The organism is Clostridioides sp. ZZV14-6009 (assembly GCF_020658095.1).
Classification (GTDB): domain Bacteria; phylum Bacillota; class Clostridia; order Peptostreptococcales; family Peptostreptococcaceae; genus Clostridioides.
In genome coordinates, this window is sequence record NZ_JAGWDG010000002.1 from 173,015 (window position 1) to 230,685 (window position 57,671).

A 57,671-nucleotide genomic window follows, 5' to 3' on the forward strand; every position below is an offset into this window, starting at 1 on the left:
CCAGATATATTTTTTAGTTTATTTATAGTATCATCCATAGACTTGGATATTTGTCTTGAACTTAAATATAAATCGTAGTTTCTTTGAGAATTTCTGATTTCTTCACCTTTTAAGAAATTCGCCATAAATCCGCTAAAAGATATAAATATTACTATACTTACTATTAAAGAAAAAAGTGTCACAATAAATTTCTTTCTATTTCTTCTTACACTTTTATATGCAAGTACACCTTCTGTTCCAAAAACTAATCTAATAAGTTTCGAATTTTTAACCTTACCTACTTTGTAATCTCCACTGCTCCTTATTACACTAAGAGGAGAAATATTAGAAGCTGTTATTGCAGGTAGGAGAATTGATATGAAAATTGTAAGCAAAACAATTATTATACTGATAATTATTATTAATGGATTATATACTATTTGTAAACCCATCTGTGATACAACTGATTCTGTAAGATATTTATTTATAGCTTTAAATACTAAATCTATAGCTACTGTTCCAGACAATAGACCTATTGGTATACCAATACAGCTAATTATAATACCTTCAATAAAAACTAATCTTTTAATTTGGTTAGTTGTAGCTCCTATAGAATTTAATATTCCAAACTGCTTTTTTCGTTCAGTTATAGAAATACTAAAAGAATTATATACTGTAGCAATTGTACATATAATTACTAAAATAGTTACCATAGTAATTATAGCTTTTATAGAACTATTTATATTTGCATACTTACTAGCTCCTTGTAATCTCAATAAATGTTCATTGTATTTTATCATTTCAGAGTTTGATGCTTTATCTTTATTTGTATATATATTATTACTTATTTTTCTTGTTATTTCATATATATCTTTAGGATTTTTTGCTGTTATTGATATATTCACTGTCTCTTTCTTATTATCTATAGGATTAAAGTAAGTTAAACCAGTAGCAATTTGGTCAGTGAGTTCAAATCCTGGTCTTTTAATTATACCTACAATTTTAAACGTCTTTTCTTTTTCATTTGCAATATAATCTCCTTCATGAAATACACTCATATCATCAATTTTTTTGTTATTTCTATCAAGCACGTCACCTACTTTTAAGGTTATATTATCTCCTATTTTTAGCTTTTTCTCCATAAGATTAACTATATTTTCACTTAAAATAATTTCTCCACCTTTAGCTGGGAATCTACCTTCTTTTATAGAAACTCTATATCCTTCCATAGCATTTTTATCATATTGTTTAATGCTTAATATACCGTTTACAGTATCTTCTATTCTAGAGTATCCAAGTTGATTAGTAAGTGCATAACTTTTTATCTCAGCTGATTTTGTTACATAGTCTATATTTTTTTTGTTTACATTGTAGAATTTAGCATGATAACTTCCATCATTTTTTATGGTCTCTCTTATTTGATAATCCATAAAACTTTCAAATATGTTACCTATACCACAAATTAATGCAGTTGAAAGTATTATTCCAATTATAGTCACAATAGTTCGTCTTTTATTTTGTTTTAGGTATCTAACAGTTAGGGATGTATATAGATTCATTTACATCACCTCATCACTTTTTATAATTCCATCTTCTATGCCTATAATTCTATCCGCCTGAAGTGCTATGTTTTTGTCATGAGTTATCATTATTAATGTCTGATTGTATTTTTTTACTGATACTTTTAATAGTTCTAGTATTTCTTTTGAGTTTTTGCTATCTAGATTACCTGTTGGCTCATCTGCTAATACTATAGATGGTCTATTAATTAAAGCACGCCCTATAGATGTTCTTTGTTGCTGACCTCCTGATAATTGATTAGGAAGATGATTTTCTCTGTCGCTTAGACCCAATGTTTTCATTAAATCATTCAAGTATTCTTTATCAATCTTTCTATTATCGAGCTCTGCTGGAAGTAATATATTTTCTTTGACATTTAAAACAGGAATCAAATTATAGAATTGATATATAAGACCTATATTTCTTCTTCTAAAGATTGCCAAATCCTTAGTTTTTAGATTATATATATCTACATCATTTATATAAACATTACCACTAGTAGGTCTATCAACACCTCCCAATAAGTGTAATAATGTACTCTTTCCACTTCCACTTGGCCCTGTTATTGCTATAAACTCACCTTTTTCGATAGACAAGCTTACATTTTTTATTGCATCGACTTTTGTTTCATTTTTACCATAGCTTTTGGTTAGATTTTCTACTCTTAAAATTTCCATAACAACCTCCAATATTTATCTTCTATACTTCATATATTAGACTCAAGCTATTACTATAAAGTGAATTAAATATTACAGATTAGTCACTATTATCACCATATATCTTATGAAATACTATATGAAATTCCGTTCCTTTACCTTTTTCACTATTTACATAAATATCTCCATTTTGGCTTTCTATTATGGATTTTGCCATTGCAAGCCCTATGCCTACACTATCCTTTTTTGAACTACTTTTCCCTCTATAGAAACGTTTAAAAATATGTTGTATATCTTTTTTATCTATTCCTTCACCATCGTCTTTTATTATTAACTCTGAAAATAATGGATTTTCTTTGTAAATTATAATTATATTTCCAAAATCAGGAGTATGTTCTATACAGTTTTTTATTATATTTACTAAAGCCTCCACTGACCAATCAATATCACCAACATAAGATACATCACCATTTCCTTCTATACTTAACTTTTGTTTTTTAATCTCCATAGGTATTTTCATTGGTTGCATTGCTTTATGTATAAGTTCACTAAATTTTATTTTTTCTTTCTTAAACTTTATAACTTTAGCTTCCACTTTTGATAATTTAAGCATACTTTTAATCAACCAGTCCATACGATTTAGTTGATTTTTTATCTTGTCTAAAAAGTCTATTTTTACTTCATATGGTACATCATTATATAATAAATCGCTTAGTATAATTAAGGAAGTCATAGGAGTTTTCAACTGATGTGATATATCTGAAATTGTATTATTTAAAAATATTTTTTCTGATTTTAAAAGTTCAACTTTTTCATTGAGAATTGTTGTCATCTTCAATAACTCTGTTTTTAAAAGACCTATCTGTCCTTCTTGATTTCTATTTTTCATATCAAATTCTTTTCCCTCGGAGCTGTAGTAAACATACTTAGTCATATCTGATAAGTCATTATACATAGCTCTAAAATATTTAAGTATCAACATAAATATCAACATAAAAATTATGCAAACTAAGATTATATTTATTTTTATAGTGTTTGAAAGTAATTTAGAAGTAAGAGGCTCAGAATTTATTTTAATAGTTTTGTCATAGTTATACTTACTTAATATTTTCTCACCAAATTCTACATTTTGCATGGACTTTCCTTGTGTTATTATATCTACGATATCACTTTCTAGTTTGGGATACTTGTTAACTAAGGTTCCTATTATCGCTTGATTATTTTTTACAATCATATTTTTAGTTGTATTTATATTGATTATGCTAAATCCAATTGATATAAGAATTACCATCAGCATTAAAATAATGTATCTATTAAAAAATTTCTTTACTTCAGGATTATATAGAAACATTATTTTCACTTCCTATCCATTTATAACCTAGTCCTCTTACAGTTTCTATGTAAATTGGTTTACATAAATCATCTCCTATTTTTTCTCTAAGTCTTTTTATATAAACAGTTAAAGTATTATCGCTAACAAAATCATAAGTTACATCCCAAAGCTTTTCTAATATTTGAGTTCTACTCAAAACTGTATTTTTATTCTGTATAAGAATTAAAAGAAGCTTATATTCAACAGATGTCAGAAATATTTCTTTGTCATTTTTATATACTCTAGCTTCTAATGTATATATGTTTAAATCTCTAAATTTAAGTATCTTCTTATTTTCTTCTATAGCGTCACCTTTTCTTCTTAAAACAGCTTTTATCCTCGATATTAATTCTCTAATTCTAAAAGGTTTTGTTATATAATCATCTCCACCTATATCAAGCCCCATTACAATATTTACTTCTTCATCACAAGCAGTTAAAAATATTATAGGAATCTGAGAAAACTTTCTTATATACTCACAAAATTCATATCCTGTTCCATCTGGTAACATTACATCCAGTAGTACCATACTATATTCATTAGAAGATATCATTTCTCTTCCACTCGATAAATCCTTTGATATATCTACACTAAATCCCTCTTGCTCTAATGCATACTTTATTCCAAAAGAGATAGTGCTGTCATCCTCAACTATCAATAACTTTAACATAACTATTTCCCTTCTTCACATTTTAATTTTAAACTATTTACATATACAACTTTTATTATACACAATTGTTTTAAATACTAAAATATATTTAGAATTACAAAATAGTCACAAACAATTACTAACAAACATAAAAATAAAAATGCAAGTTGACACTTAACTATTTTAGAAATGATATTTTTTTTTCTCAAGTTAAGCTACAACTCACATTTTAGATATTTAATTTTATATAAACTGGTATTCTCCTCTTTTTCACTATTTAAAGCTTACTTTATTCTTCCTCATATTTTTTATATTCTTCTTCTTTATAGATATTATTTTTTTTGTCATCTTCATGTAAATCAATGTCTTTTTTATCATTTTTAACACTATTTACATAATGCATCATTTCTTCTTGAGAAACATGTGGACAATTTTCACAATTTATTCTTCTTGAATTAAATTCTCTTACTTTTTTTTTTAATTCTTCATATTCATAATCTTGTTTTTTATCACTACAATCACATTCATAACCAAATTCATCATATTTATAGTCATTGTATTGATTATTTCCATAATACTCTGTATCAATCATTTGAGACATTTGAGATTTAGACTTAATGTTTTTTATCATCCTATAAGTTGCATATGCACCTACTCCTGTAATCACGGCTCCTGCAAACATCATTGGCTTACTCATTCCATCATCTTTTTTATTCATTTGTCTTTTAATTAAATATGTTAACATATTTTTTCTCCTTTCTGATTTCTATTTATAGATAGTATCTGTATTATTTTGATAAAAATTATGTTATTTTTAAATTACAATTTTTACAAGTAATATATCTCATCTTGTAGAATATAAATTTATATTTTGTACTTGATAACGCTTTTTGTGTTATACTATATATATAACAAGTATTTTTATTTAAACGATATTATGGAGGTTTTTTATGATTTTAAATTTAGATTTTAATAGCGATAAGTCTATTTATGTACAAATTAAAGAAGAGATAACTAAAGCTATAGCTTCAGGAGAATTGAAAATAAATGAATCACTTCCATCTGTAAGAAGTATGGCTGAAAATATTGGTGTAAATCTACATACTGTAAATAAATCTTATAATGAACTAAAAGAAGAAGGATTTTTAAATATTGATAGAAGAAAAGGTGCAATCGTAGCTCAACTGCCAATAGAAACAGAAAACTCAACTCGCCAAAAAAATAGACTTGATTTAGAACTTTTAGTAGCAAAATCTTATTTATCAGGTATTAATAAAGAAGAGTTTTTGACATTAAGTAAAAATCTATTTGATAAGTATGAGGTGAAATACTATGAATAAGATTGAATGTCTATTTACAATATTTTCAGCCTTAATTTTGATGTATGCTACTTTTTATTTTATGCCACATCTTATTGGCAAAAATCATATTTATGGTGTTTCTATAAACCAAGAACATAGAGACTATCCTGATTTTATAACACTTGATAAAAAATTTAAAAAACTTTTATTTATAGGATTTATTGTAATTTTTATTTTAGTTTTAGCTCTAGTTTTTATGTTTGATAAAATAGAATTTTCTTATTCTATTAGTATTATAGGTTTTTTACTATATGAAAGTATATTATATATCTATATTCATAAAAAAGTTAAAATGACTAAATCAAAGTTTTGCACTGAATTAAGCCAGATAAGTGTAGATTCAAAATTGGTAATAGACATGGATTTTATAAATGAAAAAAATAAAATAATAAAAAAATTTAAGATATTGTATTTAATACCAGTATTACTTACTTTTGGAATAAGCATTTTTATATTGCTTAACTATAATCAATTGCCAGATTTAATTACTACACACTCTACTATAACAGGAAAACCTGATGGATTTATGGAAAAATCCTATCTTAGTGTGTTTAAATTAATAGGTCTTGAGTTTTGTATAATGGTTTTATTATATATAACATCTATTGGAGCTATAAAAGCAAGAATTAAAGTAGATACAAATAAAATTGAAGAAAGTAAAACTAAAAACATTAAATATCTAAATAAAATTGGTTATTTATTTTTTATATTGATGATTATGATGATAGTACAATTTTTTATTGTTTTTTTATCATTAAAAATAAATCCAAATTTATTAACTGTTATAAATATAATAATGCTTTTAGTTATAATTTATTTAATGGTAACATATATTAATTCTCCAAATTTAAAATTCAATTCCTCTTATACTCCAGATAACGATGAAAAGTACTGGATAGGAGGTATTATATATAATAATCCAAACGACCCATCATTTATGGTTGATAAAAGATTTGGCATAGGCTGGACTATAAATTTGGGAAATCCTATTGGAAAGATATTATATATTCTTATAGCTATATTTTTAATCTTTTCACTTTTTAGTGTTATAAAATCTCTTTTACTTTAAATACCATAAAAGGTATCTTACTTGTATTATTGGGTATTATATTTTGTAAGATAAGAAATATTTCATATTATCATTGAAATATAGTATTTATATATTACTAGGAATGGAGATTTGCATAATGTTGTCAAAAACTGAAATTAAATACTTTAATGATTGTGCTTCTGAGATACTTTCATCTGAAAAAGTACAACTTATGAGAACATTTCCTCATCATGGCAATGTTTCATGTCTTGAACATAGTTTATCAGTAGCATATTATAGTTATCTATTATGTAAAAAATTACATTTAAATGTTGATATTCAAAGCGTTATTAGAGGGGCTCTACTGCATGATTTTTTTCTTTATGACTGGCATTATAAAGGTGATAGAAAAGGATTACATGGTTTTACTCATCCTAAAGAAGCACTAAAAAACGCAAATTTATTCTTTCAAATAAATGAAAAAGAAACAGACATTATTTTAAAACATATGTGGCCACTTACTGCTAGACCTCCTAGATACAAAGAAGCATTAATTGTTTGTTTATTAGATAAGTTTTGTTGTCTGGTTGAGACTCTAAAGATACACTCACTACTATCTCCTTACCACATATAAAATAAGTCTTTGATATTGTTATAATTCAATTTAAAAAGAGGTATTAAGATTAAATTTAACTTAATACCTCTTTATTAATTTATTATTTATTTTTGTCATATGCTTATAAAACATAACCTTAGCCTTGATAACTTACTCTTCTTATAGACATACTTACAACTTTAAATAATAGCATACCAGCTATTAAGTTTATCAATATTGCTGGTGCCACTGCTACCATAAATAATGCTGTGAATGAACCTCCAGGAAGACCTACTATAGCTTGAGCAATTAGTAAAAATAGAGTTCCACTTATAACTGTTCCTACTGGGAATATTATTGTTGCTGCTATTAAATCTTGTTTTTTACTACTTAATCTTTTCATAAATGGTAATTTATAAATTATATACATTATCATGAACATTATATTTATTGTAATAGTCTTGTCAAATATATTTGGAATCTGACCACCTGGAAATTTAGTTGTTAGTGCTGCAAATATTCCTGTTACAATTCCTGCTACCAAACAAATCTTATAATCATCCTTATTTAATATCATTATTATAAACATCATTGCTAGTGATATATCTGGTTGCATTGGAAGTCCTATGGCAGGTGTAAGTTGATGTATTAATAATCCCATAGCTAAAAGTATCGCATTTAAAGTTAATTTTTTTGTATTTGTTTTCATTGTAATATTTCCCCCTAATTTGTTTAATATTTATTTCATTTTCGTGCCAATTTTCCATATCATTCTCTTTAGCTTTAGAAGTTCATAACATCTCTTTCACCACCTTTTACTTTAAATTATATATTTTCTTTATTAATAGTTTTTGCAAAATAAAAAACTCCGTCCTAAATCAATAGGACGGAGATTATCCGCGTTGCCACCTAAATTATATAAAAAATAAGCTTAAAACTTAATTCTTATACATCTCATTATAAGGTACTTACATACCCAATTCGCTGTAACGTGCGACTGACGATAAAGTCTACTCTCATAAAAATATGATTTCAATTTATTCCTCTAAGGTCCATTCACTATATTCCTTCTTGCTAAGATTCCACCATCCTCAGCTCTCTATGTTGAAGCTAAACATAATTACTCTTCCTTGTCATAGGATTTTTAATTTGCTGTTGCTATTATAATATTCTAAATTTTTATAATTGTCAACCGTATTTTTTATTTTATTTAAAATTTACAAAAAATGTAGAATAATTTTTATAAATGCTTTAAACTTTTATTTAAATATTAAATTAGGAAGGATGATATTATGTTTAGAGAAATGAGATTAAAAAAGAGAGAAATGACAAAAGAAGATACTATAGAAGTATTAAAAAATGGTGAATTTGGTACTTTTTCTACTATATGTGAAAATGGCTACCCTTATGGAGTTGCTGTAAATTATGTATACTTTAATGATTCTATATATTTTCATTGCGCAAGAAATGGACATAAATTAGATAATATCTCAGCAAACAACAAGGTTTCTTTCTTAGTAGTTGCTAATGAAAGTGTTATTCCAGACAAATTTAGTACTACATATGCTAGTGCTGTAGTGTTTGGAAAAGCGTCAACAGTAGACAATGAGGAAAAGAAAAATGCTCTTGTAGAAATAATAAAAAAATATTCTAAGGGCTTTATTGAAGAAGGTATGAAATACATAGAAAAAGATATAAATTTAACAACTGTAGTTAAAATAGAAATAGACCATATTTCTGGTAAAGCTTCTCGTTTATAATAATATATACAATATAACAAAGTGGCTATAGGTATGGCCATTTTGTTATATTTATTTCTCATTATTTTTATTAATTGAAAATTCTTAAAATATTTTAAAGAACTTCCTCAATACCTATATAAAAATTATTGAAGGAAAGGTTGAAAATAATTATGAAATCCAAGAAAAAACCAAAGTTTTTACTTATTAGTACACTTGTAATAATAACTATGTTATCAACAGGAGCAACAGCTTTAGAAATCCATACATCTTCACAAATACATAATTATAGTGATATCAGCAATAGAGGAAATTTCAATACCTCTGCTAATTCCAAGGTAGGTGCAGACTCACAAAAAAGCAGTGATAGTTTACCTCACAATACACAAAACCTAAATGTTTCTTTGGATATCTGCAATGGAGGTGTAGAAATACTACCAACCTCATCCAACAAAATAATAGCAAATTACAACAGCCAATACTACAATATTAAAATGACAAAACAAAATGGAAAATGGGTTATATCTATATCAGGAAAAACAGCTAAAATGGGCAATTCTAGCTATGTTCAACTCCATATTCCAAATATAAAATGCAATATGGATGTAAATGTGCTTGATGGTAGCTTTAGTTATGATTTCCCCGAAAATTGTATTGATGCAATAAATGTTACTGCCAAAGATTCAAGTATTGAATTTACTTCAAAAAATCAATACAAAAATAGCACTATTTCTCTATCCGCAACAGATAAAGAATTTCTTGAATATGGTCTAATTAATTATCCAGATTATTTTACTAAGACGCATAAAGGATTTGAGTATAAGAATGGTACAAGAAAAAATCAAATTGACATTTCGCTAACAGGATTTACTAATGTTGATTTTAGAGATTAAAATATAAGAAATTGAGGGCTTTAGCCCTCTTTTTCTTTGCCTCCCTGTATCCATCTTTATATTTTATTGTTTATTTTTCCTTTTGGTCTACTGACTCTTAATCAGAGCCTCATTACTGTTGTTCTTAAATACTGGTTGAAATTACCATACTCAACTTTTGTCAACATTTCTGGATAAGACATCACAATTAACTGATGTCCATTACATTCTTCATGGTATGGAGGGTGAATATGTTCAAAATCATTTGCCTCATATCCAACCCTCTCATAAAAACCTTGTCGCTTGATAGAAATTTTATTAATGGGAGGGTCGATTTCTAGAATAACAGTTTTCCCTCGCTGGTTTAGCAGCTCCAAAGCTCTTTTTCCGTACTTTTTATTGCGCATCTCAGGATTGATACAGAAATGTTCCACATAAATAAAATTCTCTGTTTCCCAACATAAAAGGATACCAACCATGTCATTTTCATCATAAATCAGGTTAAATTGATATTCCTCATGACCCATAATTTCTGCTTGTAAAGACGGTTTTCTCTGTTCATGAAAAGGAAAACTTATGTTGTACAACTCTATTGCCTCTAAATACAATTTATCTTCATATGTTCTTAGCCTCTCAAAGCGCATTTTGCTATCCTCCTATTATAAAACAACCTTCGATTTACCACACTGCATCTTTTTAGCCTAATGCTAATGAAACTCTAATTAGCTCTTATTTAGATTATAGTATCTGTCCAAATATCAAATGAATCATAATGTTAAACCATGGCTAAATGTATATCTATTTTTTATATATACTAAGATTGTTTAGATAATCTCTTATACCAAACTTAACATCATCACTTGGTCTTATATCAGAGTTATCTCCTGCTATATGAAGTATTCCATATGCTGGATGACCTCCTCTTACCGTACATGGAACTGATAATAGAGTCATCCCCATATGTTGAGCAAATATATTCATTGATTGTAAAGCCAGTTCTCCTCCTCCACGTTGTGAGCCTGCTGTAGCAAAACAACCAAATATTTTTCCACTTAAAGGGGCTCCTACCCATACATCAGAAAAACTATCCATAAACATCTTCATTTGCCCAGATACATTTCCATAATATGTTGGTGAACCCATAAATATTACATCATAATCTAGTAATTCTTTTCCAGATTTAATTACATTTATACTTTCAAATTCATCTTTATATTCCTTTGAATTTATCAAATAATACTGAGGAAGTGTTTTTGCAACTTCATCACTTACTTTAAATATATCCACCTCTATATTCATTTCTTCAAGTACCTTTTTATACTCCCTTGCTAATAAATATGTACTCCCACAAACGCTATGAAAAATTACTGCTACTTTCATTTTTATCCCCCTAATCAAAATCAAATTTATTTTTTATATAGTACTTTTATTATCAAGTACCATTAAATGATGCTAAATGGATTTAAATATACATTGCTTTTTATTACTTCAATCTCTTCAAATTCATCCAAAAATCTCTTCATAACATGTTTAAATATATCTTCTGTATCAAAATGCCCACAATCAACTATACACATTCCCATATCAAGTGCATCTTGTGCCTCATGATATTTTACATCACCAGTTATTAGAACATCTGCTCCTTGTCTCTTAGCCTTTTTCACAAACTCAGAACCAGCTCCTGTTACAACAGCAACTTTTGTTATCTCTGTATTGAGGTTTCCAACTACCCTTATATGCTTCATATTTAATTTTTCTTTTATTTTATTAGAAAGATTCTCTAATGTCGTACTTTCATCAAGTTTACTTATTCTACCTAATCCAAATGTTTTTCCTTTATTTTCTAGCTTGTACAAATCATAAGCAACTTCTTCATAAGGATGTGCATCTAGCATAGAACTTATCACTCCACCTAAATGCTTCTGTGGTACTACAGTTTCAATTTTAACCTCATTTACACTTTCTATATCATTTATACTTCCAAGGAACGGATTGGAACCTTCTAATGGCTTAAATTGACCTTCTCCTTCTATCGAAAATGTACAGTTACTATAATTTCCTATATGACCTGCTCCTGAATTACTTAGAGCCTTTCTCAATACTTCTGAATAATTACATGGAACATATACTGCAAGTTTGTATAAAGTCTCACTTTCAGTGACGTCTAAAACTTTTGAGTTATTAAATTCCATAATTTCCATAAAATAATCATTTAAACCATCAAATGCTATGTCAAAATTGGTATGCATAGAATAAAGGGCTATATCATTTTTAATAAGCTTTTGTATAAGTCTACCTTTTAAGTCTGCACTATTAATCTTATTGATTTTTCCAAATATAAAAGGATGATGTGTAACAATTAAATCAATATTTTGAGATATAGCTTCATTGATTACATTTTCATTGGCTTCTAAGGATACCAGAATCTTCTTTACATCCATATCAAAATCTCCAACTATAAGACCTACATTATCCCAATCTTCAGCTAAGCTTAGAGGATACTTTTTTTCAATTTTTCTAGTAAGACTCTTCAGTAACATATTTACCTCCTATTTATTTTATTAAATTTTCAAGTTTTCTTATTGCCATTTTACTTTCTTCTCTCTTCTTATCTATTTCTTCTCCATTTTTACCTTCTAGTTGATTAACTATAGCACTATATGTTTTTATTTTTTTTTCTATAAAGTCATGAAAAAGAGAATCTTTATTTTCTAAAAGTTTTATTCCAACTTCAAATTGTATCTCATCTTCTATTATAGTATTTTTACCTGTATATTTGGCAACTATTATTTCATATATCCTAAAATCTTCTCTCACTAAAACCTCTTTTAAAATTTCATAACCATTATTCAGAAGATAGCGTCTAAGCTCTTCTTGTGCCTGCATAGGCTGTAATATCAATTTTTCTACACTATGTGCTACTTCTTTTTTAGCCTCTAGAAGTTCACTTATCAATATACCTCCCATACCAGCAATTATTACTTCTTCAATTTCACCTATTTCAAGTATCTCTATACCAGAACCCAATCGTAAATCAACTTTCTTTAAAAGATTGTTCTGTATGACCTCTTTTCGTGCATTGTCAAGAGGTCCTTTATTGACATCTGCTAACACTGCAAATGGGACTCTTCCCTCTTTTAGCAAATAAACTGGTATGTATCCATGGTCCGTTCCTATATCAGCTATCTTTTTACCCTCTGATACCAATGATGCTATTTTTAATAATCTATCTGTTAGTTTCAAAGATATATCTCCTTTCAATTCTTTTATTTGCTCTTGATTTTAGACTAAAACCAAGATAAAAAATAATATAAAATCTCTACCACAAAATAGCCATGAGATATCACTTATCCCATGGCCTTTATTACAAAAACATTAATGATGTATCTTTTTAATCTAAATAATCTCTAAGTTTTTTTGATCTACTTGGATGTCTTAATTTTCTTAGTGCTTTTGCTTCTATTTGTCTTATTCTTTCTCTAGTTACATCAAACTCTTTTCCAACCTCTTCAAGAGTTCTAGCTCTTCCATCTTCAAGACCAAATCTAAGTTTTAATACTTTTTGCTCTCTATCATTTAATGAGCCAAGGACATCTTCTATTTGTTCTTTAAGTAGAGAATATGCTGCTGCCTCAGCTGGAGCTGGTGCATCATCATCTGGAATAAAGTCTCCTAAATGACTGTCCTCTTCTTCGCCTATTGGAGTTTCTAAAGACACTGGGTCTTGAGCTATTTTCATTATCTCTCTTACTTTATCTTCTGTCATTTCCATTTCTTTTGCAATTTCTTCTGGTTTTGGGTCTCTTCCAAGTTCTTGAAGCAGTTGTCTTGATACTCTTATTAATTTATTTATAGTCTCTACCATATGCACTGGTATTCTTATAGTTCTAGCTTGGTCTGCTATAGCACGTGTTATAGCTTGTCTTATCCACCATGTTGCATAAGTACTAAACTTGTAGCCCTTTGTATAATCAAATTTTTCAACAGCTTTTATAAGACCTAAATTTCCTTCTTGTATTAAGTCTAAGAAAAGCATACCTCTACCTACATATCTTTTTGCTATACTTACAACTAGTCTTAAGTTCGCTTCAACTAATCTTTGCTTTGCTATCTCATCGCCTTCATGCATTCTTCTAGCAAATTCTACCTCTTCATGTGGCTTAAGTAGAGGAATTTTTCCTATTTCTTTTAAGTACATTCTAACAGGGTCATCTATACTTATCCCTTTTGGTAATGATAAATCCACAGTTTCTATTTCTATTGCAGAAGAGTCCTCATGTGAAATTACTTCTGCATCTTCATCTATGTGGCTCATATTTAAATCGTCATCAGTAGCCGAAAAGTCTATATCAGCTTTATAGTTCTTTGTTTCTGTTATTTCTATTCCCAAATTACCTAAAGTTTCATAAAGATTTTCTACCTGATCCTTATCAAGTTCAGTTTCAGAAAAAGCTTCCATTATTTCTGCAAGCGTCAATGAACCTTGCTTTTTTCCTTTTTCTATTAATGTCTTAGCGGTAACTTTTTTTAACTCTTTTTTATTCGACTTATTTTCCACACTCAAACCTCCTTTCTCTACAAGCTTTTTAAAATTTTATTTATCTCAACTATTTTTAAAGCAATTTCCATAACTTTACCATCTACCTCTTTCATATCATTATTATTTTCTAATTCTTGTTGTTCTTTCAACAAGTTATTAATTTGTTCTTCTAATGAGTTCTTTCTGATATTTGTTATTATTCCTTCTATTTCTTTTGTGCTCTCTAAGTTTATACTATTCAAAGAAATTGAATTTAATTCTTTTAAGTATTCTTCGGATATGTTTAAACTTTTCAATTTGTCAATAGTTATTTTGTCCAATTCTTGATTTTTAATCATGTAATTTAAAATTTCTTTACTTTCATCCAATAAAAAATCACTTTCTTCTACCTTAAGTAACGCTATTTCTCTAATTTTTTTGTCTTCTAACATTATTTTTATTAGAGTTTCTTCAACTAATTGTTTTCCATCTTGTCTAACTTCGACTTTTTCAATTACTTTTTCTTCTATCTTTTTCTGGTTTTTGTTATTATATGGTTTATTGTAGTTTTTACCATATACTTCCCTTTTTATAGACTCGACATTAATATCTATTTTATTGCTTAAATATTTTGTATAAAAATCAATTTCTACAGGACTTGTCAATTGTTTTATAATCTTAGAAGCTTCTTTTGCAAACTTCACTCGTTCTTCATCTTTTTGAATATTGAATTCTTTTTTAAGATGATCTATTTTATATTTTATGTAGTGAGTAGAAACATCCATTGCCTTTTTATAATCACTAAGTCCGTATTTTCTTACAAATTCATCTGGGTCTTTAGAATCTTTCAAATCCAAAACTTTTACAGTAATACCTAATTTAATAAGTATATCTATAGCTCTTAAAGTCGCTTTTATTCCAGCTTCATCAGAGTCATAAGATATAATAGCAGTATCCGCATATCTTTTTATTAAAATACCTTGTTGTTCAGTCAAGGCTGTTCCAAGGGTTGCTACTACATTTCTTATACCATACTGATAAAGTGAAATTAAATCCATATATCCTTCAACTAAGACTATAGTTTTATTATCTAAATTTTTTCTAGCAAAATTTAATCCATATAAATTTTGTTTTTTATTGAAAATTAATGTGTCTGGAGAATTTAAGTATTTTGGTAAAGAATCATCTAGTACTCTTCCTCCAAATCCAATTATGTTTCCTCTATAATCAAATATAGGAAACATAACTCTATTTCTAAATTTATCATAGCAATTAGTTCCATCTCTATTTCTTGCAATTAGACCGCACTCCAGTAAATCTTGTTTTGTATACCCTTTATTAATAAGAGTATTCATAAGAGAATTCCATGAATCCAAAGAAAATCCTAGACCAAACTTTTTAATTATTTTATCATCTAGCCCTCTAATCCTTAAATATTCATACCCAAGATTTTTACTTCCTAATAAGTTTGAAAGATAAAATCTAGCAGCTTCTGTATGAATATCTTGAAACTTTTTAGATTTCTCTATTTTCATTCTAGTTTCTTCATTCATGTTGGTATTAATTTCTATACCGCATTTATTTGCTAAAATTTTTACAGCATCCATAAAATCTAAATTTTCCATTTTCATGACAAAATTTATCACATCTCCACCTTCACCACAACCAAAACACTTATAAATTTGTTTTGACGTATTTATATAAAAAGATGGAGTTTTTTCCCCATGAAATGGACATAATCCTTTATAATTAGCTCCAGATTGTTTTATACTCATATATTCAGATATTATACTTGCTATATCACATCTAGCTTTTATTTCTTCAATAATGTCTTTTATATCATTCATATTATCACCTTCTGGTGTAATTTTTTGTGTTAACATTTCTATTCTACACTATATTCTAAATTTGTCAATCACTCAATATACAGAATTCGACTTTTTTTATTGATATCCTTCTTATTAATCAAAAAATTTTTATTTTTTATGTTAATTCCATCAATATTAAATTTTTATTTATATCAAATATTCTAACTATTAAATTATATATCTATTATCTTATAAATTCACATCAAAAACTATCACGAATAAAAAAGAGGCTCTTGCCTCTTTTTAATAAACACTAATTGATTTCATCAAATCTTCAAATTCATCAAAGCAGAGAGATTGAATCCCATCTGATAGAGCATTTTCTGGGTCTGGATGAACTTCTATCATTATTCCATCTGCTCCACATGCAAGTGATGCCATTGACATAGGTTTTACTAAATATCTAACTCCAGTAGCATGACTTGGGTCTACTACAACAGGAAGTCCCGTTTCTTTTTGAATAATCGGTACAGCAGCTAGGTCTAATGTATTTCTAGTATAATCATTGTATGTTCTTATACCTCTCTCACACATTATAATATTACTATTTCCTTCTATTGCTATATATTCTGCTGCACCTATCCATTCAGTAATTGTTGATGCGATTCCTCTTTTTAACATAACAGGCTTATTCTGTTTTCCGACTTCACTTAAAAGAGTAAAGTTTTGCATATTTCTTGAGCCAATTTGAATTATATCACTGACACTATATAATTCATCCATATCTCTTATGTCCATAAGTTCTGTAATAACAGCTATACCAACCTCTTCTTTAACTGCTTTTAATATTTCAAGACCTTCTTTTTTTAATCCTTGAAATGAGTTTGGTGATGTTCTTGGCTTATATGCTCCTCCTCTTAAAATATTTGCACCATGACTTTTTACAAATTTAGCAGTCTTTAAAAGTTGCTCATAACTTTCTATTGCACATGGTCCAGCTATTACAAGTTTATCTTCTTTTACAGTTATTTTTTTATTATTTGTATTTATCACTATCTTTGAATTATCATTAAATAGGTTTTTTCTCATAACCTACAAGCTCCTTTACTTCTTCTATTTCTTTAGCAGATAGGAGGTTTAAATATTCTTTTATTGATTTTTTATTTATTAAAAGTTCCTCATTCAAATCCATAAGTGGTATCAAAACAAAAGCTCTATCTTGAATCCTTGGATGTGGTATTAGTAATCTTTCATCAGTTAAAACTACATCATTAAAAAATAGTATATCTACATCGATAGTTCTTGGACCCCAATGTACTATTCTCTCTCTATGCAATTCTTCCTCTATTTTTTGACAATATTCTAACAACTCATAAGGTTCAAACTCTGTTTCTATCTCTACACACATATTAAGAAAATCTGCTTGTTCTGTATATCCCCATGGCTTTGTTTCATATAATTTTGATTCTTTTACTTCATATATAGAATCACTATCTCTCAAAAGTTCACATGCTTTTGATAAATTATCAAATCTATTGCCCATATTAGTCCCTATTCCCAAATAAGCCTTATTCATCTCTTGTTCTCCTTATCTCAACACCAAAGTAGTCATAAATTCCATTTACAGGAGCTTCTGGCTTTCTAACTCTAACCATAACTCCATTTACAAGGTTAAATTTATTTAGGACTTCTTCAGCAATATTCTCTGCCAAAGCCTCCAAAAGATTAAATTGTTTATTTTCTGTAATATCCTTAACAACACTATAAACTTCAGCATAGTTTACAGATTTATTTATATCATCACTAAGTCCTGCTTCTCTTGAATCAACATAAAGTTCCATGTCGACAAAAAATTTCTGACCTAGAAAATTTTCTTCTTTAAGCACACCATGATATCCATAGAATCCTAGATTACTAAGTAATATTTTATCCATCATACTACACCTACTTTCTATATATTGCATCAGTCATTTTAGCTGCCATTAAATTTTCATAAACATCATGCACTCTAACTATATCTACACCATCTCTTATTCCAAGTACAGTAGTAGCTATTGTGCCTTCCAATCTCTTTTTAGGTTCAACTGGAAGTACTTTTCCTATTACTGATTTTCGAGATGTACCAAGTAAAATAGGATAGTCTAATTCTTTTAATTCTTTTAATCTTCTTAATACTTCTATATTTTGCTCAAATGTCTTCCCAAACCCTATCCCTGGATCAAGAACTATTTTTTCTTTTTTTACTCCACAGCCTATTGCCATTTTTATGCTCTCTTTAAAGAAGTCTTTTATTGACTCCATTATATCTTTGTCATAGTTTGTCCCATCTTGATTATGCATTATACATACTTCTGCATCATATTTTCCCACTACAGAAGCCATATTCTTATCTTTTCTAAGACCCCAAACATCATTTACCATAGTGACACCTAATTTTAGGGCTTCTTCTGCAACATCTGCCTTGTAAGTATCTATTGATATTGGTATATCTAATTCTTTTTTAAGTTTTTTTATCACAGGGATTACTCTTCTTAGTTCTTCCTCCGAATCCACATAGATATGACCTGGACGTGTAGATTCACCACCTAAGTCAATTATATCAGCACCTTGTTCAACCATTTCTTTTGCATGTTTTATTGCTATGTCTAAATTACTAAAGTCTCCTCCATCTGAAAAACTATCTGGAGTTACATTTAATATACCCATTATATAAGTTCTTTTACCATAATCAAACACAGTTAATGACACTCCCTTAAATTAAAATTTATATCTTATCAAGCGATTATTATCTACAATAATTCACTACTTCATAGTAATTAAACTCATAGCTTCAGCTCTTGATGCAATATCTTTTTCAAATATACCTCTAACCGCTGATGTAACAGTTTTTGAACCAGGTTTTTTTACACCTCTCATTGTCATACACATATGTTCAGCTTCTACTACTACTAAAACACCATATGGCTGCAACTCTTCCATTATTATGTCTGCCGCATTTTTAGTAATTCTTTCTTGTAGTTGAGGTCTTTTTGCTAATGTATCTATTACTCTAGCAAGCTTAGAAAGCCCTGTAAGTCTTCCACCTTTTGGTAAATAAGCGATATGTGCCTTTCCAAAAAAAGGAACTAAATGATGCTCACAGCATGAATAAAATGGAATATCTTTTACTAATACTAATTCTTCATGCTTTTCATCTGCAAAAAGAACTTTTAAGTGGTCTCTTGGTTCTTCACTAAGACCAGAGAATATCTCTTCATACATTCTAGCAACTCTATTTGGAGTCTCTATTAGACCTTCTCTATCTGGGTCTTCACCAATTGCTTCTAATATTTCTCTTACTGCATGTTGTATTTTTTCTTTATCTACTTTATTCATTTAAACTCCCCCCATTGACTCGTGACTAGAAGATTAATTTTATAATCTTTTTTGTCTCAATTTCTTTAAAAATATAATTATAAACATCTAAAAGTTTTTGATAGTCATAATTTTCACTTACCTTTGATACTAGGTTAAAAAGTTCATTATTTTCTTTTTTCAAAACTTTTAGCAATTTTTTATCTTTTGGTACCCATTTATCATTTATATTAAAGTACCCAATTATTATATCTTTTAAATATAAATTCGTCAAAAAATGATATTCAAAAACATCAAATTTTTCTTTATTTTTCAACTTTGATATCTTTGTTCCAATATCTTGTTTCAAAAAAGACTTTTCTTCTAAAGATAATTTACTAGGACCCTTTAAGTAAATATCTCTACTTATATCTTTTATGGTATCGGATATATTCTCCATATCAAAGAGAACCTTAGCATCTTTCATCTCTTTCACAAAGAAGTACTCTCTATCTGATAATAATTTTTTTACACCATCTTTTGAAAAATAATTTATATCAAATTCTATTCCCTTTTGTTCAAACAGTACTCGCTCTTGTTTTTCCCCTTCTTTTACAAAAACAAATACATCAATATCATTAATTTCTAAATCATAAAAACTAAAATCTACATCTTTACTAGAACCCACTAGAAATACTGCTAATGTGTTTGGATTGTCTATTATTTTTTTTATATTTTCACTATATACTTTATAAGTATGACTTACCATCTCTTATCTCCAATAAATTGTTAATATTTTAATTTATTACAAACACTCTATTATTTTATTAAAAATAACATTTTCTTTGTTAAATTCTGTCTTGTCAATTTCTGTAACTTTCATTGCTCCCATAAGACTATTTGTGACAAAAACAAAATCAAAACTACTAATTTCTGATATATTAATTTCATTTTCCACCAACTCTATATGTAATTCGTCACAAATCTTTATAATCCTTTTTTTTATTGTTCCATTTAAAATTGGTAATTTACTACTTGGTGTATATACTTTACTTCCTCTTATAAAGAATATATTGCTCATAGAACACTCTAAAATCACACCATCTGAATTTATAAATATCCCATCATTGTATCCATTCTTATTTGCAATATCTTTAGTATAAATATTTTCAAAATAATTAGTAGTCTTATGTCTATAGATTAGGCTATCACCCCTGACTATAGGCGATATAGTCAATTTCAAACCTTTATTATATGTTTCTTTATTGTATGGAATTTCTCTAATAGATATATTGTAACCTTCATCAAAAACGGTAATCCTAAGTGCTTTATTAATAATATTTTCTTTTTCTATGTATTTAACAATTTCATCTATTAGGAATCGCTTTTCATAATTTATATTCAAATCCAAACATGTTATCGAATTAAGCATCCTATCTATATGTGTATTTAAATCTATAGCTATACCATCTTTAACTTTAATAGTCTCAAATAACCCAATTCCAAATTTACTCAAGCTACTATTAAAGCTTAAATTATTCTTCATAATATCCCCTCAAGGCTTTCATTATAGATTTTGCTTTATCTAGTGTTTCTTGGTATTCTTCATCTGGGTCAGAATCCCAAGTCATACCTCCTCCAACTTGAAAATATACTTTTTTATCTTTTTTTATTATAGTTCTAATTGCTATATTAAAATCCATATCACCATTAAAACCTATATACCCAATTGAACCAGTATATACATTTCTCTGTGTTGGTTCCAGTTCATCTATAATTTCCATTGCTCTAATTTTAGGTGCTCCTGTTATAGAACCACCTGGAAAAGTTGCTTTTATTATATCAGTAGCATCCTTATCATCTTTTAGTTGCCCTACAACTGTTGAAACCAGATGGTTTACATTTGCATAAGGTTCAATTACAAACAACTCTGGAACTTTGACACTTCCAGTTTTAGATATTCTACCAATATCATTTCTTTCTAAATCCACTATCATAAGTAGCTCTGCTCTATCTTTTTCACTATTTTTAAGCTCCTCTTGAAGCTTTAAATCTTCTTCCTTATTTTTACCTCTTGGTCGAGTGCCTTTTATTGGTCTTGCCTCTATTTTTTTATCAATACATCTTATAAATCTCTCTGGAGAATTTGATAAGATATGTGCTTCTTCAAAATTTAAAAATGCTCCAAATGGTGCTGGACTAAATCTTCTTAAATCTCGATATAACTCAAAACTTGTCAGTTCTGTTTCCCCACTAAACCTTTGTGTCAAGTTAGCTTGATATATGTCACCTTGTTTTATGTACTCTCTAACATTTTCAACTGCATTTTTAAATTCTTCCTTTGTAAAATTAGATTTAAGTTGAATAGGTTTTACATCTTTTTCCTGATAACATATACTATCTATTCCTTTTTTCTCTTCTCTTAATATTTTTTCTTCTATATCAGCTATTATTTTTTCTTCTACTTTTATATCTATATCTGGAGTAGCTATGTAAGTTTTTTCCTTTAAATGGTCTATTACTATAACATGGTTATAAAATCCAAAATACATATCAGGTATCTCAATATCATCTATAGCAGTTCTAGGTAATTTTTCTATATAATTTCCCAAATCATAAGACAAATATCCTACAGCTCCACCTATAAATGGCAAATTAGTTTTATTTATAACTTTATATTTATCTAATTCTTTTTTCAAATTTTCTAATGGATTTTCATCAGTATTTTTATATCTTAATACTTTAAATGGCTGGCTACTTATAAAAGAATATCTTCCTAATTTTTCTTTGTCCATAGCACTATCTAATATAAAACTATCATTTTCATTTCTAAAAATAGTAAATATCTCAAAAGAATTTAATTTAGTTTTTATTTCTCTTATCATCTTATATATCCATCCTTTCCCTAGCTTCTTTTATAAAGTTTTTCAGCATTTCATGACCATACTCTGATAAAATAGCTTCTGGATGAAATTGTACTCCTTCTATTAAATACTTCTTATGTCTAATTCCCATTACTTCACCTATATTTGTTGTTGCAGTAACTTCAAGTTCTTCTGGAACTGTATCAGAATCAATTATAAGCGAATGATACCTAGTAACATTTAAAGGATTTTTAAGACCACTAAAAACTCCCTTATTAATATGGTTTATACTATATACTTTTCCATGAACAGGCTGTTGTGCTTTTATTATATTACCCCCAAAAACATGTCCAATAGTTTGGTGCCCTAAACAAATTCCTAGTATAGGCTTCTTACCTTTAAAATATTCAACAATATCTATACAAATCCCAGCTTCTTTTGGAGAACATGGACCTGGAGATAACACAATTACCTCTGGATTTAGTTCTTCAATACCTCTTAATGTTATTTCGTTGTTTCTTTTTACTATAACTGTTTCCCCCAATTCTTCTATATATTGTACTAAGTTATATACAAAAGAATCATAATTGTCTATCATGAGAATCATACTATAAATCTCCCCCCCAAAAAAAATTATTTCATTAATTCAGAAACTGTAACAAACTTAAAGCCTTTTTCTATCATCTTTGGAATAAACATGTCCAAAGCTTTAACTGTATCATTAGTTGCATAGTCATGTAAAAGTATTATATCTCCATTTTGTACTTTATTAATTATTTTATCTGCGATACTATTAGCTCCAGGATTTTTCCAATCCTTCACATCTACTCCTGTCCATAAAACTACTTTATAATCATGCTTTTTTGCAATTTCTAATAAATCCTTTTCTCTGTAACTCCCAAATGGTGGTCTAAATAATGTAGGTTTCTTTCCAGTAACTTTCTTTAAAATTTCTTCACACTTAACAATCTCTTCTTCAATTTGACTAGAAGTTAAATTGCTTATATCAGGATGATTAAAAGTATGATTTCCTATTTCATGCCCTTCTTTACTTGCTCTTACCAATGGTTCTTTATACCACTGTGCATGTTTTCCAGCTATAAAAAAAGTAGCCTTTACGTTATACTTCTTTAACACATCTAAGACTTGACTAGTTTCTTTAGGATGAGGTCCATCATCAAAGGTAATTGCTATTAGTTTCTTTTCCCTTGAACCATGTTTAATTAAAATATTTTCATTTGTGTCCGTCATTAAAGCAGAAACCTTACTAAAATTGGCTATTAGTATTATTCCACAAAACAAGACTACTGCTATTAAGCACTTAAATATTGTCTTTTTTTTCCCTGGTGTCATTTTTAAACTTCCTTTCAAATATTTTAGTTATTTATAAAAATTTTGAGTGTAATACGTTTTATAACTTCCTCCAAATATTACTCCAACTCCAATATTATTATAATTCCCCAAAATATTTTTTCTATGTCCTTCTGAATTCATCCAAGCTTCATGTGCATATATTGCATTAATCTGTCCTGCTGCTATGTTTTCTCCTGCTGAGGTATATATTATTCCTTCTCTTTTCATTCTATCAAATGGAGTTTCATCTTTTTTGTTTATATGGTCAAAAAAATTATTATCTCTCATATCTTCACTGTGTTTTCTTGAACTTAAAGTAGCTTGTTCACTATATCTTAGTGAATTCAATCCTCTTTGATTTCTAACACTGTTTACAAGGTCTATAATTTCAAATTCAAAACATTTTTTAAGCTCTTCTTTATCGGTTGGATATAATTCTTTGAACTCATCTTCTGTAGTTTTATCAATTATTAAATATGAACAAACTCTATTTTTTTCATGAATATCATAGAAAATTGTAATATATTTACCTCCCTTACTTATTATATCATATTGATTTTCTGAATTTATTATATATCTAGTATTTCCTTTTTTCTTATATTTTAATGGCGTAATCTTGTTTCTCACTGTCTGTCTATCTTGATTTATTTTTATATCTTGATTTTCACATGAGTCCATAGAGTTGCTGTAAAGTGCAACTACCTCATCACTTTCAATACCAACCATTGCAAAATCTTTTCCATATTGGTTGTATACATACCAGTCAAATCCATATTCACTAGTATCAATTCTGCCAGGCTTTCCAATATTAGCTAAAACTTGAGTTAAGTTTTCTCCTAAATTTAGTTTTTCAAAATTTTTTATATTAGTCTCGTTTAAATTATTCTCTCCATTATCATCTGGTTGTGAGTTTTGATTTTTCTCATCTTCCTTTTTCTTTGAATTATCACCTAAGTTTATTTTATCTAAAAACTCACTCCATATTTCGCTTTGAAAAAATTCTTCTTTCAAATCATCTACTTCTCTCAATAATTCAGGACTATAAAATAAAACAATAAGTATTACTAATACTAAAGCAATTAATTTTTTCAATATATTCCTCCTTTAAAAAACTTCACTAAAAATTTCTAATATATACATTATCATGTATTAATAATGATAATATATACTGATTAAATCCTATTAACATCTGTTTATATTTTTTTTATTTAATAAGTATTATAAAAAAGCTTTACCTATTAATAGATAAAGCTACAATCTTAATGAAAATATTTCATCTAAAGTTCTGTCAAAGATAGATGGCTTATCAAATTTCCAAGTTCCTTCATAAACTAATTCATTATTTAGATAAAAAGTACCTTGGCCATGCTTTTTACCATGCATAAATTCTCCTACATATTTCTTTCCTTTTGCCCATATGTAAGTTCCTTTTCCATGAATCAAATTATTTTTCCATTCTCCTTCATAAAGTATTTCTCCTTCACTATTATAACAAATACCATATCCCTCCATCTTTCCACCTTTAAATTCTCCTGCATATATACATCCATCATTCCATTTATAGATGCCTTTTCCATCTTTTTTGCCATTCTTCCAAGTTCCAATATATTCATCTTTACTGTTATAGAGCATATTCCCAATGCCATTCATCATGTCTTCCTCAAAATAACCTATATACTCATTACCGTTTGAAAATACAAAATTTCCTTTTCCATTTTTTTTATCTTGTTTAAACTCTCCTATGTACTCCATATCAGTTCCTTCATCCACAAAAAAAGTATATGAACCTTGACCTTCCATCTTTCCTTCTAAAAACTTTCCTACATATACATCTCCATTAGAAAATTTATATATTTTATTTTTTGGCTTTTTTGTGTCTACATCATCTATATCTCGAATTGTTTTTCCTTCTAATTCCAAGACTTCACTTTCTGATGCAAAATCACCTTTTTTTAAAACACGTTTTTTCATATTTTTTATGCTTCTAATCTCTTTGTTTACTTCATTTATATATTTTAAATAATTATCATACAAATCAACATATTCTTTAGATAAATTCATAATGCCATTCCTCCAACGTTATTCATAGATATTTTATTAAATCTATTAAATTTATTATATCCTAATATTGGTCATGTTTTCTACACATTGAGTAATTTTTTCAATTTTAATTTTAAAATAATCTCTTTGAAAGTGATACACAAATAGTAAATAAGCCATAGTTTATTATATTTTAAAATAAATGAAGCTGAGGACTATAATATATAAATTTACATATTACAAACCCTCAGCTTATATTTTTATAGTTTATAAGTCTTTTGCTTTAAATCCTCTTCCTTTTACCTCTGTAACATCATTTACAGATATAAATGCTTTTTTATCATATTTTAAAGCTATATCCTTTATCTTTGGTATCTCATTTGATGAAACTATTGTATATATAATCTTCTTTTTTTGATGAGTGTATGCACCCTCTGCATCCAAGAAAGTTACACCTCTAACTAAACTTCTCATTATGTCTTCTGCTATTAAATCGACTTGAGTTGACATTACCATAACAGATTTTTGATAATTCATTGCATCTTTAATAAAATTCATTGAATATGCATTTAGAAATAATCCTATGAGAGTATATAATGCTAAATCTAAACCAAATAAAAAACTTCCTGTAAGTACTATTAAACCATTGATTGCTAAAGCAGTATCTTTCATTTCTATATTTTTCTTAATTTTCAGTATTGCAGCTATGATGTCTGTACCACCTTGAGAAGACCTAGTTCTAAATACAATACCAACTCCTAAACCAGATAATACACCTCCATACACACTTTGAAGTAATATATCATTGATAGGTATGATATTACTTACTTCCTGAGTTGCACCTAATAATAATGAAAATACAATCATATTGAATAAACTTGAAATACAAAATTCCTTTTCTAGGTATATAAAACCTAAAATAAATATTGGAATATTGATTAAAAATGTTAATAGACCCACATTGATATTTGTCAAATAGTTTATAGATGTTGCTATACCTGTAGCACCTCCACTTAATAGATGTGCTGGTCTTAAGAACCCATTTATTCCTATAGATGTCATCAACATCCCCAGTAGCATTGTTAAATATCTTAAAGCTGGATGTTTCTGTAGGGTATTCTTAACTTCACTCATTTCTTTCTCCCTTCAATTCTTCTAAATCCTTAGAATTTTAAAAACTTACTTATATATATATTATTACTGATGTAATAGATAATATTTCAAGCAAATTTTTTCATAGAATTTCTTGAACTGTCATCTATTACATCATCTATTATAGTATCTTTTTTATATATGTCTAGTGTATTTTTTTATATTCCAAAATTTCAAAGTACTTAAATTCTCTCATTTATGCTTCAAATTAAAATTCTTCTAGCACAATATGATACTATATATTATGTAACTTGCAATATAGTAAATTTATAGTATTTTTTCTTAAATATTTATTTTTATAGTATTTTAGTAAACTTAACCATATAATGCTTTATTCATAATTAATTTTTAAATGAAATTTTTGTTTTTATAATTTCAGCACATGATTTTTTTATTTCATTATTTGCATTTTTTTAATTTAGTTTTTATTTTAAAATTTTTTTATTTTTATTTTGTTTTAAGAATTCAAGATACCTATTGTTATTTTATATTTTTATATAAAATTCATTATAATCGGGATTAATATTACTGTAATTGTACCAGAAACCCCAATAGAAACTCCACTCATCGCTCCTTCCACTTCTCCAAGTTCAAAAGCTTTAGTTGTTCCCAAAGCATGTGCCGATGTCCCAAGTGCAATTCCTTTAGCAATTGGATGATTTATATTTCCAAGTTTAAATACGGTAGAAGCAACCATCCCCCCAAAAATACCTGTAAAAATTATAGCTACTACTGTTATTGACTCTACACCATTTAAAGAATTTGCTAAAGATATTCCCATTGGTGTTGTTATAGATTTTGGAATAAGTGAATTTATTATACTTACATCTGAATTAGCTATTTTACCAATTATTAATACAGATACAAAGGAAATTATTATACCACAACCTATTCCTATAACAATCTCAAGCATATGCTTTTTAAATAATTCAAACTGTTTATAAAGTGGAACTGCAAGCACTACTGTAACAGGTCCTAAAAAGAAATTTATGCTATCTGCTCCTATCTTGTAGTTTTCATAAGGAATTTTTGTTATGCTTAGAAATAATATGATTCCTACAATAGCAATTAACATAGGATTGCATATAGGATTATTTGTTTTTCTCTGAATGTATCTCCCTAAATTAAAAAACACGATTGTTACTATTATGCCAAATACTGGCGTTTGTAATACATTATACATTCTTTTGCCCTTCTTCCTTCTTTTTTATCATTTTTTCCACTATAATTCCAGTGGTATACATTACCACTAGTGTACTTAGACATATAACTAGCAAAAGTACTAATACATTTTCTTTTATTAGGTCTAATGATTTTATAAGTGATACTCCTGCTGGTATAAAAAATACAGCCATATTATCAAGGAAAAATCCACTTATATTTTCTATACTACTTAAATCCAACACTTTAAATTGTAGCAATAGGAATAATAATAGCATGCCAACTATACTCCCAGGAATAAGTATAACACCTTGTATAAATGAGCTTATATACTCTCCTATTACCCATATACATAAAATTATTACTAATTGATTGAAAACTTTCATTTTCCACCTCCAAAAACTAAAGAGATTGTTTCAAACCATATATTTGTAGTTTTATCAACAAGCAAATATCTTTCTTCAAACAGAAAGTTATGATTTAATACAATCTCTCTTTAAATTTATTTTTATTTTAATTTAATAAAATACATACTTGGTTGTTTCAAAAAACTTAATTATATAAATCTATTTTTTGCTTAAAATTTCTTTTATTTTTGAATTGTTATACATACTATCTGGAACTTCACTTCTTAAACTATAAAAAGTTTTTTTTGCATTTTCTAAATCTCCATTATCATAATAAAGCATGCCTAACTCATAGTATGAATCATCATAGTATTGGTCATTTTTAGTATAAGTATTTATATACTTCTTATAATACTTTATGGCTTCATCCTTATTTCCCAATGCTTTATTTGTTATTGCTAATTGATATATTGATTCAGAAATATATTTTTTAGTTTTCCCTGAGGAAACTATACTTTTGAAACTATCTATCGCTTTTTCATATTCTTTATTTTTCTTTAAATCCAAAGCCTCATAGTATAAATCTTCCTCATTAGCTACAGTTATTTCTTTTTCTGGTTCTTTATTTTTAGCTTCATCTAACTCTTTATTTGTTTTTTCTAATTCTTTATTTGTTTCACCCAGTTTTTTATCAGTTTCAGTTAACTTCTCATCTTTCTTACTTATTTGATTATTCAAGGTTTCTATTCTCTTTTTACTTTGAATAAAATATACACCCATTGCAATTACAATACAAGCAAGTACAATATATGGTAAGCTATTTTTCTTCTTTTTAACTCGTTTTTCTTCTTCTTTTTTACTTGTATCTTCTTGTTTTTCTTCTTCTTTTTCAAATACTGGATTATCTTTATCTATCTCTTTGAGTCTGTCCAAATATCCTTCTCTCTTTTTTACATTACCTAGTTTATCATACAATAAAGATAAGATTACATATGGTTCTATTAGTTGTGGTTCTTCCTCTACTATATTCTCCAAAATATGTATTGACTCATAATTCATTTCTTCATTTATAAACCTTATAGAATGATTGTATCTGCCTAAAAATGTTTTGAAATCTTCAGATGAAATTAAATTAACATATTTTCTTGATATATGATTATTTTCATAACATAGAGCAGTATAAAAACTCTCAAATGCTTTAGCAAAGTCACATTTTAATAACTTTAGAAGCCCTCTAAGATTTAATATATCAATATCTTTAGGATTTATTTCTAAAGCTTTATTTACCATATTAATAGCACTAGTTATATAGTCTTTATATGCTAAATCCAATGCATTATTGTATCTCTTATATGATTCTAATTTTAACTCCTTTGATGTTGTGTCTGACTTTGACTTCAAAGCTCCTTGTAAATTTAAAAGAGTCTCTTCTTTATAATTGGTAGTCACATAACTTTGCTTTAATGCTTTTAGTGTCTCATCACCATCTTCTTCTTCTATGTTAAAAAAAGTCAAATCGCTTTTATTTTCTTCTATCAAAGATATATCTAAAATTTTTCTAGGCATGTTTTCTATATCTTGTTTTATATCTTTCACTAAAATAATACTCACCTCCACTTCAAAATATATATTTAAGATAACATATTTAATATGTCAAGTCAAAACTATACATTTTTTACCATTATTCTCATAATAAAAAAGGTAACCCCATTCTTTTTATGAAAAGGTTACCTTTTTTACAATATTACTAACTTTTAATGTTGAACTTTTTTACTTTCCTATAAAGTGTAGCTATGCCTATATTCAATGCTTCTGCTACTTTTTTCATTCCTTCTGTATTACTTCCATATTTTTTGATAGCATTTTCTATAGCTTCTCTTTCAAGGTCATCCATAGTCTTAACCTCTTGTTTGTATAGTTCATCCAATTTAAAAGATATTAAATCAGACATACTCCTTACAAAAGCAGTTAACTCCTTATCTTTTGAAAGTATCTTTTCTTTTTGCTCTTCATTGAATGCAGCTATACCCAAGATTCCAAGTATATGTTCTCCCATTTTAACAGGAGTACATATATCCGCTAACTCTTTACAGTTTTCTCTATTTGCACATTTATTGCAGTTCTCTTCTATTTCCTTATTTATAACATAGGATTTTCCATCTTTTAAAACAAGAGAATACACAGATTTCTCTGATATTGTTTCTCCTATTTTACCTCTGAATATTCCTGTTCCTGCTATCCTAGTTAAATCTTTTGTAACTAAAGTAACATCTACATCTAACACATTAGAAATATTCTCGCAAATACTTTGAACGTAATTAGTTATATTATTTAAATTCAAAGTAATCCCTCCTATTTAGATTTATATTTTTTAATACTCTACATAAATCCTATTCTTGAGAACTTTAAGCTTGTGGTTGTGGTTGTGTCTCACTAGGTTTATTATCAGTTGGTGGTGTTTCTGGTTTTGGTTTATTATCTGTATTTTGGTTATTTGTATTTTGATTATCTTTATTTTCATCTGTCTTTGGCTTTTCTTCTGGTTTTGGTTCCATAGTTCCAACTAATATAATACCTTCCTTCTTAGGATAATATGAATTAGCTATTTTTTCAGTTTTAATTTTCTTGCCATTTGCATCATTAAATGTTCTATATGTTGATACAGAGTATGCATTTCTTCCACTCTTATCTACTTTTTCTTTTCCTTTAGGCATTGAAGAATCATTGACCCTCTTCATTGTAGTTTGTGAGACACCATCTAATTTTGTTGATATTGTTATATTCTGTTTATCTTCTGCACTTCCATATATATTGCAAACAAGTTGATTTCCTGAAACGTAATTTTTTATGTAAATTGGATGCTTAAGATTGTTTTTAAATAGGAAATCTATTCCACTGTCTGCAACAGTAGCATCTCTTCCTTTTGGAACATAACTTGATGGTATCGTATGATTTTTTACATTAGTAATTTCTAAGCCTGCATATAAAACAGAATTATATAGTGTCGATGAAACTTGGCAAACTCCTCCACCATAATCATCTTCCATTTCTCCCTCTACTATAACAGGAGCACTTTTATATCCATTTGCTTTGCTTCTTTTTCCTGTATGTTCATTAAACGAAAAAGTTTCTCCTGGCATAAGTAAAATGTTACTTATACTATCTGTTGCTAATTTTATATTTATACTTCTATTTACTTGAGAAGTTTTAAATGTTGTTGCATATTTACCTAAATTTGTGTCTATATTAGCAAGTTGCTCTTTTTTTATTTTTGCTGAAGTAGCTTTTACTACTAACTTATTTGTATACTTTCCTTTTTTAACCTGACTATCAAAACTATTCATACTCTTAGAAATATCCATTTTAAGTCCATCAGAATCTGGTACAACCTTTACCTTTTCACTACTTATATCAATCGTTGCATCTTTTACCTCTACATCTATTTCTTTAGCTATCTTTTCCATTTCTGCTTTTAATTTATTTTTATCATAATTTGTTACTACTACTAAATCACTCTTTTTACCAAAATTTGCTGAAATAGTTTTTGATAAGTTGCTAAAGAAACCATTCTTTCTATTTAGATTATATGCATTTTCTACAGTTTTATCCAAATCAGCAGATAAATTTAAGTCTTGACTTTTAACTTTCCAATTTCTATTGTTGTAGTTAAATTCAACATTATCTAAATTGTATTTTTTAGCTAACTCCTGCTTAGCCTGCGATTTAGTTAATCCTCCAACACTTATGCCATTAACATATGTGTTTTTTGCTATTTTCTCCCCTTTGAACTGCATGCACATTATACCTACAAATATTACTAATAATAATGCTACAGCTCCAATAGCTATAACTAGCTTTTTGTTCACATTAATCATCCCTTACTTCTCCTTACAATAAAATTATTTATATACACCTACTATTATATTACTACATAATATGCCTTAAAAAACCAAAAACTTTTTAATTATATAATAATTTAACATTATTGATATAAATAACTAATATTCACTTAATCCTTTTTCTGATATGGAATATATTTTTTCATTGTATATGTTGATAGCATAAACTTCTTTTCCTCTAAATAATCCTTTGTTTACTACAGCATAATAATAAATATTTTTTTGTTTTCCAAATAATTCTTCTAAACTTTTTTTACTTTTCACATATTTATCAGCTTTTTCTATATCCAATATATCAACCTTTTTATATTTATTTTCTTTCTCATCAAGGGTATTAGTCAACACAAATTTAGCTTTATCTTTAGTAATACCAAATTGATAACTTCCATCTTCTAATATTCTAAAATATCCTTCTCCATAATCTACCTTATAATCTTTTTTACCATCTTTATATGAATATAAATCTTTAGTTTTTGCACTTATTAAAACTTCATTTATTAATTTATCGTACTCATATACCTCAGCATAATAGTATTTATCGTTTTTTACCATTTGTGGAAGTGAGTTTATAGATAGATTTGCCTTTTCTTTCCCACTTTTTTTAGAGATTATATTTATAATGTCATCAGATGTTAAAGTATACAATGATAAATTCTTTTTATACTTCTTCTCTAAACTTTGTACCTTTTCATCGTCTGAATAGTCTTCTTTTAGATAGTCTATATACTGTAATGCCTTCTCATAATCACCAGAAGTGTTTGCTTCTTCTGCTTTACTTATATAGTAATCATACATTTCTTCAACACATTGTTTTTTAGCGTTTTGAGCTAGATTGTAATATTTTTCGTCTTCTTTTAATACTTTATTATATTTTTCAATAGCATCATAATACTTATATACTTTTTGGTCTTTTATTGCAGAGTCATAAACATCTCTAGATTCTTTAATTGTTTCTACATTTTGCTTGTATACATCTAGGTTACCACCTATACCATTTAAAATTGAAATAGTATTTATGTAAGCAATTGCCACATTGTAAGTAATATTTTCTTCTTTATACATTTCTCCAACTCTATCAGCTTGAGTTATTAAATCATCTACATTTATATTTATTTTATCTAATGATTTTACTGTATTTATTAGTCCAATAAAACTTTCTTGACTTATATCTCCATCTAAATATTTGTCACCACTATTTAATAATAATTTATTTATTTTTTTAGAAACGGATTTATTAAATCTTTCCATTTTTGAATCAGAAAACTTTTTATCTACACTTGCATAGTAATCCACAGCAATAGAGTATTGTCTTTTCTCTACAATTTTTAACAGCTCATTTGCTTCATTTCCTACACTAAATTCATTACTACTTAAGAAAAATACTATGATTAAAACAAGTATGCCTAATGCTGATAATGAAACTGCTACTATAGATTTTCTTTTTTCATCAATAAAATCTACAGTTTTTTCAAATAAATCTCTAAAATTCATTATAGTTCCCTCTCTATTTAGCAATATTTATATTTATGATAAACTAAATTTCTTATTGGTTATTATATCATAATTCCTGAAAAAAAATAAAAACACAAGTTAAATCGTGTTTTTATTTTACCTACCAATCATTATTTTATACATAAATATTTCCTTTACATAAATTATGATATCTTTCTTTTTATATCCCTAGAATGACTTTTTTGTTTTTTATTAGCACTGACATTTTTCATTCTTGTTGTATGTATAGTTTTGTTAGCAAATATTTTTCTAGCATTGCATAAAACAACTCCTGTAGTCAAGCATACTGTAAGCACACTCGCCATTAAAAAGTAATAATCCAATCCTACATGTACTCCCATAACTGAATTTATTAATACTAATGCAAAAGTCATTGCAAAACATATCATCATGGAGATAACTAAAATTCTTAGAATTTTTTTCAATTCAATCACCTCGTATAATCACTAATATTGACACTACCCCTTATCCATTACTATACCAAATTAGTAAAAAAATAGCAATTATTATTGTCATTTATATTACGAAAATATTAAATATTTTTAATAAATATCTTTTTTTGACATTAGTATTCCTTCATTTTAATAAAATAGTAACACTAATCTGTGCTAATTAATAGAATGAAATAAATGATAATTTATTGAGGGGTGATTTACATGCCAAATTTGCCAAGTTTAGGATCCAAGGCGCCTGATTTTAAAGCCAATACAACAGATGGCCCTATTAGACTATCTGATTACAAAGGTAATTGGGTTGTTTTATTTTCACATCCTGGTGATTTTACACCAGTTTGTACTACTGAATTTTTATGCTTTGCTAAATATTATGATGAATTTAAGAAAAGAAATACAGAATTAATCGGCCTAAGTGTTGATAGCAATAGCTCTCATTTAGCTTGGATGTACAATATGTTTTTACTTACAGGTGTAGAAATCCCATTCCCTATCATAGAAGATAGAGATATGAGAATTGCCAAATTATATGGCATGATATCAAAACCAATGAGTGATACATCTACCATCCGTTCTGTCTTTATTATAGATAATAATCAAATATTAAGAACTATTCTTTATTATCCATTGACTACAGGCAGAAATATACCAGAAATACTTAGAATAGTAGATGCTCTTCAAACTAGTGATAGAGATAATGTAGTTACTCCTGCAAACTGGTTCCCTGGAATGCCTGTTATTTTGCCATATCCTAAAAACTATAAAGAGTTAAAAAATAGAGTAAATAGTTGTAATAAAAAGTATTCATGTATGGATTGGTATCTATGCTTTGTGCCAGATAATTACACAGATGAAGAATATACTAAAAATATTGATGATACTTACAATTGTAAAAAAGAACATACTAAAAATATTGAAAATGATTACGAACAAGAAAATGTTAAGTGTATAAACAAATCTCATGACCACAAACAAGAATACAATAAGGATGTTAAAGATAGTTGTGATTGCGAACAAAAACATACTAAAAATACTAACAAAATTCATAACTCCAAACAGAATAAACTTAAAGATAAATCCTGCGATGAAATAAAATACAAATATGATAAATGTAGTAAAGAGGATAATAGCTATGATAAATGCGATAAAGAAGATAGTAGCTATGAGGATTTCTATAAACAAAATTACAAAAATTATGATTATACAAGTGAAAAAAATTCTAAAAAAATAGCTATGAAAACATTAAAAGACTCAAAAAAGTTAGTTAGACCACAAATAAATGACCCATATAATCCAATAGTTGAAAATATAAATTGTCCAGATATAAATCCGATTGTAATGGAATATGTTCTTGGTAATCCAACTAATGTAGATGCACAGCTATTAGATGCAGTTATTTTCGCATTTGCTGAAATAGACCAATATGGTAATTTATTTATTCCTTATCCTAGATTCTTAAACCAATTACTTGCGCTTAAAGCTGAAAAACCTAGCTTAAAAGTAATTGTAGCCATTGGCGGTTGGGGAGCTGAGGGATTCTCTGATGCAGCTTTGACTCCTACATCTAGATATAACTTTGCAAGACAAGTCAATCAAATGATAAATGAATATGCTTTAGATGGAGTAGATATAGACTGGGAATATCCTGGAAGTGGTGCAGCTGGTATAAAATCAAGACCTCAAGATAGAGAAAATTTCACACTTTTACTAACAGCTATAAGAGATGTTATAGGAGATGAAAAATGGCTTAGTGTAGCTGGAACAGGAGATATGGGATATATAAACTCAAGTGCTGAAATAGATAAAATAGCTCCAATAATAGATTATTTTAATCTTATGAGTTATGATTTCACAGCAGGTGAAACAGGACCAAATGGTAGAAAACATCAAGCAAACCTTTTTGATTCAGACTTATCCTTACCAGGATATAGTGTTGATGCAATGGTCAGAAACCTTGAAAATGCTGGAATGCCTTCTGAAAAAATCCTTCTTGGTCTACCATTTTATGGAAGATTAGGTGCTACTATAACAAGAACTTACGATGAACTTAGAAAAGATTATATAAATAAAAATGGATATGAATATAGATTTGATAGAGTTGCTCAGGTTCCATATTTAGTTAAAGATGGAGAATTTGCAATGTCATATGATGATTCATTATCCATATTCCTAAAAACTCAATATGTGCTTAGAAACTGTTTAGGTGGTGTATTCTCTTGGACATCAACTTATGACCAGGCAAATATATTAGCTAGAACTATGTCTATTGGTATAAATGACCCTGAATTGTTAAAAGAAGAACTTGAAGGTCTTTATGGCCAATTCTAATTAGACATAATATAAAATTTTATAATTTTGCCATATAAAAAAGCAGATTGCATTATATTAAATGAGCTTTACTTAATTGATAATAATATCAATTATTTTGAAATCAGAAACTTATCTTATTATAATACAATCCTGCTTTTTTTGTTATAAGTCAATAAATTTTTAACGGTATGCTAATTTCTAATTATATACCAATAGCTTTTTTAGCTAGCTTATCAGCTTCTTCATTGTATTTATTTCCAGAATGAGCTTTAACTTTCATAAATTTGACATTTAACTTAGTTTTGATACTATCATAAAAGTTTTTATATGCTATAGTTCCTTCTTTGTTTGTTTTCCAAACTCCAGTACACCACTTTTCAATACCTTCATAATCAAAATATAAAATCAGGTTTTGAATATTATTATCAATGCAGTACTGCATTGCAATTTTAGAAGCTTCTATCTCACCAGCCACATTTCTCATACCTACTAGAATTTGCTCATTTCCCTTTTTACTATAAGTTTTTATGACTTCATTACTCTTTAGAATTACAACACCTGAACCATACATCTTTATTGAATGCTCATAACTACCATCAACATATGCCTCTATAAATTCTTCATCTTCTTTAAATATTGTTTTTGTTGCTCCATAAACATATTCTTTTGCTTCCTGTAATGTAGCAAAACTCTTGTATTCAGCTCCTGAAAATCCATTTACTTGTTTTTTACACTCATCCCATGTATCATATATTCCAATTTTTTTGCCCTTTTTCACAGCATAAAACTTTTGTTTTGCCAAATATATCACTCCCACCATTAGTTTTTATGTTTTTCTCTCATAAATACATCTAGATTTATCAAATAATTTTTATCGAAATATTTTACTTTCATATCTTTATTTTCAATATCTATATGATATACCTCTCCTTTTACAGCTCTTTGCCTTATATTTTCATTGATATCTTTTTTTATAGTATTTTTATCAACGTCATCATTATCTATTTTAGTATTGACCTGTAATGCTTTTATAGTATCAAATATAACAGATTTTAGTATTAGGCTTCTAGATTTATTTAAGTGTTGTTTTGCATAAGTATAGAAGTCATTACTATTCATCTTTAAAATTTTACAACCATGCAAATCTTGCTCTAGCCTTTTTAATGTGCTTATATTAGTGCCAACATCAAAAATCACAAAACATCCATAATCATATTTACTTCTTAAAAGTCTTCCCATAGCTTGCTTTACTTTTATAGTCATCTGCGGATAATTTATACTATAATAATCTACATTATACTTCTTCATTATAGTATAATACAAAGGGTCTTTAGGGTTTAAATTAGGAAGTTTGTCCAAAGTTACACATACCAAACCATCGCCTGGAATATCAACTCCTTCAAAACAGCCTTTTGAACCAAGTACTACACACTTTCTATTTAAATCATTAAGATGTCTAACACCTTTTTTATTAGCATAAATTTCTAAATTTAAACCATGCAAATATTTTTTTAATATCTCATAAGTTTTTTCTTGTCTATTTTTACTATTAAACAGAGCTAATGTATGCCCTTCTGTAATGCGTGATATATTCGATATAATTTTACTTATTTCATTTGGAAATTCAGTATTTTTATACTCACAAATATCAGAAAATGCGACTACAGAAACCATATTCTTATAATCAAAAATTGGTTCTATAATTTTTTCTATATTCTTAACCCTATCTATTCCCAATGTATTTTTAAAATAAGACATGTTTTCAGATAAACTTAAGGTTGCTGATAAAAATATTCCTTTCTCTAACTGCGATAAAATATTTTCTTCAAACAAATCTGCTATTTTTAATGGAACTACTCTAAATTCAAAATCATTATAATTCTTTTCAATTTCAACTATTCTTGCATAGTCGTCATTCTCATCATACTCCAGGAAAATTTCAAAAACAATTTTTATATCCTCTAAATCTCTTGTCTTTGCTTTTCCAAACTTATATATATCTGCTTCTTTATCTATACTATCATCATCAATATTCCTATAAATTACAATTATTATTGAAACTAAATTTTTTATTATTTTTTCACAACTTAGTTTTATCTTTTCACTATATAATCTATAGCTAACTTCAGCATCTATATCATCTTTTTTTATTTTTCCTGCTACTTCATCTATTTGTAAATTTAATTCCCATCTTAAGTTATAATTGCTTACATTATTATATTCGCTACAGTTACCAAATGATAATATTGAATCTATTTCTTCAATAATAAGATTTATACTCCTAGCAATCTTTTGTTTATCTTTTCTTTCAATTTTTAATATATGATAGAATTTATCAAAAGCCTTTATTTTCTTCATGTTTCTATTAGTTTTTTTATACATAAAACTACTCTCTTGTATAAATTCATAAGGATAAATTTCTTGCAATAAGTATCTTAAAGACTTTGAATTTATGATACTTGAAAAAAAATCATATCCTTTTTCAGTTAAATTGTGAGCCTCATCTACTATTATGTTTTCTAAAGGCTTTTCATCTTTATATGGCCATTTAGCCAGTAAAGAGTGGTTTATTACTGTTATATGTTCATCTTTTAACTCTTCTATCCTATTTTTATATAGACAATCTTTTTTACATTTTTTAGGTTTACACATGTTTGGGTCACAACTTATATTTCTTAAGTGAGTATTTATTTCCTTGAAGTTATCCAACACCCAATAGTTTATTTCTTCTATATCTCCATATTTGCCACCTTCAACTAATCTTTCTAAAAATATTAAAGATAAGATTTCTTCTTTAGTAGGTTCTTGAGACTCATAATCTACTATATATGCTTCTAATCTGTCTATACATATATAGTTGTTTTTTCCCTTTATATATCCATAACTTACTTTACCATTTAACCCTAAAGAATTTAACACATTTGGAATATCTTTATTTATCAATTGTATCTGCAATTCTTTTGTATCGGTAGAAATTAGTAATCTTTTTTTATTAATTCTGGCTTCTAATATAGCTGGCAATAAGTATCCAACACTTTTTCCTATCCCTGTTGGTGCCTCTATGCACGCAATTTTTTTGTCATCTTCATTATTTCTAAACAATTCTCGTATTGCCTTAGTAAGCTCATACTGACCTGGTCTATATTCATATGTAAATCCTTCTTTACTTTCCCAGATATGCTTATATTTTAATAATTCTTCATATTTCTTTTCTTGCTCACGTAAAATTTTTAAAGTTTCTTTTTCCTTTACATTTTCTCCTTTTGGATTAAACTCTTCATGTTCTTTTATAATACTTACATCATGAAATAAATCATAGTTTGCTTCTTCTAAGAATTTACTCCATTCCCATTTTCCAAGATTAAACTTATTTAGATAGGAATTTATTTTAAAACTTAATGGCTCTAGACTAGCTTTCTCATGATTATTAAATCTTATTAAAAGAGAATTTACAATATTTATAGTATCAATAGCATCTGATAAAGCTCTATTCTTGGTCTCAGATTTATCGCTAGTTAAAATACTTTTTAAATACCCCAAACTATAATCCTTATGATATGGCTCTAAAATAACTGCTAACTCAATTGAATCAATCAATTTATTTTTTAGCTTTGGCATATAGTACTCAAAAAACTTTCTTTTAAAACTTAAATCATGACATATAATCAGACTATCTCCTACAAAATTTCTTAACTCCTCTTCTACCATTTCTAGATTAAAAGCGTCTTCTAAATCAATTTTCTTAAGATTATCACATAGAGAGAATACTTCTATAGGCACTTCAGCTTTATTTTTTATTAACGATTGATATGTCTCAGCTTCCCAATCTTCAATTTTAACAGCTCCAACTTCTAAAATTTCTGAATTTAAATAGTCTATTCCACTAATTTCTATATCTAAAAAAACAACATCATTCAATATACTTATTATATTATCCATTTTTATATCCCTTCAAGTTAATCCAATTTAACTTCTACACAATAATTGCTCCTTATATTTTATCATTTATATGTATTTTGTTTAAGATAATTAATATTATTTTATATATCTTAAAAAAAACTTCTTTAATTTATTATTTGTATATATGAATATTTTTAACTATAAATATTCAAACTATATTGTAAGAAAGATTTACTTGAAATTTTAAATAAGAGGTGACATTGTGAAAAAAGATAGCCTAAAAAAATACATTATGATAGGGGCATTTGCTCTAATACTTTTTGGAATTGCTAGTATGAACTTTAAATCACTAGATAAAACAAAAACTCAAATTTCTAGTCCAACACTTGATACACATGAATACGATTGGTATTTTAACCCTAGAGAGGATGGTAAACAACCCTCCCCTATAAAAGAAGCCAATTTTTTTAAGAAATATGACTCATATTATGTAGGAAACCCTAATGAAAAAGTTATATACTTATCATTCGATGCTGGATATGAAAGTGGGAACACTCCAAAGTTACTAGATACACTAAAAAAACACAATGCAAAGGCACAGTTTTTCGTAGTTGAAAGTTATATAAAAAGTAATCCAGATTTAATAAAACGTATGGAAAAAGAAGGTCATTTGGTTTGTAATCATTCAAAAAGTCATCCATCAATGGCTGGAATTACAGATTTTGAAAAATTCAAAGAAGAAATTGTAAGTGTAGAAAAAGCATATAAAGATGTTACTGGAAAAGAAATGCCTAAATATTTTAGACCACCAATGGGTAAATTTAGTGAACAATCTCTAAAATACACACAAGACTTGGGTTATAAATCTATATTTTGGAGTTTTGCTTATGTAGATTGGTATGAAAAGAAACAACCTACTCATGAGTTTGCTAAAAACAAAATTTACTCTAGAACACATCCTGGTGCAATAGTTCTATTACATCCAAATTCTTCAACTAATACTGAGATATTGGATGAAGTACTTACACATTGGGAAAAAGAAGGTTACAAGCTTAAAACGCTTGACTATTTAAGCAGTAAAAAATAACATTTTAATTAAAATAAAACTCCCTCATGAATTATAGTAAAAATAAATCTATTTATAAATACTTTAATTCTTGATGGAGTTTTGTGTTTTTAGAATTATTTAAAAAGTATTGTCCATTCATTTGTCTCTTCATATCCTATACTATGATATATTTTTCCTGCTATTTCATTATTATAAAAAAGACATGGTATTTTCCCTTCTGACAATAGTTCTTTACTTAAATTGTACACCATATAACTAGCAAGCCCTTTTTTTCTATGCTCTTTGTCTGTACTTACAGAAACTATCATTGCCAAAAAACTAGTTTCCATACCAGTTGATACAGTACTAATCATAATATTATTATCTTTTATGAAATATCCTCTTACATTACCTTCTTTTAAGTATTCTTTTCTTGCTTCTATGTATTTTGGACTTACCTTATATCCTGATTCATTTAAAAGTTTTCCTACTTCATCAATGTCTTTTTCATATGCCTTTTCTATCCTATATTCATTCATAGTAGAAAAATCCAACTCTTTTATTTTCTTTAATATACAAAATTTATTATCCAATTTTTCATAAAAATCTTTGTATATACTCACTAGTCTATCTATTACACACTTTTTTCCACTTATACTTTCTATATCTAATCCTTTTATATGGCTTTCCATTTCTTCTACATCAAAATTATTTTCTAAACTATAGATTATAAATGTTGATTTATTTTTTAATATTATAGAAGTTATACTTCCTTCTTTTGTCTGAGACCACACTTCTTGAGAATCAGAACTAAATCCATAGTTTTCAACATATCCAATTATAAATAAGTTTAAACTTTCTTCATGTGATACATATTGCCAGAATTTTTTTTCTAAAGTATTATCTATTTTTACAATCAAGTGTACATCCTCCTTTTGTGTTAATAATGATATACCTTATAATTTATAGTATCATTTAAAGTTATTAACTTCTACTAAATATTCTAAATTTTTTAAAATAATTTAAATTTGTAAATTCATAATTTTTTCAGAAAAATCAATCAGTGATTATATGATATTTTCTACTTTACAAAATTGAACTATATTTGTAAATTTCTATGCAATATGTTGGTATTTCTGTTTATATTCTTTTAATGCCTCATCCCAAGCTTCCTCTACTGAGATACCTCTTTTAGTTGCAATCCTTTGTGCTAATTCTATTATTCTCATAGCTTTTCTTGATATATTCATATATTTTCCTCCTCTAAATTATCATAAATTATTTTTAAATTATTTAATTTGTATCAAATATATTACTTACTTATATATTACTAACTATTTATGTACTAAGTGTGAACTATATTAGAAGAAATTTAGAACTTAATAAAACACAAATTTTATATATACTTCATATAGATTTGTCCTATTATAAAAGCAGTGATATAATTTATTATCATTTTATGGAGGTGATATATTATAAAAATAAGAGATGAATATACATGCCCTCTTGAAATTGTACATGATATCATTAAAGGAAAATGGAAGACTATAATTGTATTTAAATTGAGACAATGTAATAAAACATTCTCTGACTTAGAGCATAGTATAGATGGAATAAGTCAAAAAATGTTAATCCAACAGTTAAAAGAACTTCGAGAATTTGGTATTGTTGATAAAATCAGTTCAACTGGATATCCATTACATACTGAATATTTTCTTACTAATCGTGGCAAAAAAATGTTACAAGCCGTAGAGATAATGCAAGAAATAGGTATAGAATATATGCTTGAACATGGACAACAAGAATTTTTAGACAATAAAGGAATCTGTTATAATAAATAGTTCTATACATACCAAAAAGTAAGTAATTTACATTTCATTTAGCAGTATTATAATAAAAACATATAAGGAGGTATAAATATGTCTATAGCTTTAATTTTAATTGATATTCAAAATGATTATTTTAAAAATGGGAAATGTGAATTATTTAATACAGAAAAAACTGCTGAAAATGCTAAAAAAATACTGACACTCTTTAGAAAAAATAACTTACCAATTATTCATGTACAGCATATATCAATGAGTTCAACTGCATCATTCTTTCTACCTGACACTTATGGTTCAAAGATAAATAAAATTGTTTTTCCACTTGAGAATGAAGAAATTATCATTAAACATACACCAGATAGTTTTTTTAAAACGTGTTTACAAAGTTGTCTTGAAGAAAAAAACATAGATAAATTAGTGATTTGTGGAATGATGAGTCATATGTGTATTGATACAAGTGTAAGGACAGCAAAGAAACTTGGATACGATATTACTCTTATAAGCGATGCTTGCACAACAAAAAATTTATTTTGGGATGACAAAGAGATTTCTTCTGAAACTGTACATCAAGTATTTATGGCATCCTTACAACATAGTTTTGCAGATATAAAAAATACAGACATTTTTTTGTCTAATTATTGTAAATAAAAATATTTACTATTATAAAGAGTAATCTTAATTAATTTAAGTTTGCTCTTTAATCATATAATCTTATATATCCCTTATACCATTTTTATATACATAAAATACTTTTTCATATTTTAGATTTAGATGCAACAATCATATAATTTTCAAATGTTACTATATCCACATAAAAAATGTAGTGTTATAGTATATATAATATTACATAAAAGGGGGTGCTAGATAGATGAATAATCATATACTTATTCAATTTGAATATATAGCAAGAATCATTATTGCTGGTTTATGTGGAGCTTTGATTGGATATGAAAGAAAGAATAGGCTAAAAGAAGCTGGAATCCGAACTCATTTTATAGTAGCACTAGGATCAGCACTTATAATCATTGTTTCCAAATATGGATTTGATGATGTAGTAGGTACTCCAGGTATTGGTTTAGACCCTGCTCGAGTTGCAGCACAGGTTGTCAGTGGAATAGGTTTTTTAGGAGCAGGATTAATATTTATCAGAAATCAATCAGTAAGCGGACTTACTACAGCTGCTGGTATATGGGCGACAGCAGGTACAGGTCTTGCAATTGGTTGTGGATTATACTTACTTGGTATTGTTTCAAGCATTATTATCGTTATCACTCAAATACTACTTCATAGAGATAGGAAATGGATGAAACTCCCTACAGCAGAACAGGTTTCTCTTAAAATTTCTAACAGCACCGATTCAATCTCATATATTGAAGAAAAATTTAAACAGTCTAAAATTGAAATTATAAATATGAATATTAAACGCATTGATGGAGATTGGCTAGAAGTAATTATCTATACTAAATTACCTAAAGGATATAAAAAGACGAATCTGTTAAAGTTGTTTAGTGATAATCCTCTTATAGAATCTTTAGAGATATAATATAAAAAATAGACTAGCTAAACACTAGTCTATTTCTTTGTTACTAATAACATGTTTTACAAGCTACATATCCATTTGCTTCTGCTTCTTCTCTACTCATTGAAATTGCACCTTCCATATTATGTGCAGTAGGAGAAGAATGATATTTATTTGATTTAGATTTTCCTCCATTTGCATATACAGTTTCAGATGTTTTTTGGTTGGTTGGATTTGATTCTTCAGTCTTAGGATTTGGAGCTTGAGCGTTTTCTGTTGACTTGTCAGCATTTTCTTTAGCAAGTTTTTCTGCTTTTTCCTTTTCTTCCTTTTCATTCTGAGTTAACTCTAAATCCTCTTGTTTTTTCTTTTCTTCTAACTCTTTTTTCTTTTGTTGCTCTAATTTATCTTTTTCTTCTTTTGCTTTTAATTCTTGTTTTTCTTTTACTTCATTGTCTTTTATATCCTGTTCTTCTTCTTTTCTTTTTATTACTTGTTGCTCATTCAAATTAGGTTCTGTTGCTACTTTGAGCGTTGCTCCCCACCATACCCAATTGAACATTAAGAGTATAAATACCACAAATAAGCTTATAACAACTTTTAATGTTTTTACTAATTTATTACTATTTTTATTTATACTTTTTACTAAAAATAAAATAGAAAATAATAATAATGTTAATGGTAATAATAAAATTCCTATAATAACAATTAATATCTTTTGCCAACTTTTTAATACTTTAAACTTCTCAAACATAAATTCCCCTCCAAAACATTAAGTTAACTACTTTATCATCCATAACTATTAATCTAATAAGATTTATGTCTGATAAATGTTGATATTAATTTTTAATAATTCCTTAATTTTCATCCTATATCCCCCTCTTTATACATTACTAATTAAATTATATAGTAAACAAATAATAAATGTTGTCGAAAATCAAAATTATATATTCTTAACTGGATATAAATATAAAGATAATTATTACTAATTTTCAATCTAAGCACTATATACTTATACTTTAACTAATATAAAATATAATTAAGACTTACTCTTATGTCACTCATAAAATGAAAAATGAAACAGTAAATATTTTAGAAGGTCTTAAAATATAATTTGCCACCGATTTTATAATACGGTGGCAAATTAGTGGTAAATTTACATTTTTTTATATTATTTATTGTCTAATCCATTAAAATTTAGCTATTTAGTTATAGGAACTTGAATTTCAGTTACAAATTCATCTACAATTCCAGTTTCATGTATATCTATTTTATATATCTCTATTGGTGCCGCATTTATTTTATAGTTATTTTCTTCTATAAATCTAAATACTTTTTCCATATATATTTTATTATTGGAGTTACTTCCAGTATAATTTAATGTTACATAATACCCTTCATCAAAAACTATATTATATATCTCCTCATTATCTTCCAAAAAACAAAATACAGACTTAAACTCATTAAAGATACCATTATTGATTGCTTCAATAGAAAAAGCAGAACCAATATTATTATTTCCAAGTATATTAAATCTGTCTTCATATTCTTTTTGAAGCTTTTGAATTAAGAAATCAAAATCTTCATCTCTTTCTATATCAGCATTTAATTCTAAGGCTTTCCTTTTTTCTATATATACAACTTCTATCTCGTCTATTTTAGTATTTTGAATCACACTTTCAATTGAACTTAATCTTGTTATGATATTTTCCTTGTGACTTACAAGCTCAAGCATCTTTTTGTCAATTAAATCAAGTTCTTCATTTAATATAGTTTTTGTAGATTCTATACTTCTATCATCTAAATATTCTTTTATCTTTTTCATTGGAAAATTCAAACTTCTAAATTCTTTTATCAAATTCAATTTCCATATATCAGATATATTATACATTCTATATCCATTGGTATCTCTAAATGGTTTTAGAATTCCTATTTCTTCATAGTACATTAAAGAATCTCTACCTATACCATATATTTTAGATATTTCTCCTATTTTATAATAATCTTTCATTTATATAATAAAGTCCTCCATAATTATATTTTTTCTTAAAAATAAATAACTCGTCTATTTTCCTAATTCTATTTTAGAATATACTAAAAAATCTTCTAAAACAAGGTTTCAAAAATAAATTGTATTTAGTTAACTATCTAAATATATCTATACTTTGTTCATTATTCTATTATAATATTGATTATGACATTTCTGACTTTAAGCTTTTTAAAAGATATATTTGACTTTATATTTACACCTATGCCATTATATTTTTATACACTATTTTTTATTTCCGAAATATCGCTTTATAAATTTAATGATATTAATATATTATTTCAGTATATTGTTCAAATATTAATTAACATTTAAATATTTTTAGTATAAACACAGTTATTATCAAAAAATCAAAGTATCTTATGGGGGAATACTATGCCAAATTATGATTATATAAAAATGTTAAATAAAAAAGTAGAACTATTGTCTAAAGATTTAGAGAAAAGAAATTGTAAATTAAAAGTCTCAAACGAAATAGATTTTTTTACTAAAATACCAAATAGAAAATTTATATACCAATATATTGATAATTGTATTTCAAAAAATACTTCTATTGGAATTATGTTATTAAATATTGATAACTTTAAATTATTCAATGATATATATGGATACCTAGTGGGAGAAAATTTATTAATTAATCTTACTCAAAAACTATTGTATTATGTTCCAGAATCTAAAGGAATAGTTGGCCATTTAAAAGGAGAAGGATTTTTAATTGCTATCCCAAATGTATCGAAGGAAGAATTAGATGATATGGGAACATCTATTATAAAATGCGCTAGGGAATTAAAAATACAACTTCCTAATGAAAAAGAAATCTATTCTAATGTTACATTTAGTATTGGTAGTGCAATTTGGGATGGTAAATCAGATATAACTACTTTAATACTTTTAAATCAAGTATATAGCGCTTTAAAGAAAGCTAAAAGTGAAGGTAAGAATAGATACATTTCATTTGATTTTAAAGATAATAATTTTTATAATAAATTAGAAAATGATAAAGAATTTTTATCAGAAATATCATACGCTTTATTAGATAAACAAATTGAGGTATTTTATCAACCACTTTATAATATAAAAAGTAATACTATAGTTGGATGTGAAGCACTTGCACGCTGGAGACATCCTCTTAAAGGGCTTCTCACTCCAGATAAATTTATACCTTTATTTGAACAATCTGGATTGATAATAGAATTAGATTTATATTTATTCGAACAGAACTGTATAAATATAAGAAGATGGATTGATAGCAATGATGTGTTTGTTCCAATTTGTTGTAATTTTTCTCGTCTTCATTTTTTTAGCCCTAATTTTCCAAGCACTTTAAAAAGTATCGCTGAGAAATATAATGTAGCTACATCAAATTTTAGCATTGAAATTACAGAAAATATATTGATAGAAAATACAAATACAATTATTCAACAACTAAATGAATTGCGTTCTTTTGGTTTTTCTGTATCAATGGATGATTTTGGCTCTGGATATTCATCTTTTGGTATGTTACAAAACCTTCCTTTTGATGTAATAAAAATTGATAAAATATTTTTATCTCATAACTTAAACGATTTTAAAAATACAACAATTTTATATTCTATAATAAATATTGCAAGAGCTCTTGGTATACTTACAGTGTGTGAAGGGGTTGAAACAGAACAACAAGTAGAGTTTATCAAAAGCATAAACTGTGACATTGCTCAAGGTTTTTATTATGCAAAACCTATGGAATGTAAGCAATTTGAAAAGTTACTATCTAAAAAAAATACTTCAGGCAAAATGTCTATTGAATATTCTGATATAGGAAAATCTTTAATAGAAAAAATCTTTGATGCATTTTTTATTATGCAAGATATGCAAAAACTAAGAGCAAATGTTATTGAAAATATTAAATGGTTTGATTTTTATAACAAAAAAGAACTTACATCTTTTCCTGAGGTAATAGAATACTTTGAAAAACATATCAAAGGTAAAAAATTTTCTATTCTTTATAAAAGTATAACTCCACATGATGTTAGTTCAGATTCATTACTAATTAGTGGAGAAGCTGTTTTATCTGATGAAACTACAGGTTGTCAAAATTATAGTAATTTCTATTTTAGTGCAAATTGTATTATTTCAAAAAATAAATTAATCTTAACAAAAATACATTTAGATTTAATTAAAACTGCTGGCTATATAAATGAATTTGAATCATATTCAATACCTAAAATGACAAATACTCATCTAGATGAAAGTAGTACTTTATCACAATTTTATTCAATGCTACCTGTAGGTATCATTCGCTATGATTTATTTGGTGATATGATTATTACATATATGAACGAAGAAATGTTTGATATTATAGGTTATACAAAAGAACAATTTTTTGGTGAAATGAGTGGCAACTTAAGAGCAATTGTTCATCCAGATGATTTAGACTTCGTTTATAAAAAAAGCTTAGAAATGATTGATACAAATAAGATTGAACCTTTTTTATACAGATTTATAAAGCGTAATGGTCAAATTGTTACAGTTATGTATAAACAATGTAATCTTTCTGCAATTGATGGAAGGTCTATTGCACAAGGTATGTATATAGATGTTGATAAAATAAAAAATTTAATAGATATTTAATTTTAAATGTGTCAACTATAAATAAATTATAAGTACCTTTATAGATTTATTAAATTAAAACTCCAATTTATGTATAATTAATAACAAGCATTCTACTATATAATTAATCACAATCGTTCGACAAATTGATGATAAAATTCCCACTATGTGCTATAAGTTAATATATAATGCAATAAAATTAATTTAATTTTAGGGCACTAAGCTATTTAGAGTAACTACTTTTAATTTATTTGTGTTTTTATAATAAAATCATTTGATGCTATAAATCAGAGTTAACACAGATAAATTAAGTTTTTATATAAAAAACCTACTTTTACTTAAAATATTGCATAAAATTTTCTTATTTCATAAAAAGGTCATAGTTCAACAAAGTTTTCTAATTTAAAAGTATTAATATATAATATAATTAATTTATATAATAGTAAGAAAGGAGAATATCATGAGCACACTCTCAAAAAAAGCACCAGAATTGGTAAGACATATTTTAATGAGTTTTTATGTAAATCGAGATATTAATGAGGTATTAAGATATATGTCAAAAGATATTACTTGGATTGGTCCAGGAGAACAAGAATTTCTCACTTCTTTTAATGAAATAAAAGACTATTTTTATGCTGGTCAAAATGAAGTTCCTTCTTGTGATATGAATAATGAAACATTTGAAGTTGTAAGTGAAGATAAATATAGATGTATCGTAGTAGGAAAATATACTATTCGTACTAAAGAAAATGACCAAATGATTTTAGAGGTATGTCAGCGTTGTACATTTGAAATAATTGAAAACAATGGACAATTATTGGTGAGACATATGCACATATCAAACCCATACAGTGAAATGCAAGTTGATGAATTCTTCCCTAATAAAATAGGAACACAAAGTTATGATTATTTGCAAAGATTACTAAAGGAAAAGACAGAAGTAATTGAAATGATTACCAATAATATCAATGGTGGATTAAAAGGAAGCAATGATGATGATACATATTCATTTTTCTATGTCAATGAGGGATTACCTAAAATATTAGGATATACATATGATGAGTTTATGGAAATGAGTGGTGGCTCTGCAGTAGGTGCTGTATACCCACCAGATTTACCTAAAGCACTAGAAGATTGTGAACGATGTTTTGCAAAAGGCTCTACCTATTCATCTGAATATAGAATACGTAAAAAAGATGGAACATTAATGTGGGTATTAGATTCTGGAATGAAATCATTAAATAGTGATGGTATTGTAAAAATTAATAGCATTATTACAGATATCACCCAACTAAAAAATATAGAATCTGAATTAAAGTTAGAAAGAGAACGATATCGTATTGCTTTACAAAATATTACAGATATTATGTTTGAATATGATATTGAAAATGATAATTTTGTAAGATATCAACGAGTTGAAATAGACCGAAAAATTGAACTAGAAAATTTTGAAACAAGAAATTATTCCAACATATTAAAAGATGGGAAAAGTATTCATCTTGATGATATTGGTAAATTATTAGAAGTACTTCGTGGAAACCTTCGTGAAACAATTGAAATACGAAAGTTAGAATCATTAATTAAAGATGAGTGGAGATGGATTCGTGTTCAATGTTCAGTTATCTATGATGGTGATCATAATCCAATCAAAACAATTGGTGTTTTGAAAGATATAACTGAAGATAAATCTAAATTAGAAAAATTAATTGCTCAAACTCAACGAGATCCATTAACACAGCTTTATAATCAAAAAGCATCAGAAAATTTTATAGATGAGTATCTCATCAATACTGAACAAAAAAATAGTGAAGCTTTAATGGTTATTGACATTGATGACTTTAAAACTGTAAATGATACTTTTGGACATTTAGAAGGAAATGAAGTTTTAGTTGCTGTTTCAAAAATATTAATGCAAAATACAGATGATAAGGATATAGTTGCTCGTATCGGCGGAGATGAGTTTATGATATTTATGAAATCGCTATCAAATGATTCTGTAATAAAAAGCATTAATGATATTTTAACTGATGTAAGTAAAGTAAAAGCAAAAAACAATCATCAAATAACATTGAGTATTGGCATTGCTTTTGCTACAGATTCAAGTAAATCATATAAAAACTTATTTTCTAAAGCAGATGAAGCTTTGTATTTAGCAAAAGCAAGTGGTAAAAATTGTTACAGAATATGTGAATAATATACTTATTTAGTATATTCCATATTAATATAACCTAACTATTTTTATTACAATATTACATTATAAACTATTCTATTATAATTATATTTTTTTATTATTTTTTTGAAAATGATATTATAATTATAATAATCTCAAATAACAAAAAGGGGTTATCTCAAAATGAAAATTTGAATCATCTCCTTTTACTTTTATAAAACCTTTGAAATTACTATTATTTATTATTTGCTGTTGACATTGGTACTATACCATAGTTTATCATCTATATTAGTAATAAATAAAATTATTAATTAATAGTTTCATAATTTTTATAATAGCTTTACAAGGAGTGATAATAAATGGATACAAAAATATCTATAGACGAAAACATAAGTTTGGGCAAGAGGTTTTTTAAATACTTAGCTCCATCTGTAGTTGCAATGTGGGTTTTCTCATTGTATACAATGGTTGATGGAATATTTGTAAGTAAAGGAGTTGGAGAATTAGCCTTAGCTGCTGTTAATATATCTATGCCTTTTATTAATTTTATATTTGCAGTTTCTTTGTTATTTTCAACTGGTGCCTCTACTATAATTGCAATTTATCTGGGCAAAAAAGATATCAAATCTGCAAATGAAGTTTTTTCATTTAACTTAGTATCAATAATTATACTATCATTAATTATATTGGCAGTAACCTTTTTTAACTTAGATAAATTGGCACTATTTTTAGGTGCCACAGAATCTACAATCGGTATGGTTAAAGACTACCTAGGAATAATAATATTTTTTAATGGTTTTTTTATAGTTTCCTATTCTTTAGAAGTTATAATAAAAACTGATGGATTCCCAATATTGGCTACTGTTGGTGTTATAATATCAGCCCTTACAAACATCATACTAGATTATTTATTTGTAATAGAGTTTGGATGGGGCGTAAAGGGTGCTGGTATTGCGACTGGTTTGTCTCAAGTTTTTTCTACTGTTTTTTTCTTAATACACTTTTTGAGAAAAAACTCAACTTTGAATTTTTCTAAATTTAAGGTTAGTTTTAAGACACTTAGAAAAATCCTCTTTATAGGTTTCCCTGATTCAACTACTGAATTAAGTTGTGGTATAGTTGTTTTACTTTTTAACTTGAGCCTTACTAAATATATAGGAGAAAATGCTCTTATTTATTATAGTGTTATAAACTATATAAACACATTGGTTCTTATGACTATGATGGGTATAACTCAGGGTATGCAACCACTTACTAGTTTTTATTATGGTGCAGGCAACATCGATAATGTAAAGAAATTATTGAAGATGGGAGTAAAAGCTACAATAATAGCTTCAATAGCTGTATTTGCAATCTGTATGACTTTTTCAGAATCAATAGTTTCTCTGTTTATTCACCCAGAAGAGACTCTATTATTCAATGAAGGAGTTCGTGTATTTAAAATATTCTCTATATCATTCTTATTAGTTGGATTTAATGTAATAATTTCAGGATTCTTTGTTTCAGTAGAAAAACCATCAATTTCTACAGTTATATCTCTTGGTAGAGGACTTGTAATTGTCTCTCTAAGTTTAATTGTAATGATACTAATGTTTGGTGGTCAAGGAATATGGATGACTACTATTGTTTCTGAATTTATATGTCTTATTGCATCAATGATTTTCCTAAAGAAGAATTTTTCTACACTAGATTCTAGTCTAAAAAAATAGCTTAAACAAAAGTAGAAATAATAATGTATAAAATAAAGAATACCTATTATACAATCTTGCAAACATCGATACTTTGCATACATTAAGATTGTATAATAGGTATTTTATTTATGTACTTATTTTATTTCTAAATAGCCATAACCATCTTTTATTACATTTCCTTTTACTTCATATTCTACAGGAGTTCTAAATACTGGTCCATCTACTACAAATGTATGATACTCTCCATGCTCTCCACATGGGTCTGAGCCTGTTTCTTTTATCTTTTTCACAAGTTCTCTAGTTAATTTTTTTCCTAAAAATTCCTCTCCTAAATGCTTTAAGTTTACTTTTGTTATGACGCTACAAAATCCACTATCTATAAATTCATATACCAATTCCTCTCTGCTTTCTTGCCACAATGGTAGTTCTACCTTCATCCCAACTGCATCACATCTGTCAGAGTCCCATTTTTTGTGACTTTCTATATCTATATCTCCATATGCACATATTGTTGCTCCCATGTTTTTAGCTTTTATTAAAGCTCTCTCAAAACTCTCTTCATACCCTTCTACTCCACATTCAGCAACTAACAGAGGTAGTCCGATACTATCACTTACTTGTTTAAGCATCTTATGCTCTAAGTTATGAGTCCATGATTTTCCATGTTCTTCACTTATAGTTGTCAAGAGTGCCACAGGCTTATATCCTTTTTCCAACATTCTATTTAATGCTAATATACTATCTTTACCACCACTAAATGACATTACAAATTTTTCATCAGCCATTCCTAACACCTCTTTCTTTTAACTTTACTTACTATCCTAATTATACCAAATTTTTAAGTTATATAGCAAATTATATGGTATTTTAAATCATTAGTTTACTATAAAGAATGTACCTAAAATTAAAAGTATAACCCCTATGTATTTATATAAATGCATTGTTTCTTGTCCCAAAATCACGCTATCAATAAAAAAGCCGATTAGAACCTGAGATACAAGTGTTAATATAAGTGTATTTGATACCCCTAAGTTTGGAATTGCTTTTACTGTAAAATATATTATTAGCCCTCCAAATACTCCTCCTAACAATAACTTATAATTAAAATCATTTAAAGATACTAAACATTTTAAATCCCCAGCAACTATTATGCTTGCTAAAAAAAATATTGCTCCTACAGTCAAACTTATAAATGTGGCAACCAATGCTGTTGTACTCTTACCTAGTTCTCCATTTATAAAAGCTTCAAGAGCAGTAGACCCACCTGCCAATAATGCAAATATTATTGCCCATAATTTTGTCATGGACAAGCCTCCTCCTATATAATTCTATTAATAAGAGTTTATGATACAACCTATTAATTAATTACTAAGTAGAGTTTTATTTTTATACTATGTGGCTTTATTTGAATATAAATTTCTGTTATAATTGTTCTATTGATTTTGGAGGTGATTTTATGTATACAAATTTTAATATCAATTTTGATAACTTTAATAAAAAAGAAAATGCTACTAAATTTATGATAATGGGAGTGTTACTTGTTATATTGGGATTCTTGTGCATTACGTTTAAGACTCTAGGTATAAAATTAATCTCTTGGACTTTTGGTGTTGCACTTTTATTCTTTGCATATTTAAATCTTAAAAACATCAATGAGTTAAAAAAATATGCTGCTAAAGAAGAAATTAAACCGTCTACCAATGTTCAATGGATTCTAATAGTTACATGTATACTACTTTTTGTATTTCCTCAAAAAATACAGAGTATTTTCTCATTACTTTTGGGATTTTATTTAATTTTTAATCAGCTTGTAGTATTTGTAAATAGTAAAAATAATCCATATTCTAAGTTTACAACTTGGAATATAGTTAAAACTTTATTTGGTATATGCCTTATATTGTCACCACTATTTTTATCTAGATTTATAGTCTCAATAATGTCATTTTTCATAATATTATTTGGACTTGCTCTATTTTTTTCTGGAAATAAATCTAGAAAATATTAATTATTTTATTGCTTTATTTTACCTTACTTAAAATAGAATTTGTTTAAGTCACCTATTTGTGGTAATATGTTTTTTGTACAAATTTAATGTACAATTTTATTAGAAATAGGTGATTACTTTGGATAAATTTAAATATGCTTTTGATAATAAAAGATATCATACTTGGAATTACTACCTTAGAAATACATTTGGAGAAAAAGTCTTTAAAGTATCAATAAATGCAGGATTTACTTGCCCAAATATTGACGGAAGTATTGGCTATGGTGGTTGTACTTATTGCAGTAAAGAAGGTTCAGGCGACTTTGCTGGAAATCCTAAGGATAATCTTATTAATCAATTTTATAATATAAGAGAAATGATGTTAAAAAAATGGCCTCATGCTAAATATATTGGCTATTTTCAAGCTTATACAAATACTTATGCACCTCTTGAGATTTTAAAAGAGAAATATGAAACTATACTATCTCTTGATGATGTTATAGGTCTTTCAATCTCAACAAGGCCTGACTGTTTGCCAGATGATGTAGTCGATTATCTATCCGAACTTAATGAAAGAACTAATCTATGGGTTGAACTTGGACTTCAGACAATTCATGATTCTACATCTAAAATTATAAATAGAGGACATGATTATAAAGCATTTGTTGAAGGTGTTGAAAAATTAAAGGCTAAAAATATAAAAGTAGTTGTACACATTATAAATGGTCTACCTGGTGAAGATTATAATATGATGATGGAAACTGCTAAGGCAGTCGGCAAAATGAATGTAGATGGTATAAAAATACATCTATTACATGTTATAAAAGATACTCCGATGGAGAAAATGCTTCAAAATGGGATGTTAACTCTTATGAGCCAAGATGAATACATTAATCTTGTTTGTGACCAACTAGAAATATTACCTGAAACTATGATAATTCATAGACTTACTGGTGATGGTAAAAGAGATGAACTTGTTGGACCTTTATGGAGTTTAAAAAAATGGGAGATTTTAAATCAAATTGATGATACATTAAAATCTCGAAAGTCCTATCAGGGATGTAAATTTATTCAAGATTAAATAATGATTAACATATTAAATAGTGATTAAAGATAACATAATAACTATAGATATATTTATAGAAAATATAAATATATCTATAGTTATTTTATTCTATAGTTATTTTATTCTATAGTTATTTTATTGTTCACAAATCAAATTTCATATTAAAAATTACAATAAAAAATACTCCTATACAAATGTACAAGGGCAAAATATATAGTCTTAAATACTTTCTGTTTTTTCAGTTTGTTTTAATTTATTAGACTTATAAAACATTTTTATTCCATCATAAGAAAGATTAAGTGCTATTACAGCTGATATCAACATTAGCATCACTCCAAACAGCTTTCCTATAGAAAAATTTTCTCCTAACATAGTGCCTCCAATTATAACAGAACCAACTAATTCTACTGATGCTACAACACCTGCAACAGATAGCTCTACACCTTTAGATATACCTGCTGCATAAAAAATATATGCAAGTGCTGCTGGAACAACTCCTAACATCAACATACAAGATAAAATATTTAAATCTTTAGCATAATTTAATATTTCCCATGGTCTAGCAGAAGGAATCATAAATATCGCTCCAAATAAAAAGCTGTAAACTAATATTGTTGAACTTGAAAATTCCTTTAAAGCATTCTTACTAATAGTTGGCATAAGTGCATACGCTATTGCAGATAATATTCCAAGTAATAAGCCCATAGTACTTAAGTTTTGAAAATTCAAACTTCCACCAGTTACTGCCATAATAGCACCAATAAAGCAAAAAATCAGCGAAAATATTTTACTTTTAGTAATACTCTCTTTATAAAAAAATTTTGAAAATACAGCTAAAAACAATGGCGATGTATACAATAAAACTGCTGATACAGATACACCTACAGTATCAATAGCTTTAAAGTAACATAAATTAAACATAGCTTGACATATAATTCCTATTATTACTGAATAAATAATTCCTTTTTTGTTTATTTTTAAAATATGTGGTGTTCTTATAGCTGAATAAACACCTAAAACTATAAATCCAAAAAATAATCTTGTAAATGCTACTTGTTCTGATGTCAGCCCATTTCCCATCAAAAACTTTCCAAACAACCCAAGTGTAGCCCATAAGATTCCTGCTGTTGCTATAAATACATACCCTTTACTTTTTTCTCCCATCTTAAATACCCCTCTACTATTATTTAGTCAATACACATCATTTTTATCAAGCAAAAAACATGCCACTTTTATTTTATTTATATCGACACTAAAAACTTAGAATT

Annotated in this window: 56 protein-coding genes and 1 other annotated feature (1 of these 57 cut by a window edge); of the genes, 15 read left to right on the top strand and 41 right to left on the bottom strand. The window is 27.1% G+C overall.

Annotation, left to right across the window (positions count from 1 at the left end):
* From KGF36_RS04105 to KGF36_RS04125, 5 genes are all read right to left on the bottom strand, one after another.
* Positions 1–1,538: the 5' portion of an ABC transporter permease gene (locus KGF36_RS04105; RefSeq protein ID WP_227827330.1), read on the bottom strand. The gene continues 1,027 nt to the left of window position 1, outside the view; only the first 1,538 of its 2,565 coding nucleotides appear in the window; it begins with the start codon at positions 1,536–1,538; its stop codon lies off the left edge, out of view.
* Entirely contained in the window at positions 1,539–2,216 is a 678-nt protein-coding gene (locus KGF36_RS04110) for an ABC transporter ATP-binding protein (protein WP_227827329.1), read from the bottom strand. It abuts the gene before it with no gap.
* Between the two features lie 79 nt (positions 2,217–2,295).
* On the bottom strand, positions 2,296–3,546 hold the full coding sequence (locus KGF36_RS04115; protein WP_227827328.1) for a sensor histidine kinase: 1,251 nt from the start codon (positions 3,544–3,546) through the stop codon (positions 2,296–2,298).
* On the bottom strand, positions 3,533–4,237 hold the full coding sequence (locus tag KGF36_RS04120; RefSeq protein WP_227827327.1) for a response regulator transcription factor: 705 nt from the start codon (positions 4,235–4,237) through the stop codon (positions 3,533–3,535). Before KGF36_RS04120 ends, KGF36_RS04115 begins: the two co-directional genes overlap by 14 nt.
* Before the next feature lie 268 nt (positions 4,238–4,505).
* Positions 4,506–4,961, bottom strand: coding sequence for a hypothetical protein (locus tag KGF36_RS04125; RefSeq protein ID WP_227432827.1), 456 nt, complete (start codon positions 4,959–4,961; stop codon positions 4,506–4,508).
* A gap of 205 nt (positions 4,962–5,166) precedes the next feature.
* Between KGF36_RS04125 and KGF36_RS04130 the strand changes: the two genes are divergently transcribed.
* The 3 genes from KGF36_RS04130 to KGF36_RS04140 all read left to right on the top strand — a co-directional run bounded on the left by KGF36_RS04130 (position 5,167) and on the right by KGF36_RS04140 (position 7,241).
* Positions 5,167–5,556: a GntR family transcriptional regulator gene (locus KGF36_RS04130; protein ID WP_227827326.1), complete on the top strand. Its 390-nt coding sequence runs from the start codon at positions 5,167–5,169 to the stop codon at positions 5,554–5,556.
* Entirely contained in the window at positions 5,549–6,646 is a 1,098-nt protein-coding gene (locus KGF36_RS04135) for a DUF5808 domain-containing protein (protein WP_227827325.1), read from the top strand. The genes KGF36_RS04130 and KGF36_RS04135 overlap by 8 nt, the downstream gene beginning before the upstream one ends.
* 118 nt (positions 6,647–6,764) lie before the next feature.
* The gene (locus KGF36_RS04140; RefSeq protein WP_227827324.1) at positions 6,765–7,241 is read left to right on the top strand and encodes an HD domain-containing protein; all 477 of its coding nucleotides are present in this window, start codon (positions 6,765–6,767) and stop codon (positions 7,239–7,241) included.
* Between the two features lie 118 nt (positions 7,242–7,359).
* Here KGF36_RS04140 and KGF36_RS04145 read toward each other — a convergent pair whose 3' ends face one another.
* The gene (locus KGF36_RS04145; protein WP_227827323.1) at positions 7,360–7,911 is read right to left on the bottom strand and encodes a tryptophan transporter; all 552 of its coding nucleotides are present in this window, start codon (positions 7,909–7,911) and stop codon (positions 7,360–7,362) included.
* A gap of 170 nt (positions 7,912–8,081) precedes the next feature.
* Positions 8,082–8,348: a binding site (T-box leader), on the bottom strand.
* A 146-nt stretch (positions 8,349–8,494) separates the two neighbouring features.
* On the opposite strand from KGF36_RS04145, the gene KGF36_RS04150 reads away from it, so the two are divergent.
* Both KGF36_RS04150 and KGF36_RS04155 read left to right on the top strand, forming a co-directional pair.
* On the top strand, positions 8,495–8,962 hold the full coding sequence (locus KGF36_RS04150) for a pyridoxamine 5'-phosphate oxidase family protein (RefSeq protein WP_227827322.1): 468 nt from the start codon (positions 8,495–8,497) through the stop codon (positions 8,960–8,962).
* 152 nt (positions 8,963–9,114) lie between these two features.
* Positions 9,115–9,834 (top strand): hypothetical protein, encoded by a 720-nt coding sequence (locus tag KGF36_RS04155; RefSeq protein WP_227827321.1) that lies wholly within the window; start codon positions 9,115–9,117, stop codon positions 9,832–9,834.
* 101 nt (positions 9,835–9,935) lie between these two features.
* Here the strand turns inward: KGF36_RS04155 and KGF36_RS04160 are convergent, their stop codons facing one another.
* The 26 genes from KGF36_RS04160 to KGF36_RS04285 form a co-directional block, all read right to left on the bottom strand.
* Positions 9,936–10,457 carry a GNAT family N-acetyltransferase gene (locus KGF36_RS04160; RefSeq protein ID WP_227827320.1) on the bottom strand — a complete coding sequence of 174 codons (522 nt, stop codon included), beginning with the start codon at positions 10,455–10,457 and terminating at the stop codon, positions 9,936–9,938.
* 154 nt (positions 10,458–10,611) lie between these two features.
* Positions 10,612–11,193, bottom strand: a complete 582-nt coding sequence (locus tag KGF36_RS04165; RefSeq protein WP_227827319.1) for a flavodoxin family protein — start codon at positions 11,191–11,193, stop codon at positions 10,612–10,614.
* A gap of 62 nt (positions 11,194–11,255) precedes the next feature.
* Positions 11,256–12,353, bottom strand: coding sequence for a Nif3-like dinuclear metal center hexameric protein (locus KGF36_RS04170; RefSeq protein ID WP_227827318.1), 1,098 nt, complete (start codon positions 12,351–12,353; stop codon positions 11,256–11,258).
* 13 nt (positions 12,354–12,366) lie between these two features.
* Entirely contained in the window at positions 12,367–13,056 is a 690-nt protein-coding gene (locus KGF36_RS04175; protein WP_227827317.1) for a tRNA (adenine(22)-N(1))-methyltransferase, read from the bottom strand.
* Positions 13,057–13,204: 148 nt separating this feature from the next.
* Positions 13,205–14,371, bottom strand: coding sequence for an RNA polymerase sigma factor RpoD (rpoD, locus tag KGF36_RS04180; protein WP_227432810.1), 1,167 nt, complete (start codon positions 14,369–14,371; stop codon positions 13,205–13,207).
* A gap of 17 nt (positions 14,372–14,388) precedes the next feature.
* Positions 14,389–16,215 (bottom strand): DNA primase, encoded by a 1,827-nt coding sequence (gene dnaG / locus KGF36_RS04185; RefSeq protein ID WP_227827316.1) that lies wholly within the window; start codon positions 16,213–16,215, stop codon positions 14,389–14,391.
* 228 nt (positions 16,216–16,443) lie between these two features.
* A complete protein-coding gene (gene aroF / locus KGF36_RS04190; RefSeq protein ID WP_227827315.1) occupies positions 16,444–17,229 on the bottom strand; it encodes a 3-deoxy-7-phosphoheptulonate synthase in 786 nt (261 codons plus the stop codon).
* Positions 17,210–17,716, bottom strand: coding sequence for a 2-amino-4-hydroxy-6-hydroxymethyldihydropteridine diphosphokinase (folK, locus tag KGF36_RS04195; protein ID WP_227827314.1), 507 nt, complete (start codon positions 17,714–17,716; stop codon positions 17,210–17,212). Before folK ends, aroF begins: the two co-directional genes overlap by 20 nt.
* Entirely contained in the window at positions 17,709–18,074 is a 366-nt protein-coding gene (gene folB / locus KGF36_RS04200) for a dihydroneopterin aldolase (protein ID WP_227432804.1), read from the bottom strand. The genes folK and folB overlap by 8 nt, the downstream gene beginning before the upstream one ends.
* Positions 18,075–18,084: 10 nt before the next feature.
* Positions 18,085–18,876 carry a dihydropteroate synthase gene (folP, locus tag KGF36_RS04205; RefSeq protein ID WP_227827313.1) on the bottom strand — a complete coding sequence of 264 codons (792 nt, stop codon included), beginning with the start codon at positions 18,874–18,876 and terminating at the stop codon, positions 18,085–18,087.
* 66 nt (positions 18,877–18,942) lie between these two features.
* Complete coding sequence (gene folE, locus KGF36_RS04210) at positions 18,943–19,515, bottom strand: GTP cyclohydrolase I FolE (RefSeq protein WP_003429416.1); 573 nt, start codon at positions 19,513–19,515, stop codon at positions 18,943–18,945.
* Between the two features lie 25 nt (positions 19,516–19,540).
* Positions 19,541–20,242: a hypothetical protein gene (locus tag KGF36_RS04215; protein WP_227827312.1), complete on the bottom strand. Its 702-nt coding sequence runs from the start codon at positions 20,240–20,242 to the stop codon at positions 19,541–19,543.
* A 36-nt stretch (positions 20,243–20,278) separates the two neighbouring features.
* Positions 20,279–21,019 carry an aminotransferase class IV gene (locus tag KGF36_RS04220; RefSeq protein WP_227827311.1) on the bottom strand — a complete coding sequence of 247 codons (741 nt, stop codon included), beginning with the start codon at positions 21,017–21,019 and terminating at the stop codon, positions 20,279–20,281.
* Positions 21,009–22,358 (bottom strand): aminodeoxychorismate synthase component I, encoded by a 1,350-nt coding sequence (pabB, locus tag KGF36_RS04225; RefSeq protein ID WP_227854565.1) that lies wholly within the window; start codon positions 22,356–22,358, stop codon positions 21,009–21,011. Before pabB ends, KGF36_RS04220 begins: the two co-directional genes overlap by 11 nt.
* A 1-nt stretch (position 22,359) precedes the next feature.
* Positions 22,360–22,944 (bottom strand): anthranilate synthase component II, encoded by a 585-nt coding sequence (locus KGF36_RS04230; protein WP_227827309.1) that lies wholly within the window; start codon positions 22,942–22,944, stop codon positions 22,360–22,362.
* 26 nt (positions 22,945–22,970) lie between these two features.
* Positions 22,971–23,690 (bottom strand): polysaccharide deacetylase family protein, encoded by a 720-nt coding sequence (locus KGF36_RS04235; RefSeq protein WP_227827308.1) that lies wholly within the window; start codon positions 23,688–23,690, stop codon positions 22,971–22,973.
* A gap of 27 nt (positions 23,691–23,717) precedes the next feature.
* Entirely contained in the window at positions 23,718–24,782 is a 1,065-nt protein-coding gene (locus tag KGF36_RS04240) for a CAP domain-containing protein (protein ID WP_227827307.1), read from the bottom strand.
* A 159-nt stretch (positions 24,783–24,941) separates the two neighbouring features.
* On the bottom strand, positions 24,942–25,751 hold the full coding sequence (locus tag KGF36_RS04245; RefSeq protein ID WP_227827306.1) for an MORN repeat-containing protein: 810 nt from the start codon (positions 25,749–25,751) through the stop codon (positions 24,942–24,944).
* A 246-nt stretch (positions 25,752–25,997) separates the two neighbouring features.
* Positions 25,998–26,864: a YitT family protein gene (locus KGF36_RS04250; protein WP_227827305.1), complete on the bottom strand. Its 867-nt coding sequence runs from the start codon at positions 26,862–26,864 to the stop codon at positions 25,998–26,000.
* 511 nt (positions 26,865–27,375) lie between these two features.
* Positions 27,376–28,065 carry an LrgB family protein gene (locus KGF36_RS04255; RefSeq protein ID WP_227827304.1) on the bottom strand — a complete coding sequence of 230 codons (690 nt, stop codon included), beginning with the start codon at positions 28,063–28,065 and terminating at the stop codon, positions 27,376–27,378.
* Positions 28,058–28,429 carry a CidA/LrgA family protein gene (locus KGF36_RS04260; protein ID WP_227827303.1) on the bottom strand — a complete coding sequence of 124 codons (372 nt, stop codon included), beginning with the start codon at positions 28,427–28,429 and terminating at the stop codon, positions 28,058–28,060. The genes KGF36_RS04255 and KGF36_RS04260 overlap by 8 nt, the downstream gene beginning before the upstream one ends.
* A gap of 180 nt (positions 28,430–28,609) precedes the next feature.
* Positions 28,610–29,956: a tetratricopeptide repeat protein gene (locus KGF36_RS04265; RefSeq protein ID WP_255611364.1), complete on the bottom strand. Its 1,347-nt coding sequence runs from the start codon at positions 29,954–29,956 to the stop codon at positions 28,610–28,612.
* Between the two features lie 181 nt (positions 29,957–30,137).
* Complete coding sequence (locus tag KGF36_RS04270) at positions 30,138–30,731, bottom strand: GAF domain-containing protein (protein WP_227432784.1); 594 nt, start codon at positions 30,729–30,731, stop codon at positions 30,138–30,140.
* A gap of 64 nt (positions 30,732–30,795) precedes the next feature.
* Positions 30,796–32,265 carry a VanW family protein gene (locus tag KGF36_RS04275; protein ID WP_227827301.1) on the bottom strand — a complete coding sequence of 490 codons (1,470 nt, stop codon included), beginning with the start codon at positions 32,263–32,265 and terminating at the stop codon, positions 30,796–30,798.
* Between the two features lie 123 nt (positions 32,266–32,388).
* A complete protein-coding gene (locus KGF36_RS04280) occupies positions 32,389–33,780 on the bottom strand; it encodes a UbiD family decarboxylase (RefSeq protein ID WP_227827300.1) in 1,392 nt (463 codons plus the stop codon).
* A gap of 164 nt (positions 33,781–33,944) precedes the next feature.
* A complete protein-coding gene (locus KGF36_RS04285; protein WP_255612780.1) occupies positions 33,945–34,193 on the bottom strand; it encodes a hypothetical protein in 249 nt (82 codons plus the stop codon).
* A gap of 264 nt (positions 34,194–34,457) precedes the next feature.
* Here KGF36_RS04285 and KGF36_RS04290 point away from each other — a divergent pair, with 264 nt between their 5' ends.
* Positions 34,458–36,581, top strand: coding sequence for a peroxiredoxin (locus KGF36_RS04290; RefSeq protein WP_227827298.1), 2,124 nt, complete (start codon positions 34,458–34,460; stop codon positions 36,579–36,581).
* Between the two features lie 184 nt (positions 36,582–36,765).
* On the opposite strand, the gene KGF36_RS04295 is transcribed toward KGF36_RS04290, so the two are convergent.
* Positions 36,766–37,365, bottom strand: a complete 600-nt coding sequence (locus KGF36_RS04295; RefSeq protein ID WP_227827297.1) for a ribonuclease H family protein — start codon at positions 37,363–37,365, stop codon at positions 36,766–36,768.
* A 17-nt stretch (positions 37,366–37,382) separates the two neighbouring features.
* Entirely contained in the window at positions 37,383–40,502 is a 3,120-nt protein-coding gene (locus tag KGF36_RS04300) for a helicase C-terminal domain-containing protein (protein ID WP_227854566.1), read from the bottom strand.
* Positions 40,503–40,725: 223 nt separating this feature from the next.
* Between KGF36_RS04300 and pdaA the strand changes: the two genes are divergently transcribed.
* Positions 40,726–41,550 carry a delta-lactam-biosynthetic de-N-acetylase gene (gene pdaA / locus KGF36_RS04305; protein ID WP_227827295.1) on the top strand — a complete coding sequence of 275 codons (825 nt, stop codon included), beginning with the start codon at positions 40,726–40,728 and terminating at the stop codon, positions 41,548–41,550.
* 95 nt (positions 41,551–41,645) lie between these two features.
* On the opposite strand, the gene KGF36_RS04310 is transcribed toward pdaA, so the two are convergent.
* Positions 41,646–42,431: a GNAT family N-acetyltransferase gene (locus tag KGF36_RS04310; RefSeq protein WP_227827294.1), complete on the bottom strand. Its 786-nt coding sequence runs from the start codon at positions 42,429–42,431 to the stop codon at positions 41,646–41,648.
* Between the two features lie 195 nt (positions 42,432–42,626).
* Positions 42,627–42,761 carry a hypothetical protein gene (locus KGF36_RS20135; RefSeq protein ID WP_255287760.1) on the bottom strand — a complete coding sequence of 45 codons (135 nt, stop codon included), beginning with the start codon at positions 42,759–42,761 and terminating at the stop codon, positions 42,627–42,629.
* A 312-nt stretch (positions 42,762–43,073) separates the two neighbouring features.
* On the opposite strand from KGF36_RS20135, the gene KGF36_RS04315 reads away from it, so the two are divergent.
* The 3 genes from KGF36_RS04315 (at position 43,074) to KGF36_RS04325 (ending at position 44,880) form a co-directional block, all read left to right on the top strand.
* The gene (locus tag KGF36_RS04315) at positions 43,074–43,352 is read left to right on the top strand and encodes a winged helix-turn-helix transcriptional regulator (RefSeq protein WP_413926581.1); all 279 of its coding nucleotides are present in this window, start codon (positions 43,074–43,076) and stop codon (positions 43,350–43,352) included.
* A 78-nt stretch (positions 43,353–43,430) separates the two neighbouring features.
* Complete coding sequence (locus KGF36_RS04320; protein ID WP_227827293.1) at positions 43,431–43,985, top strand: cysteine hydrolase family protein; 555 nt, start codon at positions 43,431–43,433, stop codon at positions 43,983–43,985.
* Between the two features lie 220 nt (positions 43,986–44,205).
* A complete protein-coding gene (locus KGF36_RS04325; protein WP_227432770.1) occupies positions 44,206–44,880 on the top strand; it encodes an MgtC/SapB family protein in 675 nt (224 codons plus the stop codon).
* Positions 44,881–44,923: 43 nt separating this feature from the next.
* On the opposite strand, the gene KGF36_RS04330 is transcribed toward KGF36_RS04325, so the two are convergent.
* Complete coding sequence (locus KGF36_RS04330) at positions 44,924–45,610, bottom strand: hypothetical protein (protein ID WP_227854567.1); 687 nt, start codon at positions 45,608–45,610, stop codon at positions 44,924–44,926.
* Between the two features lie 447 nt (positions 45,611–46,057).
* Entirely contained in the window at positions 46,058–46,867 is an 810-nt protein-coding gene (locus KGF36_RS04335; protein WP_227827291.1) for a MerR family transcriptional regulator, read from the bottom strand.
* 411 nt (positions 46,868–47,278) lie between these two features.
* Here KGF36_RS04335 and KGF36_RS04340 point away from each other — a divergent pair, with 411 nt between their 5' ends.
* The 3 genes from KGF36_RS04340 to KGF36_RS04350 all read left to right on the top strand — a co-directional run bounded on the left by KGF36_RS04340 (position 47,279) and on the right by KGF36_RS04350 (position 53,371).
* On the top strand, positions 47,279–49,513 hold the full coding sequence (locus KGF36_RS04340; RefSeq protein WP_227827290.1) for an EAL domain-containing protein: 2,235 nt from the start codon (positions 47,279–47,281) through the stop codon (positions 49,511–49,513).
* 439 nt (positions 49,514–49,952) lie between these two features.
* On the top strand, positions 49,953–51,686 hold the full coding sequence (locus tag KGF36_RS04345; protein ID WP_227841934.1) for a sensor domain-containing diguanylate cyclase: 1,734 nt from the start codon (positions 49,953–49,955) through the stop codon (positions 51,684–51,686).
* 335 nt (positions 51,687–52,021) lie between these two features.
* A complete protein-coding gene (locus tag KGF36_RS04350; protein ID WP_227854568.1) occupies positions 52,022–53,371 on the top strand; it encodes an MATE family efflux transporter in 1,350 nt (449 codons plus the stop codon).
* Between the two features lie 116 nt (positions 53,372–53,487).
* On the opposite strand, the gene KGF36_RS04355 is transcribed toward KGF36_RS04350, so the two are convergent.
* Together KGF36_RS04355 and KGF36_RS04360 are read right to left on the bottom strand one after the other, a co-directional pair.
* On the bottom strand, positions 53,488–54,138 hold the full coding sequence (locus tag KGF36_RS04355) for a diphthine--ammonia ligase (protein WP_227434322.1): 651 nt from the start codon (positions 54,136–54,138) through the stop codon (positions 53,488–53,490).
* A gap of 90 nt (positions 54,139–54,228) precedes the next feature.
* Entirely contained in the window at positions 54,229–54,657 is a 429-nt protein-coding gene (locus KGF36_RS04360; protein WP_227827286.1) for a DMT family transporter, read from the bottom strand.
* A gap of 152 nt (positions 54,658–54,809) precedes the next feature.
* Here KGF36_RS04360 and KGF36_RS04365 point away from each other — a divergent pair, with 152 nt between their 5' ends.
* Together KGF36_RS04365 and KGF36_RS04370 are read left to right on the top strand one after the other, a co-directional pair.
* Positions 54,810–55,358, top strand: a complete 549-nt coding sequence (locus tag KGF36_RS04365; protein WP_227854569.1) for a DUF308 domain-containing protein — start codon at positions 54,810–54,812, stop codon at positions 55,356–55,358.
* Positions 55,359–55,476: 118 nt separating this feature from the next.
* Positions 55,477–56,418 (top strand): TIGR01212 family radical SAM protein, encoded by a 942-nt coding sequence (locus KGF36_RS04370; RefSeq protein ID WP_227827284.1) that lies wholly within the window; start codon positions 55,477–55,479, stop codon positions 56,416–56,418.
* 204 nt (positions 56,419–56,622) lie between these two features.
* On the opposite strand, the gene KGF36_RS04375 is transcribed toward KGF36_RS04370, so the two are convergent.
* Positions 56,623–57,567 (bottom strand): DMT family transporter, encoded by a 945-nt coding sequence (locus KGF36_RS04375; RefSeq protein WP_227850174.1) that lies wholly within the window; start codon positions 57,565–57,567, stop codon positions 56,623–56,625.
* Positions 57,568–57,671: the final 104 nt, after the last annotated feature.

What these genes read in the sequence shown, in the direction of transcription:
- folE (WP_003429416.1), bottom strand. Translation starts at nt 19,515, where the DNA reads ATGAATAAAGTAGATAAAGAAAAAATACAACATGCAGTAAGAGAAATA.
- KGF36_RS04235 (WP_227827308.1), bottom strand. Translation starts at nt 23,690, where the DNA reads ATGACACCAGGGAAAAAAAAGACAATATTTAAGTGCTTAATAGCAGTA.
- KGF36_RS04170 (WP_227827318.1), bottom strand. Translation starts at nt 12,353, where the DNA reads ATGTTACTGAAGAGTCTTACTAGAAAAATTGAAAAAAAGTATCCTCTA.
- KGF36_RS04365 (WP_227854569.1), top strand. Translation starts at nt 54,810, where the DNA reads ATGTATACAAATTTTAATATCAATTTTGATAACTTTAATAAAAAAGAA.
- folK (WP_227827314.1), bottom strand. Translation starts at nt 17,716, where the DNA reads ATGAATAAGGCTTATTTGGGAATAGGGACTAATATGGGCAATAGATTT.
- KGF36_RS04130 (WP_227827326.1), top strand. Translation starts at nt 5,167, where the DNA reads ATGATTTTAAATTTAGATTTTAATAGCGATAAGTCTATTTATGTACAA.
- KGF36_RS04325 (WP_227432770.1), top strand. Translation starts at nt 44,206, where the DNA reads ATGAATAATCATATACTTATTCAATTTGAATATATAGCAAGAATCATT.
- KGF36_RS04330 (WP_227854567.1), bottom strand. Translation starts at nt 45,610, where the DNA reads ATGTTTGAGAAGTTTAAAGTATTAAAAAGTTGGCAAAAGATATTAATT.
- KGF36_RS04280 (WP_227827300.1), bottom strand. Translation starts at nt 33,780, where the DNA reads ATGAATTTTAGAGATTTATTTGAAAAAACTGTAGATTTTATTGATGAA.
- KGF36_RS04355 (WP_227434322.1), bottom strand. Translation starts at nt 54,138, where the DNA reads ATGGCTGATGAAAAATTTGTAATGTCATTTAGTGGTGGTAAAGATAGT.
- KGF36_RS04255 (WP_227827304.1), bottom strand. Translation starts at nt 28,065, where the DNA reads ATGTATAATGTATTACAAACGCCAGTATTTGGCATAATAGTAACAATC.
- KGF36_RS04220 (WP_227827311.1), bottom strand. Translation starts at nt 21,019, where the DNA reads ATGAAGAATAATTTAAGCTTTAATAGTAGCTTGAGTAAATTTGGAATT.
- KGF36_RS04260 (WP_227827303.1), bottom strand. Translation starts at nt 28,429, where the DNA reads ATGAAAGTTTTCAATCAATTAGTAATAATTTTATGTATATGGGTAATA.
- pabB (WP_227854565.1), bottom strand. Translation starts at nt 22,358, where the DNA reads ATGATAAGAGAAATAAAAACTAAATTAAATTCTTTTGAGATATTTACT.
- KGF36_RS04375 (WP_227850174.1), bottom strand. Translation starts at nt 57,567, where the DNA reads ATGGGAGAAAAAAGTAAAGGGTATGTATTTATAGCAACAGCAGGAATC.
- dnaG (WP_227827316.1), bottom strand. Translation starts at nt 16,215, where the DNA reads ATGTTAACACAAAAAATTACACCAGAAGGTGATAATATGAATGATATA.
- KGF36_RS20135 (WP_255287760.1), bottom strand. Translation starts at nt 42,761, where the DNA reads ATGAATATATCAAGAAAAGCTATGAGAATAATAGAATTAGCACAAAGG.
- KGF36_RS04350 (WP_227854568.1), top strand. Translation starts at nt 52,022, where the DNA reads ATGGATACAAAAATATCTATAGACGAAAACATAAGTTTGGGCAAGAGG.
- aroF (WP_227827315.1), bottom strand. Translation starts at nt 17,229, where the DNA reads ATGAGAAAAAACCTATTTAATGATAATTCAAAGATAGTGATAAATACA.
- KGF36_RS04360 (WP_227827286.1), bottom strand. Translation starts at nt 54,657, where the DNA reads ATGACAAAATTATGGGCAATAATATTTGCATTATTGGCAGGTGGGTCT.
- KGF36_RS04320 (WP_227827293.1), top strand. Translation starts at nt 43,431, where the DNA reads ATGTCTATAGCTTTAATTTTAATTGATATTCAAAATGATTATTTTAAA.
- KGF36_RS04285 (WP_255612780.1), bottom strand. Translation starts at nt 34,193, where the DNA reads ATGATGATATGTTTTGCAATGACTTTTGCATTAGTATTAATAAATTCA.
- KGF36_RS04155 (WP_227827321.1), top strand. Translation starts at nt 9,115, where the DNA reads ATGAAATCCAAGAAAAAACCAAAGTTTTTACTTATTAGTACACTTGTA.
- KGF36_RS04135 (WP_227827325.1), top strand. Translation starts at nt 5,549, where the DNA reads ATGAATAAGATTGAATGTCTATTTACAATATTTTCAGCCTTAATTTTG.
- KGF36_RS04215 (WP_227827312.1), bottom strand. Translation starts at nt 20,242, where the DNA reads ATGGTAAGTCATACTTATAAAGTATATAGTGAAAATATAAAAAAAATA.
- KGF36_RS04250 (WP_227827305.1), bottom strand. Translation starts at nt 26,864, where the DNA reads ATGAGTGAAGTTAAGAATACCCTACAGAAACATCCAGCTTTAAGATAT.
- KGF36_RS04110 (WP_227827329.1), bottom strand. Translation starts at nt 2,216, where the DNA reads ATGGAAATTTTAAGAGTAGAAAATCTAACCAAAAGCTATGGTAAAAAT.
- KGF36_RS04300 (WP_227854566.1), bottom strand. Translation starts at nt 40,502, where the DNA reads ATGGATAATATAATAAGTATATTGAATGATGTTGTTTTTTTAGATATA.
- KGF36_RS04265 (WP_255611364.1), bottom strand. Translation starts at nt 29,956, where the DNA reads ATGCCTAGAAAAATTTTAGATATATCTTTGATAGAAGAAAATAAAAGC.
- KGF36_RS04125 (WP_227432827.1), bottom strand. Translation starts at nt 4,961, where the DNA reads ATGTTAACATATTTAATTAAAAGACAAATGAATAAAAAAGATGATGGA.
- KGF36_RS04345 (WP_227841934.1), top strand. Translation starts at nt 49,953, where the DNA reads ATGAGCACACTCTCAAAAAAAGCACCAGAATTGGTAAGACATATTTTA.
- KGF36_RS04150 (WP_227827322.1), top strand. Translation starts at nt 8,495, where the DNA reads ATGTTTAGAGAAATGAGATTAAAAAAGAGAGAAATGACAAAAGAAGAT.
- KGF36_RS04290 (WP_227827298.1), top strand. Translation starts at nt 34,458, where the DNA reads ATGCCAAATTTGCCAAGTTTAGGATCCAAGGCGCCTGATTTTAAAGCC.
- KGF36_RS04275 (WP_227827301.1), bottom strand. Translation starts at nt 32,265, where the DNA reads ATGATTAATGTGAACAAAAAGCTAGTTATAGCTATTGGAGCTGTAGCA.
- KGF36_RS04140 (WP_227827324.1), top strand. Translation starts at nt 6,765, where the DNA reads ATGTTGTCAAAAACTGAAATTAAATACTTTAATGATTGTGCTTCTGAG.
- KGF36_RS04115 (WP_227827328.1), bottom strand. Translation starts at nt 3,546, where the DNA reads ATGTTTCTATATAATCCTGAAGTAAAGAAATTTTTTAATAGATACATT.
- KGF36_RS04165 (WP_227827319.1), bottom strand. Translation starts at nt 11,193, where the DNA reads ATGAAAGTAGCAGTAATTTTTCATAGCGTTTGTGGGAGTACATATTTA.
- KGF36_RS04120 (WP_227827327.1), bottom strand. Translation starts at nt 4,237, where the DNA reads ATGTTAAAGTTATTGATAGTTGAGGATGACAGCACTATCTCTTTTGGA.
- KGF36_RS04160 (WP_227827320.1), bottom strand. Translation starts at nt 10,457, where the DNA reads ATGCGCTTTGAGAGGCTAAGAACATATGAAGATAAATTGTATTTAGAG.
- KGF36_RS04230 (WP_227827309.1), bottom strand. Translation starts at nt 22,944, where the DNA reads ATGATTCTCATGATAGACAATTATGATTCTTTTGTATATAACTTAGTA.
- KGF36_RS04145 (WP_227827323.1), bottom strand. Translation starts at nt 7,911, where the DNA reads ATGAAAACAAATACAAAAAAATTAACTTTAAATGCGATACTTTTAGCT.
- KGF36_RS04245 (WP_227827306.1), bottom strand. Translation starts at nt 25,751, where the DNA reads ATGAATTTATCTAAAGAATATGTTGATTTGTATGATAATTATTTAAAA.
- folB (WP_227432804.1), bottom strand. Translation starts at nt 18,074, where the DNA reads ATGGATAAAATATTACTTAGTAATCTAGGATTCTATGGATATCATGGT.
- KGF36_RS04335 (WP_227827291.1), bottom strand. Translation starts at nt 46,867, where the DNA reads ATGAAAGATTATTATAAAATAGGAGAAATATCTAAAATATATGGTATA.
- KGF36_RS04340 (WP_227827290.1), top strand. Translation starts at nt 47,279, where the DNA reads ATGCCAAATTATGATTATATAAAAATGTTAAATAAAAAAGTAGAACTA.